Annotated in this window: 50 protein-coding genes and 1 riboswitch (1 of these 51 running past the window's edge); of the genes, 17 read left to right on the top strand and 33 right to left on the bottom strand. The window is 57.0% G+C overall.

What is annotated here, in order from left to right; genetic code table 11:
• Nucleotides 1-8, bottom strand: the 5' portion of a protein-coding gene (gene ssb1 / locus ACZ3HG_RS22450; protein WP_062748286.1) for a single-stranded DNA-binding protein SSB1. It extends 547 nt beyond the left edge of the window; 8 of the gene's 555 nt are visible here — the first part of the coding sequence; the start codon lies at nt 6-8; the stop codon falls past the left edge of the window.
• A gap of 252 nt (nt 9-260) precedes the next feature.
• On the opposite strand from ssb1, the gene uvrA reads away from it, so the two are divergent.
• A complete protein-coding gene (gene uvrA / locus ACZ3HG_RS22445) occupies nt 261-3089 on the top strand; it encodes an excinuclease ABC subunit UvrA (RefSeq protein WP_191935610.1) in 2829 nt (942 codons plus the stop codon).
• A gap of 252 nt (nt 3090-3341) precedes the next feature.
• Complete coding sequence (locus ACZ3HG_RS22440) at nt 3342-4394, top strand: NAD(P)-dependent alcohol dehydrogenase (RefSeq protein ID WP_191935611.1); 1053 nt, start codon at nt 3342-3344, stop codon at nt 4392-4394.
• A gap of 89 nt (nt 4395-4483) precedes the next feature.
• Here the strand turns inward: ACZ3HG_RS22440 and ACZ3HG_RS22435 are convergent, their stop codons facing one another.
• Nucleotides 4484-5131 carry a TenA family protein gene (locus ACZ3HG_RS22435; RefSeq protein WP_191936016.1) on the bottom strand — a complete coding sequence of 216 codons (648 nt, stop codon included), beginning with the start codon at nt 5129-5131 and terminating at the stop codon, nt 4484-4486.
• Nucleotides 5128-5973, bottom strand: a complete 846-nt coding sequence (locus ACZ3HG_RS22430; protein WP_191935613.1) for a BtpA/SgcQ family protein — start codon at nt 5971-5973, stop codon at nt 5128-5130. Before ACZ3HG_RS22430 ends, ACZ3HG_RS22435 begins: the two co-directional genes overlap by 4 nt.
• Nucleotides 5974-5999: 26 nt before the next feature.
• On the opposite strand from ACZ3HG_RS22430, the gene ACZ3HG_RS22425 reads away from it, so the two are divergent.
• The gene (locus ACZ3HG_RS22425) at nt 6000-6881 is read left to right on the top strand and encodes a ribokinase (RefSeq protein ID WP_465334501.1); all 882 of its coding nucleotides are present in this window, start codon (nt 6000-6002) and stop codon (nt 6879-6881) included.
• On the opposite strand, the gene ACZ3HG_RS22420 is transcribed toward ACZ3HG_RS22425, so the two are convergent.
• The gene (locus ACZ3HG_RS22420; RefSeq protein ID WP_062748381.1) at nt 6874-7824 is read right to left on the bottom strand and encodes an ABC transporter substrate-binding protein; all 951 of its coding nucleotides are present in this window, start codon (nt 7822-7824) and stop codon (nt 6874-6876) included. The two genes, ACZ3HG_RS22425 and ACZ3HG_RS22420, sit on opposite strands and share 8 nt — an antisense overlap.
• A 342-nt stretch (nt 7825-8166) precedes the next feature.
• Between ACZ3HG_RS22420 and ACZ3HG_RS22415 the strand changes: the two genes are divergently transcribed.
• From ACZ3HG_RS22415 to ACZ3HG_RS22390, 6 genes are all read left to right on the top strand, one after another.
• Nucleotides 8167-9189: a LacI family DNA-binding transcriptional regulator gene (locus tag ACZ3HG_RS22415; protein WP_465334499.1), complete on the top strand. Its 1023-nt coding sequence runs from the start codon at nt 8167-8169 to the stop codon at nt 9187-9189.
• Nucleotides 9190-9565: 376 nt separating this feature from the next.
• Nucleotides 9566-10312 carry an ATP-binding cassette domain-containing protein gene (locus tag ACZ3HG_RS22410; protein ID WP_161975976.1) on the top strand — a complete coding sequence of 249 codons (747 nt, stop codon included), beginning with the start codon at nt 9566-9568 and terminating at the stop codon, nt 10310-10312.
• A gap of 18 nt (nt 10313-10330) precedes the next feature.
• The gene (locus tag ACZ3HG_RS22405; protein WP_465334497.1) at nt 10331-11332 is read left to right on the top strand and encodes an ABC transporter permease; all 1002 of its coding nucleotides are present in this window, start codon (nt 10331-10333) and stop codon (nt 11330-11332) included.
• A gap of 3 nt (nt 11333-11335) precedes the next feature.
• Nucleotides 11336-12415: a phosphotriesterase family protein gene (locus ACZ3HG_RS22400; protein ID WP_137270018.1), complete on the top strand. Its 1080-nt coding sequence runs from the start codon at nt 11336-11338 to the stop codon at nt 12413-12415.
• Nucleotides 12416-12428: 13 nt separating this feature from the next.
• Nucleotides 12429-13184 carry a glutamine amidotransferase gene (locus tag ACZ3HG_RS22395; protein WP_465334494.1) on the top strand — a complete coding sequence of 252 codons (756 nt, stop codon included), beginning with the start codon at nt 12429-12431 and terminating at the stop codon, nt 13182-13184.
• Complete coding sequence (locus tag ACZ3HG_RS22390; RefSeq protein ID WP_465334492.1) at nt 13184-14305, top strand: M20 family metallopeptidase; 1122 nt, start codon at nt 13184-13186, stop codon at nt 14303-14305. Before ACZ3HG_RS22395 ends, ACZ3HG_RS22390 begins: the two co-directional genes overlap by 1 nt.
• Nucleotides 14306-14377: 72 nt before the next feature.
• Here the strand turns inward: ACZ3HG_RS22390 and ACZ3HG_RS22385 are convergent, their stop codons facing one another.
• The 6 genes from ACZ3HG_RS22385 to dnaB all read right to left on the bottom strand — a co-directional run bounded on the left by ACZ3HG_RS22385 (nt 14378) and on the right by dnaB (nt 19480).
• The gene (locus ACZ3HG_RS22385; RefSeq protein ID WP_465334490.1) at nt 14378-14695 is read right to left on the bottom strand and encodes an MmcQ/YjbR family DNA-binding protein; all 318 of its coding nucleotides are present in this window, start codon (nt 14693-14695) and stop codon (nt 14378-14380) included.
• A 2-nt stretch (nt 14696-14697) separates the two neighbouring features.
• Entirely contained in the window at nt 14698-15117 is a 420-nt protein-coding gene (locus ACZ3HG_RS22380) for a secondary thiamine-phosphate synthase enzyme YjbQ (protein ID WP_062748313.1), read from the bottom strand.
• A gap of 116 nt (nt 15118-15233) precedes the next feature.
• A complete protein-coding gene (locus ACZ3HG_RS22375) occupies nt 15234-16427 on the bottom strand; it encodes an amino acid aminotransferase (protein WP_137270016.1) in 1194 nt (397 codons plus the stop codon).
• 74 nt (nt 16428-16501) lie between these two features.
• A complete protein-coding gene (locus tag ACZ3HG_RS22370) occupies nt 16502-17119 on the bottom strand; it encodes a YitT family protein (RefSeq protein WP_137270015.1) in 618 nt (205 codons plus the stop codon).
• A 255-nt stretch (nt 17120-17374) separates the two neighbouring features.
• Entirely contained in the window at nt 17375-17854 is a 480-nt protein-coding gene (locus tag ACZ3HG_RS22365) for an Lrp/AsnC family transcriptional regulator (RefSeq protein ID WP_062748319.1), read from the bottom strand.
• A gap of 198 nt (nt 17855-18052) precedes the next feature.
• A complete protein-coding gene (gene dnaB / locus ACZ3HG_RS22360) occupies nt 18053-19480 on the bottom strand; it encodes a replicative DNA helicase (protein ID WP_062748321.1) in 1428 nt (475 codons plus the stop codon).
• A 101-nt stretch (nt 19481-19581) separates the two neighbouring features.
• On the opposite strand from dnaB, the gene ACZ3HG_RS22355 reads away from it, so the two are divergent.
• Complete coding sequence (locus ACZ3HG_RS22355) at nt 19582-20562, top strand: quinone oxidoreductase (protein WP_191936014.1); 981 nt, start codon at nt 19582-19584, stop codon at nt 20560-20562.
• 225 nt (nt 20563-20787) lie between these two features.
• On the opposite strand, the gene pspG is transcribed toward ACZ3HG_RS22355, so the two are convergent.
• The 3 genes from pspG to ACZ3HG_RS22340 all read right to left on the bottom strand — a co-directional run bounded on the left by pspG (nt 20788) and on the right by ACZ3HG_RS22340 (nt 23660).
• Entirely contained in the window at nt 20788-21021 is a 234-nt protein-coding gene (gene pspG / locus ACZ3HG_RS22350; protein ID WP_137270013.1) for an envelope stress response protein PspG, read from the bottom strand.
• 157 nt (nt 21022-21178) lie between these two features.
• Nucleotides 21179-22174, bottom strand: a complete 996-nt coding sequence (gene dusA / locus ACZ3HG_RS22345) for a tRNA dihydrouridine(20/20a) synthase DusA (protein WP_137270012.1) — start codon at nt 22172-22174, stop codon at nt 21179-21181.
• A 244-nt stretch (nt 22175-22418) separates the two neighbouring features.
• Nucleotides 22419-23660 carry a conjugal transfer protein TraF gene (locus ACZ3HG_RS22340; protein ID WP_137270011.1) on the bottom strand — a complete coding sequence of 414 codons (1242 nt, stop codon included), beginning with the start codon at nt 23658-23660 and terminating at the stop codon, nt 22419-22421.
• A 468-nt stretch (nt 23661-24128) separates the two neighbouring features.
• On the opposite strand from ACZ3HG_RS22340, the gene zur reads away from it, so the two are divergent.
• Nucleotides 24129-24638: a zinc uptake transcriptional repressor Zur gene (gene zur / locus ACZ3HG_RS22335; RefSeq protein WP_137270010.1), complete on the top strand. Its 510-nt coding sequence runs from the start codon at nt 24129-24131 to the stop codon at nt 24636-24638.
• Nucleotides 24639-24746: 108 nt separating this feature from the next.
• Here zur and ACZ3HG_RS22330 read toward each other — a convergent pair whose 3' ends face one another.
• From ACZ3HG_RS22330 to ACZ3HG_RS22315, 4 genes are all read right to left on the bottom strand, one after another.
• Nucleotides 24747-24956, bottom strand: a complete 210-nt coding sequence (locus ACZ3HG_RS22330) for a CsbD family protein (protein ID WP_048917572.1) — start codon at nt 24954-24956, stop codon at nt 24747-24749.
• Nucleotides 24957-25171: 215 nt separating this feature from the next.
• Nucleotides 25172-26494 carry an MATE family efflux transporter DinF gene (gene dinF, locus ACZ3HG_RS22325; protein WP_137270009.1) on the bottom strand — a complete coding sequence of 441 codons (1323 nt, stop codon included), beginning with the start codon at nt 26492-26494 and terminating at the stop codon, nt 25172-25174.
• A gap of 86 nt (nt 26495-26580) precedes the next feature.
• Nucleotides 26581-27189, bottom strand: a complete 609-nt coding sequence (lexA, locus tag ACZ3HG_RS22320) for a transcriptional repressor LexA (protein ID WP_062748337.1) — start codon at nt 27187-27189, stop codon at nt 26581-26583.
• A 106-nt stretch (nt 27190-27295) separates the two neighbouring features.
• Entirely contained in the window at nt 27296-27664 is a 369-nt protein-coding gene (locus ACZ3HG_RS22315) for a diacylglycerol kinase (protein WP_062748339.1), read from the bottom strand.
• Between the two features lie 127 nt (nt 27665-27791).
• Between ACZ3HG_RS22315 and plsB the strand changes: the two genes are divergently transcribed.
• Nucleotides 27792-30215 carry a glycerol-3-phosphate 1-O-acyltransferase PlsB gene (gene plsB, locus ACZ3HG_RS22310; protein WP_062748385.1) on the top strand — a complete coding sequence of 808 codons (2424 nt, stop codon included), beginning with the start codon at nt 27792-27794 and terminating at the stop codon, nt 30213-30215.
• Between the two features lie 47 nt (nt 30216-30262).
• Here plsB and ubiA read toward each other — a convergent pair whose 3' ends face one another.
• The 8 genes from ubiA to pgi form a co-directional block, all read right to left on the bottom strand.
• Nucleotides 30263-31132: a 4-hydroxybenzoate octaprenyltransferase gene (gene ubiA / locus ACZ3HG_RS22305; protein ID WP_191935622.1), complete on the bottom strand. Its 870-nt coding sequence runs from the start codon at nt 31130-31132 to the stop codon at nt 30263-30265.
• Nucleotide 31133: 1 nt separating this feature from the next.
• On the bottom strand, nt 31134-31667 hold the full coding sequence (gene ubiC / locus ACZ3HG_RS22300) for a chorismate lyase (protein ID WP_191928029.1): 534 nt from the start codon (nt 31665-31667) through the stop codon (nt 31134-31136).
• A gap of 105 nt (nt 31668-31772) precedes the next feature.
• The gene (gene psiE, locus ACZ3HG_RS22295; RefSeq protein WP_062748345.1) at nt 31773-32189 is read right to left on the bottom strand and encodes a phosphate-starvation-inducible protein PsiE; all 417 of its coding nucleotides are present in this window, start codon (nt 32187-32189) and stop codon (nt 31773-31775) included.
• 146 nt (nt 32190-32335) lie between these two features.
• Nucleotides 32336-34429: a YjbH domain-containing protein gene (locus ACZ3HG_RS22290; RefSeq protein WP_191935623.1), complete on the bottom strand. Its 2094-nt coding sequence runs from the start codon at nt 34427-34429 to the stop codon at nt 32336-32338.
• Complete coding sequence (locus ACZ3HG_RS22285) at nt 34429-35184, bottom strand: capsule biosynthesis GfcC D2 domain-containing protein (RefSeq protein ID WP_191935624.1); 756 nt, start codon at nt 35182-35184, stop codon at nt 34429-34431. Before ACZ3HG_RS22285 ends, ACZ3HG_RS22290 begins: the two co-directional genes overlap by 1 nt.
• Entirely contained in the window at nt 35181-35828 is a 648-nt protein-coding gene (locus ACZ3HG_RS22280) for a YjbF family lipoprotein (RefSeq protein WP_062748351.1), read from the bottom strand. Before ACZ3HG_RS22280 ends, ACZ3HG_RS22285 begins: the two co-directional genes overlap by 4 nt.
• A 77-nt stretch (nt 35829-35905) precedes the next feature.
• Complete coding sequence (gene yjbE, locus ACZ3HG_RS22275; protein ID WP_191935625.1) at nt 35906-36172, bottom strand: exopolysaccharide production protein YjbE; 267 nt, start codon at nt 36170-36172, stop codon at nt 35906-35908.
• A gap of 649 nt (nt 36173-36821) precedes the next feature.
• The gene (gene pgi / locus ACZ3HG_RS22270) at nt 36822-38465 is read right to left on the bottom strand and encodes a glucose-6-phosphate isomerase (RefSeq protein ID WP_465334480.1); all 1644 of its coding nucleotides are present in this window, start codon (nt 38463-38465) and stop codon (nt 36822-36824) included.
• Between the two features lie 369 nt (nt 38466-38834).
• A riboswitch (Lysine riboswitch) is annotated at nt 38835-39024 on the top strand.
• 91 nt (nt 39025-39115) lie between these two features.
• On the opposite strand from pgi, the gene lysC reads away from it, so the two are divergent.
• Nucleotides 39116-40468 carry a lysine-sensitive aspartokinase 3 gene (gene lysC / locus ACZ3HG_RS22265; RefSeq protein ID WP_191935627.1) on the top strand — a complete coding sequence of 451 codons (1353 nt, stop codon included), beginning with the start codon at nt 39116-39118 and terminating at the stop codon, nt 40466-40468.
• Between the two features lie 214 nt (nt 40469-40682).
• Nucleotides 40683-41597, top strand: a complete 915-nt coding sequence (gene panS / locus ACZ3HG_RS22260) for a ketopantoate/pantoate/pantothenate transporter PanS (protein WP_062748362.1) — start codon at nt 40683-40685, stop codon at nt 41595-41597.
• A 95-nt stretch (nt 41598-41692) separates the two neighbouring features.
• On the opposite strand, the gene ACZ3HG_RS22255 is transcribed toward panS, so the two are convergent.
• From ACZ3HG_RS22255 to metH, 3 genes are all read right to left on the bottom strand, one after another.
• Complete coding sequence (locus ACZ3HG_RS22255; RefSeq protein ID WP_191935628.1) at nt 41693-43318, bottom strand: Na/Pi cotransporter family protein; 1626 nt, start codon at nt 43316-43318, stop codon at nt 41693-41695.
• Between the two features lie 181 nt (nt 43319-43499).
• A complete protein-coding gene (locus ACZ3HG_RS22250) occupies nt 43500-44309 on the bottom strand; it encodes an alkaline phosphatase family protein (RefSeq protein ID WP_191935629.1) in 810 nt (269 codons plus the stop codon).
• Between the two features lie 189 nt (nt 44310-44498).
• Nucleotides 44499-48182, bottom strand: coding sequence for a methionine synthase (metH, locus tag ACZ3HG_RS22245; RefSeq protein WP_465334475.1), 3684 nt, complete (start codon nt 48180-48182; stop codon nt 44499-44501).
• A 197-nt stretch (nt 48183-48379) separates the two neighbouring features.
• Between metH and iclR the strand changes: the two genes are divergently transcribed.
• Nucleotides 48380-49213 (top strand): glyoxylate bypass operon transcriptional repressor IclR, encoded by an 834-nt coding sequence (gene iclR, locus ACZ3HG_RS22240; RefSeq protein ID WP_191935631.1) that lies wholly within the window; start codon nt 48380-48382, stop codon nt 49211-49213.
• Nucleotides 49214-49219: 6 nt separating this feature from the next.
• Here iclR and cynR read toward each other — a convergent pair whose 3' ends face one another.
• Nucleotides 49220-50113, bottom strand: coding sequence for a transcriptional regulator CynR (gene cynR / locus ACZ3HG_RS22235; protein ID WP_191935632.1), 894 nt, complete (start codon nt 50111-50113; stop codon nt 49220-49222).
• A gap of 113 nt (nt 50114-50226) precedes the next feature.
• Here cynR and ACZ3HG_RS22230 point away from each other — a divergent pair, with 113 nt between their 5' ends.
• Together ACZ3HG_RS22230 and cynS are read left to right on the top strand one after the other, a co-directional pair.
• Complete coding sequence (locus tag ACZ3HG_RS22230) at nt 50227-50865, top strand: carbonic anhydrase (RefSeq protein WP_191935633.1); 639 nt, start codon at nt 50227-50229, stop codon at nt 50863-50865.
• A gap of 18 nt (nt 50866-50883) precedes the next feature.
• The gene (cynS, locus tag ACZ3HG_RS22225; protein ID WP_191935634.1) at nt 50884-51354 is read left to right on the top strand and encodes a cyanase; all 471 of its coding nucleotides are present in this window, start codon (nt 50884-50886) and stop codon (nt 51352-51354) included.
• Nucleotides 51355-51369: 15 nt separating this feature from the next.
• Here cynS and aceK read toward each other — a convergent pair whose 3' ends face one another.
• The 4 genes from aceK to metA all read right to left on the bottom strand — a co-directional run bounded on the left by aceK (nt 51370) and on the right by metA (nt 57344).
• Entirely contained in the window at nt 51370-53133 is a 1764-nt protein-coding gene (aceK, locus tag ACZ3HG_RS22220) for a bifunctional isocitrate dehydrogenase kinase/phosphatase (protein WP_465334471.1), read from the bottom strand.
• 44 nt (nt 53134-53177) lie between these two features.
• Complete coding sequence (aceA, locus tag ACZ3HG_RS22215; protein ID WP_191935636.1) at nt 53178-54482, bottom strand: isocitrate lyase; 1305 nt, start codon at nt 54480-54482, stop codon at nt 53178-53180.
• A 21-nt stretch (nt 54483-54503) separates the two neighbouring features.
• A complete protein-coding gene (gene aceB / locus ACZ3HG_RS22210) occupies nt 54504-56102 on the bottom strand; it encodes a malate synthase A (RefSeq protein WP_465334469.1) in 1599 nt (532 codons plus the stop codon).
• A 312-nt stretch (nt 56103-56414) separates the two neighbouring features.
• Nucleotides 56415-57344 (bottom strand): homoserine O-acetyltransferase MetA, encoded by a 930-nt coding sequence (metA, locus tag ACZ3HG_RS22205; RefSeq protein ID WP_191935638.1) that lies wholly within the window; start codon nt 57342-57344, stop codon nt 56415-56417.
• Between the last annotated feature and the right edge of the window lie 327 nt (nt 57345-57671).

Below are 57671 nucleotides of genomic sequence, written 5' to 3'. Positions count from 1 at the left end.
CTGGCCATGTTGCTCTCTCCGGTTAATGTTCGTTCTGTAAGTCTAGGCGCAAAATTCTATCATGGGCTACCCTGAGATCCTACATTTAGGCGCTGCCTCGAAAAACGGGGGCTGTCGTTGCAGTATGACATCGTTGCGCATGGCATTCTACGCCAAAACACTGGTTATCCATTCAGGTTTTTTTGTGCCATAATAATGCGTTTCTTTCTGGCCGTGCCGGGCAGGCATGGTGAGGTTTTGTGCTAATCCGGGAATTGTGAATGGATAAGATAGAAGTACGGGGTGCCCGCACCCACAATCTGAAAAACATTAACCTGACCATTCCGCGCGATAAGCTGATTGTCGTCACCGGTCTGTCAGGTTCTGGTAAGTCCTCGCTGGCGTTCGATACGCTTTACGCGGAAGGACAACGTCGCTACGTAGAGTCGCTTTCTGCCTATGCGCGCCAGTTCCTCTCACTGATGGAAAAACCGGACGTCGATCATATCGAAGGGCTGTCACCGGCCATTTCGATCGAACAGAAATCCACGTCGCATAACCCGCGTTCCACCGTCGGTACCATCACGGAAATTCATGACTATCTGCGCCTGCTGTTTGCCCGTGTGGGCGAGCCGCGCTGCCCGGATCACGACGTCACACTGGCTGCCCAGACCGTCAGCCAGATGGTGGATAACGTGCTGGCCCAGCCGGAAGGCCGCCGCCTGATGCTGCTGGCACCGATTGTGAAGGATCGTAAAGGTGAGCACACCAAAACGCTGGAAAACCTGGCCAGCCAGGGCTATATCCGCGCCCGTATTGACGGGGAAGTGTGTGACCTGTCGGATCCGCCGAAGCTGGAACTGCAAAAGAAGCACACCATTGAAGTGGTGGTTGACCGCTTTAAGGTGCGTGAAGACCTGTCGCAGCGTCTGGCAGAGTCGTTTGAAACCGCCCTTGAGCTGTCCGGCGGCAGCGCGGTGGTGGCCGATATGGACGACACCAGCGCCGAAGAGCTGCTGTTCTCCGCTAACTTCGCCTGCCCCATCTGTGGCTACAGCATGAACGAGCTGGAACCACGGCTGTTCTCCTTTAACAACCCGGCCGGAGCCTGTCCAACCTGTGATGGTCTGGGCGTGCAGCAGTATTTTGACCCGGACCGCGTGGTACAAAACCCTGATCTGTCGCTGGCGGGGGGCGCTATCCGCGGCTGGGACCGCCGCAACTTCTACTACTTCCAGATGCTGCGCTCGCTGGCGGAGCACCTGAAATTTGATATCGAAGCGCCGTTCAGTTCCCTGCCAGATGAGAGCCGCAAGGTGATCCTCTACGGATCAGGCAAAGAGAATATCGAATTTAAATACGTCAACGACCGGGGCGATACCTCCGTGCGCCGTCACCCGTTTGAGGGCGTGCTGCACAATATGGAACGCCGCTATAAAGAGACGGAATCGTCTGCCGTGCGTGAGGAGCTGGCGAAATATATCAGCAACCGCTCCTGCACCAGCTGCGGCGGCACGCGCCTGCGTCGCGAAGCACGCCACGTCTTTGTGGAAAACACCACGCTGCCAAGCATCTCTGATATGAGCATTGGCCATGCGATGGAGTTCTTCCAGAACATGAAACTTAGCGGCCAGCGGGCGCAAATCGCGGAAAAAGTGCTGAAAGAGATTGGCGATCGCCTGAAGTTTCTCGTCAACGTTGGCCTGAACTACCTGTCGATGTCCCGCTCCGCCGAGACGCTTTCCGGCGGGGAAGCCCAGCGTATTCGTCTGGCCAGCCAGATCGGTGCCGGTCTGGTCGGTGTGATGTACGTACTGGATGAGCCGTCCATTGGCCTGCACCAGCGCGATAACGAGCGCCTGCTGGAAACGCTGGTGCATCTGCGCAATCTCGGCAACACGGTGATTGTGGTCGAGCACGACGAAGATGCCATTCGCGCCGCCGACCATGTGATCGATATCGGCCCGGGGGCCGGGGTGCACGGCGGTCAGGTTGTCGCTGAAGGCACCGTCGATGACATTATGGCGGTCGCGGACTCGCTGACCGGACAGTACCTCAGCGGCAAACGCGGCATCGCCATCCCGGAGCAGCGCGTCAAAGGCGACCCGTCGAAAGTGCTGAAGCTGACGGGGGCCAGCGGTAACAATCTCAAGGATGTCACCCTGACGCTGCCCGTCGGGTTGTTTACCTGCGTGACCGGGGTCTCCGGCTCCGGGAAATCGACGCTGATCAACGATACGCTGTTCCCGATTGCCCAGCGCCAGTTAAACGGTGCAACCATTGCCGAAGCCTCACCGTACCGTGATATCACCGGTATGGAGCACTTCGACAAGGTGATCGATATTGACCAGAGCCCGATTGGCCGCACGCCGCGCTCTAACCCGGCGACCTACACCGGGATCTTTACGCCGGTCCGTGAGCTGTTCGCCGGGGTGCCGGAGTCCCGTACCCGTGGCTACACGCCGGGCCGCTTCAGCTTTAACGTGCGCGGCGGGCGTTGCGAAGCCTGCCAGGGCGACGGGGTGATCAAGGTTGAGATGCACTTCCTGCCGGATATCTATGTGCCGTGCGACCAGTGCAAAGGCAAACGCTATAACCGCGAAACGCTGGAAGTGAAGTACAAGGGCAAGAGCATCCACGAAGTGCTGGAGATGACCATTGAAGAAGCCCGTGAATTCTTCGATGCCGTGCCGGCGCTGGCGCGTAAGCTGCAAACGCTGATGGATGTCGGCCTGTCCTACATCCGGCTCGGTCAGTCTGCCACCACGCTGTCCGGCGGCGAAGCGCAGCGCGTGAAGCTGGCGCGTGAGCTGTCGAAGCGCGGGACGGGCCAGACGCTGTATATTCTGGATGAACCGACCACCGGCCTGCACTTTGCCGATATCGAACAGCTGCTGGCCGTACTGCACCAGCTGCGCGACCAGGGCAACACCATCGTGGTGATTGAGCACAACCTTGACGTGATCAAAACCGCTGACTGGATCGTTGACCTGGGGCCAGAGGGCGGCAGCGGCGGCGGCGAGATCCTGGTGTCCGGCACGCCGGAAACCGTGGCAGAGTGCGAACGATCGCACACCGCCCGCTTCCTCAAGCCGCTGTTACAGGGCTAAATCAGACGGGCCGGTTCCTCACCGGCCCGTTTTTTTCTGCCATAGCTTTTCCCGCTATTTGCTGCACTTTTGTTACCATCTCCACAAAATCTTGCAGAATCAGGCAAGAGTTAGCGAGTTTTGGACATACCCCCCACCCCATTATCTGACTATGCTTAACCCTCATCATTTTGCGGATACGGCGAGGCATTTCCACTGCCGGCTCCCACCCTCACGGCCACTGCGCCACATCATCAATAACTGGAGAATCCAATGAATATTACGCATGCTTATGCAGCCCAGGACGCGAAATCGAAGCTGGCTCCGTTTGAGTACCAGCCACGCGAACTGCGTGAACATGATGTGCAGATTGAAGTGCTGTACTGCGGCGTTTGCCACTCTGACCTGCACCAGGCACGCAATGAATGGCGCAACACCATCTTCCCGGTGGTGCCAGGCCATGAGATTGTTGGCCGCGTGACGGCTGTCGGCGCACACGGGCACAAATACAAAGTGGGCGATCTGGTCGGTGTGGGCTGCATGGTCGACTCCTGTCGCACCTGTGACAGCTGCAAAGAAGACCTGGAACAGTATTGCGAAGAAGGCTTTGTCGGCACCTATAACGGTCAGGATCGCATCAGCGGCGACATCACCTTTGGCGGTTACGCCACGCAGGTGGTGGTGCATGAAGACTTCGTGCTGCGCGTTCCGGAAAACCTGGATCCAGCCGGTGCGGCTCCGCTGCTGTGCGCCGGTATCACCACCTTCTCTCCGCTGCACCACTGGGGCGTCGGCCCGGGTAAAAAGGTCGGTATCGTCGGTCTGGGTGGCCTTGGCCACATGGGTGTTAAGATTGCCCATGCGATGGGCGCGCACGTTGTCCTGTTCACCACCTCACCGTCAAAAATTGAAGACGGGAAGCGTCTGGGTGCAGATGAAGTGGTGATTTCGAAGGATGCCGACCAGATGGCGCAACACGCCAACAGCTTCGACTTCATTCTTAACACCGTTGCCGCACAGCATGACCTGAACCCGTTTATCACGCTACTGCGCCGTGATGGCACCATGACGCTGGTCGGTGCGCCAGAACATGACCATCCATCACCGCAGGTGTTTAACCTGATCTTTAAGCGTCGCAGCATTGCCGGTTCACTGATTGGCGGCATTAAAGAAACCCAGGAGATGCTGGATTTCTGCGGCAAGCACAACATCGTCTCAGATATTGAGATGATCAATATCAACGAGATCAACGAAGCCTACGAACGTATGCTGAAAAGCGATGTGAAATACCGCTTTGTCATTGATATCGATACGCTGCGCGCGTAACGGTGACGATAACGGGCGGACCGGGAAAGCAGGTCCGCCCCTGCTGCCACGGGGAGGCCCTTTGTTCCGGCCGGCCCCGTCATCCCCCTTCACCCGGGGTACGCCGCCGTGTGAAAATCGATCTCCCACTGCAGCACTCTGCCGTAAAGCGCCGAAAGCGCCTGCTTTTCTGCCTCACTCAACGCGTCTGCACAGCGGTCCAGTTCCTCTTTCAGCCAGCATGCCTGCTGGTAAAAGGCCTCTCCGGCATGTATAGATACCCAGCATCGCACGTCGTCATCCTGCAGCGTCTGTTCACTCACCCGGTGACACCAGTGGTAATACATCCATTCCGCGCCAAACATCAGGGTAATAATCTCCGCATAGCTGCCTTCCTGCGCCGCCTGTCGCATCCCGTCGTCAAAGCGGCGAACCCCGGGCAGATCGCCCGGATGGTCGGCAGGATTGATCTGCCGCCGGGCCAGCACGGCGTCAAACCAGGGGATCTGGGTATCCACCAGCGCATTGAGGACGCCGATCAGCCAGCGCTGTGAGCGAATATCAGGCGCTTTACTGACACCCAGGGCAAAGATAGCGATCGCCGTGGCGACAAATTGCCCCTCAAACACCAGATAACGATTAAACACTGCCGCCGGCAGCTGTTGCTGCTCAATATCCGTGACGAAAGGGTGCTGCTGCATGGCCTGCCACGCGGGTTGGTGCTCGCGCAGCAGACGTTCACTGAATGCCTCTGTCATACCTCCTCCAGCACCGCCTGCGCGACGGACATAAAGTGTTTCACCCGCGCCAGCTCTACGTCATTCCACCACACGCCGTCTGATTTCAGCGCACTGGCTACGATCACGCCCTGGGTACGGCTGAGGATCTGACACACGTTAGCTGGCGTGACCCCGGACCCGACTAACAGCGGCAGCTCCGTCGCCGCACGGATCTCATCAATTTCGCCCAGCGTCGCGCTGTCCCCGGTGCGCTGCCCGGTGGCAATCACCGCATCGGCTTCGAAAAAGTCGACATCGCGGGTTAATTCCTGGATTGAACGGTCGGCAACAATCGCATGGCTGCCGTGCTTCACATGGCTGTCGGCAAACACGCGGATATGTTCCGCACGCAGCTGGCTGCGGTAGCGCAGGGCTTTGGCTGCCGCACCTTCAATAAACCCTTCGTTGGCAATGTAGGCATTCGCCCACTGGTTGACGCGCACAAAGTCCGCGCCGCCTGCCAGCGCCGTTGCCAGCGCCGGGATTGCGGCATTCGCCAGCACGTTAATGCCCAGCGGCACGCCAAAACGCTCACGGACTTTTTCGGTGATCACCGCCATCAGGGCAGAGGTTTCCGGCCCGATATCGTCCGGTTTGGAAAAAGGAATATCACCATGATTTTCAATAATCAGGCCATGAACGCCGCCATTAATATAATTTTCCGCATCACGTAAGGCGCGCTCAATAATATCCTTCACTGATTTACCACGATATTTTGGTGACCCTGGAAAGGGATCGCAGTGAATAACACCTATCACGGCTTTCTTACGTGAAAAAATAGCTTGTATTGCGTCAGTTTTTTCTGCTGAGATAGAAACCATCTTCTTCATCCTTTTAAGGAAACACGATGCGTGTTTATGTGGCTGGTAATATTACCGTCGATGAAACCTGGTCCATTGCGGATATTCCGCAAAAGGGATCATCGATTCATGGAAATAAAGTGTCGCAGGATATCGGCGGAAAAGGCGCGAATCAGGCGATCATATTGTCCCGCTGCGGTATCGACACCCGGTTAATTGCCGCCACAGGAAGTGACAGCAACGGATCGTGGATACGTGAGCAGATAATCAGAGAACCCCTAACGCTGTTACCCACTCAACCTGTTTATCGCCATAGCGACACCTCAATTATTCTCAATAGTGCTGACGGCGATAATGCCATTATGACCACCACCGCCGCTGCCGATGCCTTTCACCTGGAGGCTATCGAGCCGTTGCTGGCCGATGCCCGCGCCGGGGATATCCTGCTGCAACAGGGGAATTTTTCTCTGGAGAAAACCCGTGCCCTGTTCCGGCTGGCGAAAGCGCGTGGTTTAACCACTGTGTTTAACCCTTCACCGGTCAACCCGGATTTTGCTCAACTGTGGCCGCTGGTTGATATCGCCGTCGTCAACGAATCGGAAGCGGGACAGCTACAGCCACAGGGCGTTGCCACGCTGGTGATCACGCAGGGTGCCGCCGGGGCCTGGCTAATCCGCCAGGGTCAGCGCCAGTTCTGCCCGGCGACCGCCGCCAGCGTGCTGGATACGACCGGGGCGGGCGACACTTTCCTGGCGGTGATGCTGGCTTCCGCCCTGCTGCGCGGCGTGGCGCCCGATGCGTTAGCCCTGACTCACGCCAGTCAGGCTGCCGCCATAACGGTCAGCCGCAGGGGCACGCTTTCTGCTTTCCCCCAGAGCGCTGAACTCGCCGCGCTGTTAGGCACGCGCGGCGAGTCAGCGATCATTTAAACAGCGTGCGGTAACGGTCAACGTTCGCTTTGGTCACCACCGTGGCCGGAACCAGAATGGTTTTCGGCACACTTTTACCCGCCGTCAGGGTGTTTAACGCTTTCAGGGCTTCCGACCCCATTTTTTCCGGGTCCTGCTGCAGGACGGCAGTCACGTAGCCGCCATCCATGCCGGCAATCGCTTTTGCCGTCAGATCCCAGCCAAAGACCTTAATCTCTTTCTGTCGCCCCTGGTTTTCTACTGCCGCAATAGCTCCCAGCAGAGCCGGTTCACCCGTGGCATAAATCGCCGTCAAATCGGGATTACCGGTGATAAGATTTTCTGCCGCTGTCATGGCGTTATCCTGGACATTCTGGCCATCCACCACATCGGCTATGGTGATGCCTGGATGGGCTTTCAGCGTCTCTTCAAAGCCTTTCTGTCGCTGATTCTGAATTGCCGAGTTCAGCGCCCCGACGATGCCCAGGCGCGCCTTGCCACCCATCTCTTTTCCAACATACTCAACGAAGTATTTGCCCAGAATTTTACCGCCTTCGCTATTATCCACACCGACCTGTGCAGCCTGCGGTCCCGGCGGTAATACGGCATCAATTGCAATAACCGGAATATTAGCGGCGGCGGCCTCTTTGATCGCAGGCATAATGCCATTCACATCAATGGCATCAACCAGAATGCCCTTCACGCCTTGTTGAATATAGTTTTCGATAGCATCACTTTGCGCTACCGGATTATCGGTGGCATTAAAGATGACTAATGTTTTACCACTGGCTTTTGCAGCATCCTGGGCACCTTTGTTCATCAGATTAAAGAACAGTGCCTGTTGGTTAATCTGCACCAGCGCATAGGTATCTGCCGCCTTTGCCGCTGAAATCACCAAAGCTGAAGCCAGTAATGCCGAAGCCGTTGCCATCAAATGCCATTTTCTGGTGTTAAATATCATCATCAGTACCCTCGAAAAATAATGAGCGAAAAACAGCTGTGTCCGCGTCGCCAGGCAGCGCAGAGGGATTTTTTTGGCGGGCAAATATCAGATGAATGCGCCGGACAGGATCCGGTTGCAACAAAGACCTGCTATTCCTCATTTCGGCATCCGGTCCGTTGCGGTGCGCGACTGAAATGGGGTCTGGCCGGTTTGGGAATGACTTCCCGGGTAAGGCGGTAAACTGTTTATACAATTCTCCGCTGCGAAATTTTTGTCAAGTGTTTATTTGATCGCCCGTCAGCCCCGATAAAAGACTACTGGCGTGACGCTAACTTATGTTACAGATAGCCCTCCTGGAGAAAAATGGCGTGGAAAATGAGCATAAAACGCGTGTTGTTATCCGATGTAGCGAGGCGGGCTTCGCTGTCCAAAGCGACGGTGTCTCGCTATATGAATCACAGCATTGTGCTGCCGCAGGAGACCATTGACCGCATTGAAACGGCCATTCGCGAACTTGATTATCGCGGCAACAGCCTGGCACGCCGCCTGAGTAAAGGCGGCAGTGAAACCCTCGGCCTCGTGCTGCCCGATATTACCAACCCCTTCTTTGCCGAACTGGCCGATGCCGCCGAAGAGGCAGCCTCCGTCAGTGGCTACAGCCTGGTACTGTGCATCACCCGCAATAATCCTGATAAGGAATGCCAGTTTATTCGCTGGCTGGATACCTGCCAGGTTGATGGTCTGCTGTTCACCACAAACCGCCCTGATAACGGGCTGTTACGTAAAGAGATCCAGCGCCACCAGCGCATTGTGTTACTGGATGAAGATATCCCCGGCAGCAGCGTGCCCAAGGTGTTTGCTGATAATGTGCAGGGCGGACGCATCGCCACGGAAAAGCTGATCGCGGCCGGACACCGTCACATCGCCTTTGTCGGCGGGCCGGATGAGCTGATGAGCGTGCGCGAACGTTTCCAGGGCTTTTGCACCGCCATGAAGCAGGCAGGATTAAGCTGGCCGCCGGAGTGGGTGATGTACGGAGAGTATCAGCGCGAGTTCGGCCAGCAGGCTCTGCAGCGCCTGTTCAGCCAGCCTACCCGCCCTACCGCCGTGTTCGCCGCCAGTGACTATCTGGTGCTCGGGCTGCTCGACGGCCTGCGCGCCTGCGGGCTGCAGGCTCCCGAAGCGTTATCTCTGGTGGGCTTCGATGATGCCAATTACGCCGACTTTACCCAACCGCGGATCTCCACCATCCGCCAGCCCGCACGGGAACTGGGCCGTACCGCCGTCGGGATCATGCTGCGCCTGCTGAATAATGAGAGTGATATCCCTGCTGAAACACGTCTTCCCGTCGAATGGATTGGCCGCGATTCTATCCAGCATTGTTAACTCCGTCTCAAAATGGCGCAAAACTGCACAGTTTTGGCGCAAATTTCGATCACTCTTTTTCCTTTTCAGTATACTAAGTAAACCGGTTTACCTGATGATTCCGTTTAAAAACGTTGTATTACAGGACCTTATATCGGTGGCGTACGCGGTATTTTGCGCCTGGCACGGAAGCTGCAATGTTCTGACTGGCGAACAAATATCTTTGTAGCGTTTGTCCTGATGGTGAGAGTAAAGCTTCATTCTGCAGGTAAACCGGTTTACTAGACTGTAGACCGTGCTGAATGAGGCCTTTTTCGCCGGACGGCAAACATTTCCCTGCCACACCGATGGGAGTTATCAGATGCAGCAGTCACAACCTGCCCCGGCTCGGGTAGAGATGGTCAATATCACCAAGACCTACGGGTCGATACGTTCACTGCGCGGCGTGAATCTGCAGCTGGCCCCGGGCGAAGTGCTCGGCCTGGTGGGGGATAACGGCGCGGGAAAATCCACGCTGACCAAAGTCCTTTCCGGGGCGGTGGTGCCCACCAGCGGTACCATCCGCATCGACGGTGAACAGCAACATTTTTCCAACCCGGCGGACTCACGCCGCTGTCATATCGAGATGGTCTACCAGGACTTATCCCTGTGCGACACGGTGGATGTGGCCGGAAATCTTTTTATGGGCCGCGAGCCGATGAAATCCCTGCTCGGCATTCCGTTTCTCGACCAGAGCAAAATGCACGCCGATGCGCGTGACATGCTGAAAGGGCTTGGCATTTCAATTCCGGATACCCGGATGCTGGTCCGCAACCTCTCCGGAGGTCAGCGCCAGGCGATTGCCATTGCCCGGGCGGCGGCCTTCGACCCGAAGGTACTGATTATGGATGAACCGACCGCGGCGCTGGCGGTGGCGGAAGTGGAAGCCGTGCTTGAGCTTATCCGCCGCGTCTCTGCGCGCGGGGTCAGCGTGATCCTGATTACGCACCGCCTGCAGGATCTTTTCCTGGTCTGCGATCGGATCATGGTGATGTACGAAGGCACCAACGTCGCGGATCGCCGGGTGGCTGACACCAGCCTGAGCGATATCGTCAATCTGATTGTGGGTGAGAAATTCACCGCCCACTCTGCGGCAGCACACTGAGGTAACAGGATGAGTATCATGAACGTAAGCGGCTCCCGCACGATCCAGCATTCCCTGCCGCGCCGACTGCTGCACAACCATTCGGGCGTGGTCAGCATTGCGCTGTTTTTCATCTTCTGCTGCGTGGTGTTTTCCCTGATCACCAGCCACTTCCTCAGCAGCACAAACTGGCTGAATATTATCCGCCAGAGTGCGCCCCTGCTGATTGTCGCCACGGCGATGACTCTGGTGATCACCACTGGCGGCATTGACCTCTCGGTCGGGTCGACCCTCGCCCTGGTGGGGGCGCTCTCGGCCATCGCCCTGAACAACTGGGGACTGCCGTGGCCGGTTGTGCTGCTCGGCGGGCTGCTGCTCGGTGGCCTGGTCGGCGCGATTAACGGCTTCTTTATTGCCTATGAAGGTATTCCGGCATTTATCGTCACGCTGGCCACGCTGGCGGTGGTACGCGGTGTGGCGCTGCTGGTCACTCAGGGCTATTCCATCCCGATCCCGGCCGACAGCCTGTTTACCTTTATGGGGCGGGCCTGGGTGATGGGCATTCCGATGCCGGCGCTGATCGGTATCGTCATCCTGGTTATCGGCCATATCGTGCTGAATCATATGCGCTTTGGCCGCTACGTAACCGCCATCGGTGCCAATGCTGAAGGCGCCCGACGCAGCGGTATCAACACCAAAGCCGTCACCATGAAGGTGTATATCCTCAGCGGTATGGCGGCAGCGCTGGCCGGGATGATCATCACGGCCCGTCTGGGCAGCGGCTCCTCCAACCAGGGCGAAGGCTTTGAACTGCAGGTCATTGCCGCAGTAGTGCTTGGCAGCACCAGCCTGTTTGGCGGCTTCGGGACCATTATTGGCACCCTGCTCGGCGCGCTGTCCATTGCGGTTATCCAGAACGGATTGATCCTGTCGCATATCTCGCCGTTTTACACCCAGATCGCCACCGGCACCATTATCCTGCTGGCCATCTGGCTGAACACGCGCATTCTCAACCCTACCCGCTCTGCAGCGAAAGGATAGCTGATGAAAGGTTCGATTTTTCGTCACCCGGAGCCGCTACCAATCGGTATCCGCAGCGGCTATGTGATGACGGTGCTGGGCCCGCTGCCGCTGGCAGAAATGGGCGTAACGCTGATGCATGAGCATATTCTGCTGGATGCCTCGGGCAAATGGGTACCGCCCTGCTGCTGTAGCGATCGTCATCTGGCCGAAATGCCGGTGAAAATGGAAAACCTCGGCGAGCTGTCGCTCAACCCGCTGATGAGCCGCGATAACTGCCAGCTGTTTGATGTCGATGTGGCGATCGACGAGCTGATGAAGTTCCGTGCCCTGGGCGGTGAAACGGTGGTGGATCCGACCAATATCGGCATCGGCCGCGATCCGAAAGCGCTACAGCGCATCGCCCGCCTGACCGGCCTGAATATCATTATGGGCACCGGGCTGTATCTGGAGCCGTCACATCCTGAATGGGTGAAAACCACCAGCGTAGAACAACTGGCCGACAGGCTGATTTACGACCTTGGCGGTGCGGAGGAGAAGCCGGAGGTGATGGCCGGACTGATTGGCGAAATCGGCGTTTCCAGTCGCTTTACCGCCGATGAAGAAAAATCGCTGCGCGCCGCCGGCCGTGCCAGTGCGGCAACCGGCGTACCGATTGAGGTGCATCTTCCGGGCTGGGAACGACTGGGGCACAAGGTGCTGGATATTCTGCAAGAGGAAGGGGCCGATCTCCGCCATACGGTGCTGTGCCACATGAATCCCAGCTTTGCCGACAAAACGTATCAGCGGGAACTTGCCGGGCGCGGCGCATTTCTCGAATACGACATGATTGGTATGAGCTTTTACTACGCCGATGAATCGGCCCAGTCGCCCTCCGATGAGGAGAACGCGCGCGCCATTCGCGAGCTGATTGACGACGGCTTTATTAATCACATCCTGCTGTCGCAGGACGTGTTTCTGAAAACCATGCTGACCCGCTACGGCGGCCACGGCTATGGCTACATTCTTAAACATTTTGTTCCCCGTCTGAGGCGTCACGGCGTCAGCGGCGAACAGCTTGAGACCTTAATGATGGCAAATCCGCAGCGCGTGTTTGGCGGGTAAAAGAGGAACAATGATGCAGAAGAAAATTTTACTGGTAGGTGAGTCCTGGACCAGCACCTCAACGCACGTAAAAGGCTTCGACCAGTTTGCGACAGCGACCTGGCACAGCGGAGCAACCGATTTTATGGCCGCGCTGGCAGACAGTGACTACGCCATTACCCATATGCCCGCCCATGCCGCAGCCACCGATTTCCCGCTGACGCTGGCGGAACTGCAAAGCTGGGATGCAATCATCCTGTCCGATATCGGGGCTAACACGCTGCTGCTGCACCCGGATACCTGGCTGAAAAGCCGCCGAACCGCTAACCGCCTGACGCTGATCCACGACTATGTGGCAGCTGGCGGCGCGCTGATGATGATTGGCGGCTATTACAGCTTCCAGGGAATTAACGGCGGCGCGCGCTATCGCAATACTGCCGTGGAGAAAGTGCTGCCGGTCAGGTGCCTGGCGTGCGACGACCGCATCGAAACGCCGGAAGGCTGCTATGCCAGTGTGACGGAAGCGCACCCTCTGTTTAACGATCTGCCTCCTGAATGGCCATGGCTGCTGGGCTATAACGAAGTCGAGATGCAGCCAGAGGGCAAACTGCTGGCCACCATTGCCGGGACTGCGCATCCACTGGTTGCAGTACGCGAATATCAGCAGGGCCGCTCGCTGGTGTGGACCAGCGATATGTCGGCGCACTGGCTGCCGGAGGAGTTCGCCAGATGGACGGGCTACCGCCAGCTGTGGATCAACTGCCTTGACTGGCTGACGGAGCGCGGCTGATGGAAGCCGTCAGCACCCGCGAACTGGCGCAGCAGCTGCTGCGCTTTGATACCATCAATCCGCCGGGTAACGAAGCGGCCTGTATGCAGTTTCTTGCCGACTGGCTGCGTGAACAGGGCTTTGAGGTCACCCTGACGTCGTTCGGTACCGGACGGTGGAATGCGGTCGCCCGGCTGGTCGGAACAGGGCCCGGCAAGCCGCTGGCGTTTACCGGCCATCTCGATACGGTTCCCCTCGGCAGTGCCGCATGGCAATACGATCCTTTCGGTGAGATCGAAGAGGATCGCCTTTACGGGCGAGGATCGAGCGATATGAAGGCGGCAATCGCGGCGTTTGCCGTCGCCTGCGTTCGCGAAAAGCAGAGCATTCTTGCCGGTAGCGGGGTGGTGATGCTGCTCACCGGTGGCGAAGAAACGGGCTGCGACGGGGCCCGCGCGCTGACTGAAGCGGGACAGCTTCCCGGGGTGGGGGCTCTGATCGTCGGCGAACCAACGGCGAACTACCCGGTTATCGGGCATAAAGGCGCGTTGTGGCTGCGCTGTGAAACGCGGGGGAAAACCGCCCACGGGGCAATGCCGGAGCTGGGGATCAATGCAATTTATCTGGCGGCAGAGGCTATTGGTAAAATCCGTACTTTCTCGCCGGGAGCCCCCCATCCGCTGATGAAGCAGCCGACGCTGAACGTCGGGCGCATCGAAGGCGGGCTGAATATTAATTCAGTGCCGGATCGCACGCGTTTTGATGTGGATATCCGCAGCGCGCCCAATCTGCAGCACGCCACCATTCGCCAGCAGCTCACCACCCTGCTGGGAGAGACGGTGACGATATCGACCCTGGTGGATCTGCCTGCAGTATTAAGCAGCGATGCGCATGCGTGGATCCAACAGGTGTATCAGCGCTGCCAGCCGCTGCACGACCGGCCGCTACAACCCAGCATTGTGCCCTACTTTACCGATGCCTCGCTGCTGTTACCGGCGCTCGGGCATCCGCCCTGTATTATTCTCGGCCCCGGTGAACCCTCGATGGCGCACCAGACCGATGAATATTGCCTGCTGTCTCGCCTGGAGGAGGCGGAGCGGCTGTATGGCCAGATTATTCAGGACTGGATGATGCAGACCTGAAGCGGACGGATTAGACCTTTGGTCAAGAAGAGCGACCATAGCCGCTCTTGTTTCAGCCCTCTGGCCCGGACGTTACTTCTGCACCTGCTGAAAAGAGGCATCCACCAGGTAATAAATCTGTGAGTCCTTTAACGATCCGTCCAGCAGTACGGTGTTCCAGTGCGAGGGATTCAGATGCTCACTGGGCTGCACGTCGCTGTGCTGATCGCGGATCAGTTCTGCCAGTGCGGGCGTGCTTTTCAGCGCCACCGCAGGCCGACCATGCAGGTCGTACAGCATGGCAAACAGTACGCCATCTGCTTTGATTTGCGTCGCCTGCCACTCCTCATGCTCACTCTGCTCTGCCCCGCGCTTGGCCATGCAGTACGTCAGTAGATCGGATACCTTCATGCTTAATCGTCCCCCTGTAGCGTCGCCACAATCCGTCGGGCGCCGCCGCGAACGCGGTGTTCACCCAGATAAATACCCTGCCAGGTGCCCAGCATCAGACGCCCACGGCTAATCGGCAGCAGCAGCGAGGTGCCCAGCAGAGAAGATTTTATATGGGCAGGCATATCATCCGCCCCTTCATAGTCATGCTGATACGGTGCATTTTCCGGTACGGAACGCAAAAAATGCTGCTCCATATCCGCGCGGACCGTCGGGTCACAGTTCTCATTCAGCGTCAGAGAGGCAGACGTATGCTGCAGCAGCAGATGCAGCAGTCCGGTCTGCACATCACTTAACCGACGCAGTTCGCTGAGGATTTCATCAGTAACCAGATGAAAACCGCGAGGTTTTTCGCTCAGAGTGAGGGTTTGCTGATACCACATAAGTACGACTCCTTAACTAAACCGATGCGTTAAGTGTGCAGCAAGTGGCGAAAAGGTAAACCTGAAAAGTAAAAAAGCGGAGACTGCCGGCCGGTTTGCTCCGGCCGGCAGGGGGATTACATCACGGCGGCCATCGCTTCTGCGACCTGACGCACATTGTTATGGTTCAGACCGGCGATGCAGATACGGCCGCTGGCAATCAGGTAGATACCGAACTCATTACGCAGCCGATCCACCTGCGCCGCGCTGAGGCCGGTGTAGCTAAACATCCCGCGCTGCTGCAGCAGATAGTCGAAGTTTTTACCCGGCACGGCCAGGCTCAGCCCTTCCACCAGCGCCTGACGCATCGCCAGAATACGCGTGCGCATGGCTTCCACTTCTGCCAGCCAGCTGGCTTTCAGCTCAGGATTATTCAGCACGCAGGAGACCACCTGCGCACCAAAGTTAGGCGGGCTGGAGTAGTTACGGCGCACGGTTGCCTTCAGCTGACCCAGCACGCGGGAGGCTTCCTCCGCATCATCGCAGACGATCGACAGGCCGCCTACACGTTCACCGTACAGGGAGAAAATTTTCGAGAACGAGTTACTGACCAGCGCTGGCAGGCCCGCCGCCGCTATCGCCCGGATGGCGTAAGCGTCCTCTTCCATGCCTGCGCCAAAGCCCTGATAGGCGATGTCGAGGAACGGGATCAGCTCGCGTGATTGCAGCACGGCGGTCACTTCATCCCACTGGGCATCGGTCAGATCGGCACCGGTCGGATTATGGCAGCAGGGATGCAGCAGAACGATGCTCTGTGCAGGCAGCGTATGCAGCTTTTCCAGCAGTGCCGTAAATTTCACACCGTTGGTCTCTGCGTCATACCACGGGTAGGTGTTCACCGTAAAACCGGCACCGGCGAAGATGGCGATGTGGTTTTCCCAGGTCGGATCGCTGACCCACACCTGGGAATTCGGGAAGTAATACTTCAGGAAGTCCGCACCCACTTTCAACGCGCCTGACCCACCCAGCGTCTGGATGGTGGCAATGCGCCCCGCTTTCAGCACCGGATGTTCCGCGCCAAACAGCAGCGGGGCGATGGCGCTGCGGTAAGGCGGCAGACCTTCCATCGGCAGGTAGAGTGAAGCGCTCTGTGGCTGCGCGTTCAGCAACGCTTCCGCGTCGGCCACCGCCTTCATCTGCGGGATCACGCCCTGGGCGTCGTAGTACAGACCAATGCTCAGGTTCACCTTGTGCGCCCGGCTGTCCTGCTTGAAGGTCTCCATCAGGGAGAGAATAGGGTCGCCAGCATAGGCATCAACGTTTTGAAACACGGTGCACGTCTCCATTAAATAATCAGTGATATCCTTCGACGCCCCGGCGGACGTCGCGGTCAGTTCAGGCAGGGCTAAACGGCGTAGCGGCCCGGACGATGGTTCATCGCAATAATCAGATTCAGCACCACGGCCCCCGCCACAGAAGCAATGAGCATTTCGCGCGACACCACAAACAGCGATGCCAGTACCACGCAGGTATCCACCGCCATTTGCAGCTTTCCGGCACGGATCCCGTAGCGGTCCTGCAGCCAGAGCGCCAGGATATTGATCCCACCCAGGCTGGCCTTATGGCGAAATAACACTATAAACCCAATCCCCATCACCACGTTACCGAACAGTGTCGCATAAAAGGGATCCAGCGCGGAAAAATGGATGAATAAGGGGTGCAGGTGGCTGAACAGCGACACCAGCGCCACGGCGGAGAAGGTTTTGACCGTGAACGCCCAGCCCATACGTTTTACCGCCAGCCAGTAAAACGGAATGTTGATCAGAAAAAAGGCGAGGCCAAAGGTGGTCTTGCTCAGATAGCTGATCAGAAAGGCGATACCGGCGGTACTGCCGGTCAGCGCTCCGGCCTGCTTCAATAGTGTGACGCCAAAGGAGACCATCAGCGTCCCGAGCAGGATAGCCAGCACATCTTCCAGCAGCGTGTGGGGGATTTTTACGAATGGTGGTGCGACGTTATCCATTGGATTGATTCTCTGGTGATGATTGCTCTGTTAATAGCTGAATACATTGCAAAAATCGCACCAGGACTTCGGCTGCAGGCGTAACCCGCAGGAGCCAAAACATTAACCCATTGAATAACGGAAATATTATATATCGACATCGCGCATAAAACGAGGGTTATTCCGTTACTTCACGCATATCAGCACACTTAATCACGCGGATTACGCATGAAAGCCATTGTTCACGCACAAAAACGGGGCAGTCAGCGCACCGTTTTAGCGCAGCGGCGTTTCGTTTACCGACATGATGCCATTCTCTTTCAGACGGTTAAGCACCACCGACGTTTTCACATGCGACACGCTCTGATGCCCGGCGACCAGCTGGCTGATCAGCGCGCTCAGACCGGGCAGGTCTGCCACCGCCACTTTCAGCAGGTAGTCGGCATCCCCGGTGGTTTTGTAGGCATCGACAATGGCGGGTTGCTCTGCAACCATGCGGTGGAAGCTTTCGACGTAGTCGGCCGTGTGGTTGATCAGCCGGACTTCGATCAGGCCAATCATGCCCAGGCCAACGGCATCCGGCGACAGCCGGGCGTGGTAGCCGAGGATCAACCCGGCCTGCTCCAGGTTAATGCGGCGGCGGGAGCACTGGGAAGCCGACAGCTTCACAATATCACTCAGTTCCTGGTTCGTCAGGCGGCCATTGGCTTCCAGTAACGTCAGTATTTTAAGGTCAAAATCATCAATCTGGGTCATCATTCATCCGTGCCGGTGTCAGTTCAGGCGACTGCTGACAGACAGATAACCGCATTCATGGCGTTGTTGTCCAACACTATTTTACGATGGCCGGGGTGGGCGTCAGGGGCAACCGGGAGAAGAGTCGCCCCTGCACTATCAGGTGGGCAAACACTGATGCGGCGACCGACTTGGCTATCGGCCGACCACAGAGTGGTGTTATTCGTCGTCGTACTGCGGACCGGCATAGTTGTCAAAGCGTGACCACTGGCCGTTAAAGGTCAGGCGCACGGTTCCGATGGGGCCGTTACGCTGTTTACCGATGATGATCTCAGCAATGCCTTTATGCTCGCTGTTCTCCTCATACACCTCATCGCGGTAGATAAACATGATCAGGTCAGCATCCTGCTCAATGGAGCCGGATTCACGCAGGTCGGAGTTAATCGGCCGCTTATTGCTGCGCTGCTCCAGGGAACGGTTGAGCTGCGACAGCGCAACCACCGGTACCTGCAGCTCTTTCGCCAGCGCTTTAAGCGAGCGCGAAATTTCCGCAATTTCCAGCGTACGGTTATCGGACAGCGCTGGCACGCGCATCAGCTGCAGGTAGTCGATCATAATCAGGCTTAAGCCGCCGTGCTCACGGAAAATGCGGCGCGCGCGGGAGCGGACGTCGGTGGGGGTCAGGCCGGAAGAATCATCGATGTACATGTTCTTCTTCTCCATCATGATCCCCATGGTGCTGGAGATACGTGCCCAGTCCTCGTCATCCAGCTGTCCGGTACGGATACGCGTCTGATCCACGCGGGACATGGACGCCAGCATACGCATCATGATTTGTTCACCGGGCATCTCCAGGCTGAAAATCAGCACCGGCTTGTCCTGTTCCATGGCGGCATTTTCACACAGGTTCATGGCGAAGGTGGTTTTACCCATCGACGGACGCGCCGCCACGATAATCAGGTCGGAGCGCTGAAGCCCGGCGGTTTTCTTGTTCAGGTCGCCATAGCCGGTATCCACGCCGGTGACGCCGTTCTGCGGCGTCTGGTAAAGAGCCTCGATGCGCTCAATAGTCGATTCAAGGATCTGATCGACGCTTTTCGGCCCTTCATCTTTATTGGCACGGCTTTCAGCAATCTGAAAGACGCGGGTCTCGGCCAGATCAAGCAGATCTTCACTGGTGCGGCCCTGCGGATCGTAGCCTGCGTCGGCAATCTCGTTGGCGACTGAGATCATCTCACGCACCACTGCGCGTTCACGGACGATATCCGCATACGCGCCGATGTTGGCGGCGCTTGGCGTATTTTTGGATAGCTCGGCCAGGTAGGCAAAGCCGCCCACCATACTCAGTTCACCCTTCGTTTCCATCGACTCGGACAGGGTGATCAGGTCGATGGGTTTCCCCAACTCCAGCAGTCGCTGCATCTCTGCGAAGATCATCCGGTGCGGACGGCTGAAGAAGTCTTTCGCCACCACGCGCTCGGCAACGTTATCCCAGCGTTCGTTATCCAGCATTAAACCGCCCAACACCGACTGTTCAGCTTCCAGCGAGTGCGGAGGCAGCTTCAGACCTTCCATCTGGCGGTCACGCGGCTCACGGTTCTCAGCGGATTTTTCGTAGGATTTGTTGGTGGGTTTATTTCCTGCCATAGTGATGCGATACCAAAAATCTTGTGGGGGGACGCGCAAGTATACCCGTTTGCATGGCTGCCGTCCTCCCCCTCATCGCGGCGAAATCCACAGGAGTGAACATGGCGAAACGTATACAAATCAGCCAGCACGGCGCACCCGAAGTGATGCACCTGGTCGAGTTTGATGTGCCCGATCCGGCCCCGGGCGAAGTGCAGGTTGAGAACAAAGCGATTGGCATTAACTATATTGATACCTACGTCCGCAGCGGCTTGTATCCGTCTCCGCTCCCTGGCGGACTGGGCACCGAAGCGGCCGGCGTGGTAACCCGCGTTGGTGAGGGCGTCAGCGTGCTGAAGCCGGGCGATCGCGTGGTGTATGCTCAGTCAGCGCTCGGGGCTTACAGCGAGGTTCACAACGTGCCGGTGGATAAGGTAGCGCTGCTGCCCGATGTCATCTCCTTTGAGCAGGCGGCTGCCTCATTTCTGAAGGGGCTGACGGTGCATTATCTGCTGCGTCAGACCTATGTGGTACAGCCCGACGAGGTGTTCCTGTTTCATGCCGCTGCCGGTGGCGTCGGGCTGATTGCCTGCCAGTGGGCGAAGGCGCTCGGCGCGCATCTGATCGGGACGGTCGGCTCGGCAGAGAAAGCTCAACTGGCGAAAAATGCCGGTGCCTGGGCAACAATTAACTATCGTGAAGAAGATATTGCCGCACGCGTCAGCGAACTGACGCACGGCAAGAAACTGCGCGTGGTGTATGACTCGGTCGGTAAAGACACCTGGGAAGCCTCGCTCGACTGTCTGCAACGTCGCGGCCTGATGGTCAGCTTTGGCAACGCTTCCGGCCCGGTGACCGGCGTCAACCTGGCGATCCTGAATCAGAAAGGCTCCCTGTATGTCACCCGGCCCTCGCTGAACGGCTATATCACCACCCGTGATGCGCTGGTGCAGGCCAGTAACGAGCTGTTTTCGCTGATCGCCAGCCGGGCCATCAAAGTGGATGTGCCGGAAGCACAGAAGTTCGCCCTCGCCGATGCGCAGCATGCGCACCAGGTATTGGAAGGGCGCGGCACTCAGGGTTCAAGCCTGCTGATCCCGTAAGCCACAAATAGTAAGGGCCTCCCGAAGGAGGCCCTTTTTCTTTCTTTTTTATTGTTCGCACTGAGTGTAGGGTCAGCGGCGATGAATACGTGTTGATTCAGTGAAACCATCCTGGCAGAATTCATAAGTAAAAAATATGTTTAATTGCAAAATGGCACTGAGCAATTTTCTGTGATGTGATCCACGCCGCATTACGCCGCTAAAAAAATCTACAACTCGTTGATATTACCGGGATAGCCACGGTTTTTCCTTCACCGCAGGCTTGCGGAATGCACGATATAACCACACGCCAGCGACCGCCAGCAGCAGCCAGGGCAACAATTTAATAACAATCGCGAATAACCCGCCAACGACCATCACCACGGTGGCGACCAGCAGCGCCGCGATGATACCCAGCAGCGAAATACCGGTCAGCAGCAGCATCATAAAAAAGCCGATGACAAACAGGATCTCTAACATATTGGTACGCTCCAGAAAAAGGAATTCTGAAGGAGTTATTACAAGAAACGTGCCAGGACGGCAGGAAATCTAACTTATTGAAAGTTAAGAGAAGGATTCACCAGGCCGGTTTGAAACCTGGTGAATTTAATCATCAATTAGTGAAATTTTGACGATGTTATACGCTGGCTGGCACCCTGTCCGCGACCAGCTGTAAGGCCTTTTCGACGACATCAACGCCCGCGCCCGGTTTATGAGCGTTTTCGCTCAGGTACCGACGCCACTGGCGTGCCCCGGGAATGCCCTGGAACAGGCCCAGCATATGGCGGGTCACATGGCCGAGCCAGGTGCCGTTCGCCAGCTCCCGCTCTATGTACGGATACATCGCCCGCACCACCGCGACAGAGTCCACCATCGGGGCACTGCTGCCGAAAATCATCTGATCCACCTGCCCAAGCAGGCCAGGATTCTGGTAGGCTTCGCGCCCCATCATCACCCCGTCCAGATGTTGTAAATGCAGTCGGGCCTCCTCCAGCGTTTTAACCCCGCCATTAAGCGACAGCGTCAGCTGCGGGAAGTCACGCTTGAGCTGATAAACACGCTCATAGTCGAGCGGCGGGATCTCGCGGTTCTCTTTCGGGCTGAGGCCGGAAAGCCAGGCTTTGCGGGCGTGGATAATAAACGTCTCACAGCCGCCCTGCTCCGCAACGCGCCGGATGAAATCGCACAGGAATTCATAGCTGTCCTGGTCGTCAATGCCGATACGGGTTTTTACCGTAACCGGGATCGATACCACGTCGCGCATCGCCTTGATGCAGTCAGCAACCAGCTGCGCCTCACCCATCAGGCAGGCACCAAAACGGCCATTCTGCACGCGATCCGACGGGCAGCCTACGTTGAGGTTCACCTCGTTGTAGCCCCGCTCTTCAGCCAGCTTCGCACACTGCGCCAGCGCCGCCGGGTCGCTACCGCCCAGTTGCAGGGCGACAGGCTGCTCCTCAGGACTCCAGGCCAGGTAGTCACCTTTGCCGTGTATGATCGCGCCGGTGGTGACCATTTCGGTGTACAGCAGCGTCTGCCGCGTCAGCTGGCGGTGGAAGTAACGACAGTGACGATCGGTCCAGTCGAGCATCGGGGCGATGGAAAAACGATGTGCAGGGTATGTTTCGGTCATGAAAAGCGCTAACTCTGTATCAGAAAAGGGAGGCGATATTGTGCGCAATGATAGCACGGCGGTGGGAGATCCTGTAGCGGATGGCCTTTTTTTCCGGTCGTCCCTGCACAGGCTGCACGGGTTACGCCGACAAAAAGATCGGCCCCTGCGTGACAGAAGGCGGCTGGAAAAGAATAGGACACCGACTGACGGGAAAACAGGCCGGCCTCTGCGTGTGCAAAGGCCGGCCCGCAGCAAAAACGGATCAGAAGGTAAAGTTCAGTTGGGCAACGGCACCCCAGGTGTTGTCTTTACCGACCATTCCCGCCAGATCCAGATGCACCTTGTTAAACGGTGACAGGCCAAAACCGCCGGTGAAAACATCGGTGTCGTTGGACTTCACGTCGGCACGGTAACCGGCACGCAGCTGCAGCCAGTCCAGCAGGCGGTACTCTGCACCCACGGCAGCATACTGGCTGTCATCCTGCGTTTTGAAGCGTTTGGTGGGGGTCAGGTCCACATCCAGCGCGGTGGTCAGGCGCTCGGTATGGAAGGAAACACCGGAGGTCACCAGCGGACGGATCTGGTAGGTATCTTTGTAACCGCTGACTTCTTTGGTATCGATATCCCGTGAGATCAGGTTCTGCGCACTCAGGCCCAGCGTCCAGTTGTCACCCAGGTCGGTTGAGGCCCCGGCATCAATGTTGAAACCGGTGTTGGTATTTTTGTAGTTGCCGTTGGTGAAATCGGACTTGTCATAGCTGTAAACCGAGGCGCTGTAGTTGTACAGAGTGGTTTTTTGCAGCTTTGGCGTCACGCCCAGTGACACTGGCTGGCCAGCGATATCAAACTCGTGGGCTACCGCAATCCCCATGTCGTAGACTACGGCAGCACGCCCCAGTCCTTCAGAGGTCAGCCTGTCCTGATCCCCCGGCAGCGGGATGCGGGTTCCATCCGCCACTTCCTGTAAATAATCGATATCACTTTGGGTCACATTTGCCACCACTGATGCCGTGCCATAGGCTTTGGTGACAAACGCAAAAGGCAGAACCTCATTCGGCACCGTGACCGCAAACGCCGCCCCGGCCTTTGCCCAGGCTTTTTCGCCCTGGATCTCCCGCAGGCGGTTGGCTAAATCTCCTGCTGCACCCTGCAGGCGTGGAATATCGTTGGGGAAGACAAAGTTATTCGCCAGGTCCTTATATCCATCCACGGCATCCGTCAGATCATCCACTTTATCGACCAGCTTGCCCTTATCGCTGATCTGCGCACCGACAGCAGGCAGAACAATACTCACCGAGTCTTCCGGCAGGGCTTTGGTCATCAGAGCCGGGTTGGCCAGCACTGCCGAACCATAAGAGGACGAGGCCACGCCGGTTCCCCCCATGGCATCATTGCGGGCATCAAAATAGTTACCGGCAGCCAGGCCACTGAGTGGTGCCAGCAGCAGAGCGGGCAAGACGACCGGACGGTAAAAACCGCTGAGTGCATTAAATTTATGTGCCATTGACCCGAAACCCACCATAGATAATGAAAAAGAAAATGCGTAAAAAACGCATAACTGAATGCCTGAATAATGAACATAAAGGCGACATTTCATTGCTGTGAATTAAGAGAAGATGAGTGGGCTTATCAGGTCATTGCCATTTTCTTAATCTGTTATCATGCTAACAGTTGAACGTTCTGCATCTGTTATTCCAATGCCAAACGCAACGAGCCCTATGCAAAAGGTAGACACGAAGCTTAAGCAGCGCAAATAAGATTAGCCCGACTGAATCATTATTGACTGGCCCTGGCACCCGGATGCCAATGGTTAAATTTTCTTTATCTTATGCGCTTATCAGCAATACCATTCTTTTCTGGAGTGTAACCTTTCCTCCCTTCGCCCCGGCGGCTGCCGGAAGGCACGACTCGGTGTTTTGTTACAGATGTGATAAAATAACATCCTGTTATGGCCTGAGGGGGAACAATGAATATGACCAGCGCTGAAAAAATCCTGTCGCAGGCGGAAGCCATCTGTCAGGAACGCAGTGTGCGCCTGACGCCGCAGCGGCTTGAAGTATTGCGGCTGATGAGTGAGCAGAATGGGGCGATCAGTGCCTATGATTTGCTCGATCTTCTGCGCCACTCCGAGCCTCAGGCGAAACCCCCCACCATTTACCGGGCGCTGGATTTTTTGCTGGAACAGGGTTTTATCCACCGCGTGGAGTCGACCAACAGCTATGTTGTCTGCCACCATTTTGAAGAACCCTCGCACACCTCAGCCATGCTGATTTGCGATCGCTGTGGGTCAGTGACGGAACAGCACGCCGATGGGGTGGAAGACATATTGAAATCGCTGGCCCTGAAAACCGGTTTTACCCTGGCTCACAGCGTTATAGAAGCACATGGTTTCTGTCAGCAATGTGGGGAAATCGAAGCCTGCACTCATCCGGATGCGTGCCAGCACGATCATACCGTGCAGGGAAAAAAGCGCGGACGCTAGCAAGAAAAAGTGAAGGACGGTACAGGAAGTACGGGGGGAGAACTGCGGAATAAGGGTTGGCACAGTCCTTGTGCCGGGTAGGAGCCTAGAGCTTAACGTACCGCTGTGTTACCAGCGATGGTCGTTACGTGTTTCCCAGTCTTTCAATTCTTTTTCGGCCTGATCTTTCTGATAGCCGTAACGCTCCTGAATTTTACCCACTAACTGATCGCGTTTACCTTCAACCACGGTCAGGTCATCGTCAGTCAGCTTACCCCATTGTTCTTTCACTTTACCTTTAAACTGTTTCCAGTTACCGCCGGCTTCGTCTTTATTCATAATGTGATTCCTCTACCTTGGGTTAAAACAGCTTTAACAGCTCGGAGTTGGGCTGATTAGCCAGATAATTATCTGGTTAATTGCCTGACACAGAGATAATTGTAGTAGAGAAATCGCACTCAAGCCGTAAACACCCTGTCTGTCGTACTGAAAAACCCTAAAAAAAGAGCCAAATCAGTAAGCTGGCGAAGCGGTACCTTACGTAAGAAAATGTTTCAGGGCATAAACCACGTGCCGTTACGCCAGTGCCGCCGCCAGACCGCCCACAGCGTGACACCGCGCAGCAGCAGAAACAGCGTGATAGCCAGCCACAGGCCGTGATTCCCCAGCCAGGGAACGCTGCACAGCGTCAGTCCAAAGCCCAGCGCGGCGACTGCCATACTGTTGCGCATCTCCCTGGCGCGGGTTGCGCCAATGAACATCCCATCCAGCAGATAGCAGCCCACGCCCGCCAGCGGCATCACCACCTGCCACCACAAATACTGGTCGGCAAGCTGGCGCAGCGGTTCAAGGGAGGTCAGTAGCGCGACAATGTGCTCACCCGCCAGGGCATAAAGCAGGGAGAACCCCAGCGCAACCACCAGAGACTGCCGACAGGCCGCATGCCACACGCTCAGTAACTGCCGGCTGTTGCGCGCACCATACGCTTCACCGGAACAGGCTTCCACCGCATAGGCGAAACCGTCCAGCGCGTAAGCAGTGAAAGTAAGAAACATCAGCAGTACGGCATTGACCGCCACGACGTCATTGCCGAGGCGTGCGCCAAACAGGGTCAGCGAGGCAAAGCAGACCTGCAAGAGGAGTGAGCGCAGCATGATGTCGCGGTTCAGACGCAGCAGTCGCGCCACATCTCCCCGCCAGGCCCTTAACATCAGGCGCAGCGACAGACCGCGCATCACCATAACCCGCCATACCAGCAGCAGTCCGACGATCAGACTGGTGTATTCCGCTATTGCCGTTGCCGCTGCGGCCCCCTGCACGCCCCACTTCAGCCCGATGACAAACCAGAGGTCGAGCACGATATTCACCAGATTGCCGACGACCAGCAGGATGACCGGTGCCCGGGCATACTGTACGCCAAGCAGCCAGCCCAAAAGCACAAGATTCGCCAGCGTCGCCGGCGCACTGAGCCAGCGTATTTGCATAAACAGTGCGGCCTGCTGCAGGACGTCATCGCTACCACCCGTTACCCCGAGCGCCAGGTGCGTAATCGGCTGCTTCAGCACAACAAACAGCAGCCCGGCACAAAGTGCCAGCAGCAGCGGCTGCATCAGCGCACGCGCCAGGGCCTGTTTATCGTTAGCGCCAAAAGCCTGTGCCGTCAGGCCGGTGGTGCTCATGCGTAAAAACAGCAACAGCATAAACAGGAAGCTGGTAATAGTCGTGCCAATCGCGACACCGCCCAGATACGTGGGACTGTCGAGATGGCCAATCACGGCTGTATCGACCAGGCCTAGCAGAGGCACAGTGATATTAGAGAGGATCATCGGCAGGGCGAGCCGCCAGAGGCTTTTATCTGCGGGGGTGAGCAGTGTCATCGGAGTCCATCAGCGAAAAACCCTCACTGACGATGCTGTGCGCCACTTAAGCAGCACACAGCATTTAGCGGGGAGTGAAGTACCGGTTACAGCCAGTTGCCGTTGCGGATCACACCGACAGCCAAGCCTTCGATCGTCAGCGTCTGCTGGCGCAGGTCAACGATGATCGGTTTGAAGTCCGGGTTTTCGGGCAGCAGTTGCACCGTATTCCCCTGCCTTTTCAGACGCTTTACCGTCACTTCATCGTCAATGCGCGCCACCACGACCTGGCCATTGCGCACATCTTCTGTTTTATGCACGGCTAACAGATCGCCGTCCATAATGCCGATGTCTTTCATCGACATTCCGCTGACACGCAGCAGGAAGTCTGCGCCGGGCTTAAACAGGTCAGGGTCAACCTTATAGTGGCCTTCAATATGCTGTTCTGCCAGCAGAGGTTCACCTGCTGCGACACGGCCAATCAGTGGAAGACCGTCTTCTTCTTCCATCATCAGGCGAATACCGCGCGACGCACCGGATACGATCTCAATCACGCCTTTACGCGCTAACGCTTTCAGGTGTTCTTCAGCCGCATTCGGGGAACGGAAACCGAGCTGCGCAGCAATCTCCGCGCGCGTTGGTGGCATGCCGGTTTGATTAATGTGGTCGCGAATCAGGTCATAGACCTGCTGCTGCCTTGCCGTTAGTGCTTTCATCCCGCCCCCTGGTTGTTTATACAGTCGACTGTGAGTATATACAGGTATTTAGACATTGAAAACCTAAAGTTGGGCGAAATGCCGTTTGTGGCGATTTTTGGAAAACTCATCGCAAATGCGGCACTAACAGCATGATCCAGACAAACATGGCCAGCAAGATAGCCAACAGTACCGCCGCAGACCCCATGTCTTTCGCCCGCCCGGCCAGCGGATGAATTTCACTGCCGATACGGTCAACGACGGCTTCGATGGCGCTGTTGAGGATTTCCACAATAATCACCATCACCACCGACCCTATCAGCAACACCCGGGTGACCGCATCGACGTCCAGCCAGACGGCGATGGCAATAGCGATAATGGCCGCCACGGCTTCCTGGCGAAAGGCCGCTTCATGCTGCCAGGCCGCGCGGATGCCTTTCCACGAGTAGCCAGCCGCTTTTATGATTCGTGTCAGTCCGGTGACATTATTTGCCATAATCAGGGAACCCTTTGAGAAGTTTAACGTCAATGAGTGGAACTACAGGTTTTTCAACACCACAGATTCTGTTGGCGCTTTCTGGTATGCTTGCGGCGCTTTGCTAACAAGAGGCTTCATGTTGTCTATGTCAGGTTGGCGTAATTTATATTATAACTTATTGAATCTGCCAGTTAAATTACTGGTAAAAAGTAAGGCAATCCCGGCTGAACCGGTTGCCGAACTGGGGCTTGATACGTCGCGTCCTATTATGTATGTGCTGCCTTATGATTCAAAGGCGGATCTCCTTGCCCTGCGTGAGCAGTGTCGCAAACAGGACCTTCCCGATCCCCTGGAACCGCTGGAGATTGACGGCACGGTCCTGCCCCGTCATGTGTTTATCCATGATGGCCCACGCGTATTCCCGTATTTTGTGCCGAATCTGCAGTCGGTCAAGCTGTTCCACGAATATCTCGACCTGCACCGTAACCATCCCGAACTGGATGTGCAGATGGTGCCGGTATCGGTGATGTTTGGCCGTGCACCTGGCCGCGAAGTTCAGGGTGACGATCAGCCGCATCTGCGGATGCTGAACGGCATTCAGAAATTCTTTGCCGTGCTCTGGCTGGGCCGCGACAGCTTCGTGCGCTTCTCGCCGATGGTGTCACTGCGCCATATGGCGACCGAACACGGCACCGATAAAATCATTGCCCAGAAGCTGGCACGCGTCGCCAGAATGCACTTCGCCCGCCAGCGTCTGGCCGCCGTCGGTCCGCGCCTGCCGGTACGTCAGGACCTGTTCAACAAGCTGCTGCAGTCCAAGGCTATCGCCAAAGCGGTAGAGGATGAGGCACGCAGCAAAAAGATCTCCCATGAAAAAGCCCAGCAGAATGCCGTTGAGCTGATGGAAGAGATCGCCGCTGACTTCTCTTACGAAGCGATTCGCCTGACCGACCGCATCATGGGCTGGACCTGGAGCAAATTATACCAGGGAATCAATGTTAACGGCGGTGAACGTGTGCGGCAGCTGGCGCAGGACGGGCATGAAATTGTCTATGTTCCCTGTCACCGCAGCCACATGGATTACCTGCTTCTCTCCTACGTGCTATATCACCAGGGGCTGGTGCCGCCGCATATCGCCGCCGGTATCAATCTGAACTTCTGGCCTGCCGGTCCGATCTTCCGTCGCCTGGGCGCCTTCTTTATACGGCGTACCTTTAAGGGCAATAAGCTTTATTCCACGGTGTTCCGCGAATACCTGGGTGAACTGTTCACCCGTGGCTATTCCGTTGAGTACTTCGTGGAAGGGGGCCGTTCACGCACGGGCCGCCTGCTGGACCCGAAAACCGGCACGCTGTCGATGACCATCCAGGCGATGCTGCGCGGTGGCAATCGCCCTATTACCCTGGTGCCGATTTATATCGGCTACGAGCACGTGATGGAAGTGGGCACCTACGCGAAAGAGCTGCGCGGCGCGACAAAAGAGAAAGAGGGCTTTATGTCGATGGTGCGCGGGCTGCGTAAGCTGCGCAACCTGGGCCAGGGCTATGTCAACTTTGGTGAACCGCTGCCGCTGATTGCTTACCTGAATAATCAGGTGCCGGAGTGGCGTGACGCTATCGATCCGATTGAGGCGCAGCGCCCGGCATGGTTGACCCCAGCCGTGAACGACATCGCGCAGAAAGTGATGGTGCGGATTAACAATGCCGGGGCGGCCAACGCCATGAACCTGTGCGTGACCGCCCTGCTGGCCTCGCGTCAGCGCTCCATGACCCGTGAACAGCTGACCGAACAGCTCGACTGTTACGTACAGCTGCTGCGCAACGTCCCCTACTCGCCTGACTCAACCGTACCGGATATGACCCCGGAGGCGATGCTGGAACATGCGCTGAGTATGAACAAGTTCGAGCTGGAGCAGGACAGCATCGGTGAGATCGTGGTGCTGCCGCGCGAGCAGGCGGTACTGATGACCTATTACCGCAACAACATTCACCATATGCTGGTGATGCCTTCGCTGATTGCTGCCATCCTGATGCAGCATCGCGAAATCAGCCGCGCCGAACTGCTGCGTCAGGTCACGGTGATTTATCCGATGCTGAAGAGCGAACTGTTCCTGCGCTGGAACAGCGATGAGCTGGCGCAGGTGCTGGACTCACTGGTGGCAGAAATGGCCCGTCAGGGGCTCCTGGTGGCCGAAGAGAGCAGCCTGCGTCTCAGTGCCGGTCGTTTCCGTACCCTGCAGCTGCTGGCAGCGGGCGTTCGTGAAACCCTGCAACGCTATTCAATCACCTTCTCGATTCTCAGCGCAAAACCGGCCATTAACCGGGGAACGCTGGAAAAAGAGAGCCGGACCATGGCACAGCGTCTGTCCGTTCTGCACGGCATTAATGCGCCGGAGTTCTTCGACAAGGCAGTGTTTACGTCGCTGGTGTTAACGCTGCGGGATGAAGGCTATATCAGTGATTCCGGTGATGCCCAGGTTGAACAGACACAGCAGGTGTACCAGCTGCTGGCAGACCTGATCACTCAGGACGTCAGAATGACCATTGAGAGTGCGGTAGAGCTCGACTGATACGACAAGGATAGCAGGCCGATCCCGTAGCGGATCGGCCTTGCCGTTTACCCTCCGATACCCAGTACCACGCCAATAAACAGTACCAATCCTACCCAGTTATTATTCAGAAACGCCTTAAAGCACAGCTCACGACGCCGCCTGGCAATCAGCTTCTGCTGATGGACAAAGAACACCCCTGCTATCAGCACCGACCAGTAAAAGATACCGTTGAGATGCAGCTGCCGGCCCACCAGCGCCATCAGGCACAGCGTGGCCAGCTGAAGCAGGCCAATAATCAGCTTATCGTAACGACCAAAAAGAATGGCGGTGGATTTCACCCCAATCTTCAGGTCGTCATCACGATCAACCATTGCATACTGGGTGTCGTAGGCCACCGTCCAGCAGATATTGGCCAGAAACAGCAGCCAGCAGGTCAGCGGTACGCTCTCGCTGACCGCCGCCCAGCCCATCGGGATCGCCCAGCCAAAGGCCGCACCCAGAACCACCTGCGGCAGATGAGTGTAGCGTTTCATAAACGGATACAGCCAGGCCAGCCCCAGGCCGCCCAGCGACAGCCAGATGGTCATGCTATTCATGGTCAGCACCAGCGCAAAGGAGATCAGCACCAGGCCGGCAAACAGCAGTTTGGCTTCACGCGGGGTCACCGCGCCACTGGGTAGCGGGCGCTCACGGGTGCGCTTTACAAAGCCATCAATTTTTCGGTCAGCAAAATCATTCACCACGCAGCCCGCCGCACGCATGAAAAACACGCCCAGCACAAATACCAGCAGCACGTTAAGCGGTGGTGCCTGCCTTCCTGCCAGCCACAGCGCCCACAGCGTGGGCCACAGCAGCAACAGTGAACCAATCGGTTTATCAATACGCATCAGACGGCTGTAGGCCGCCACCTTACTCATTGGCACGCTTTTCTCCACGCTATGCTCCCCCTTCTGCCGCCACGCTGGCATAGAGCGGGGAGGCAGGTAAAAACAGTTCGGTCAGTAACAGTGGCTTGCCTGACAGACGCAGACGCGAACGCCGGCCCCACAGCGTGTCGCTGTGGCCAACATCAATAAAGTCACGCGTCAGCGTTGAAGAGGCAAAAAGATAGCGGCCCAGCGGTACCGTGCCCAGCTGTTGCAGCTTCTGTTCGGGGCCGTTGAGGGTGGATTCCGGCACCAGCGTGCGGGCGACCAGCCAGGGGACGCCGTCGCCGCAGAGTTCAATTTCCCGCAGCCAGTAACGCGGCTCGGCAGGCAGCAGCACGATATCTTTATCCTCTGCCGCTTCCTGCGCACTGATAAATCCCTCACGCAGCAGGTTCACCGTCACCGCCTGGCAGTGACGCTCAAAGCGACGCGTCATGGAATCGACTTCCATCAGCCAGTCAAGCAGGGGGGCCGTTAACAGAGGGGATGAATCCGGCAGCCAGTTGATCGCGCGCAATTGCGACAGCGCGTTCTCAGCCATAACACTTCTCCGCAAAATCTTCGATGCGTCAGTGTAACGCAGACCCTGGCGGCAAACCTATCAAAGCCGGGCAAATAGCCGTGAATTTATGGCGCGTTTACAGTCTTATTCGCGCTTCAGGCGGTTACTGTTTGCCAGCCACAGGGTGATCACCAGGATCAGGATGGCGATGGCATAAGCCAGGGTATCAAAGGGGTTTTTATGATCGACGATGATCAGGCGAATAATCGCCGTAATGCCGATATAGACAAAGTAGCGCAGCGGGAAATGGTAGCCAGACTGGAAATACTTAATGATCAGCGCGATAAACTCAAAGTAGAGGAAGTAAATCACGATACCTTCGATCAGCAGATAAGACGACGTCTGCTCGCCGGTATTCAGCAGCACGTTACCCAGATGGATGGTCTCTTTGCCAAGAAAGATGATCAGAATGCAGGCCAGCACAATCAGGCCGGTGTTTAAAACCATTTGCAGGGCAAAGGCCAGCCGGGTGGCGGGCGTGTTACGTTCCTGGGACGTCATGATACACCTCAAAGTCACTGTTATCCGTCGGGAATGCCGACGGATAACAATATGCTTGAGTGTGATGCAGATCACAACATTTCGATGAGGCTCACCGCATGACGGGGCGACCGGGAAAAAAGATCGCCCCGCCGTAACGTCGGGATTTAACGGTAATTCGCGTCGCGGTCGGTGGTCATATCGTACAGCTGGTACTTACGACCCAGCATCTGACCGCCATCACGCGTCAGCGGAGTCCAGTTCACCTGCGCACGACCGCGGGTTGGTGACACGCTGAAGACATCCATTGGCACGGAGATATAGAAGCCTTTGGTGAAGTCACCCTCGCCGTACTCTTCCGCAGAAACGTTGGTTTTGGTGGCGTAAGCCCCGACGGTAATACCGCTGTCGAAGCGCTTCGAAATATCCACCGTCACGCCTTTATCTTCCGCCAGGTACTGCCCGACGCTGGCTTTCACCAGCACGTTACGCATAAACCACGGCTGCCAGTAACCAGTAATGTTGCCCACCTTGGCGCTGTAGTCGGTGAACTTCATCATGTTGTCCCAGTCACGCTGTTTGACATAGTTGGCGTCGACCCCCACGGCCCAGCTGGCATCCAGCGGACGATAAAGCACTTCGCCCCCGGCCCCGCCGTACATGGTTTCCAGATAGCCGCCGTACACCTGTCCGTAGAACCCGTTGCCGAGCTCATGCATGTAGTTGGCCTGCAGGTTATTCACATAGACGTTATTTTCAACGTAGTCGCGAATATGGGTACGCACCCGTGGCAGGGAGGAGTCCGCCGGTGCACCGTTGTAATTAAACTTGTCGTAGTTGTTGGCCAGGTTGCCAAACAGGCTGCCGTCCAGCAGCAAGTGGTCCGTCAGCCAGAAGCTGGCGTTCGCCATTACGCCCACCTGGTAAAGGTAGAAGCTTTCCGGCCCACCGACTGACTGGTTGAGCACCGGTGACAGGCTGTAGCTCAGACGGTCGCCGTCGATACGGAAGCCCTGCTCGGTATGTCCCGGATCGCGCGGGTCAACTCGCTGCTGCTGAAGCGTCTCTTCCCGTCCCAGCGGATATCCCGCCAGCTGGCGTTGCAGGCTGCCCACGTTGGTTTCCGTGGTGACCTGTGGCATGTGGCTGCGCGTTTGCGTCACGCGCAGCGTATCCACGCCTTCCGGCAGGTGGTTGGCAAGAATGACGTTGGCGCGGTCGACGCCGCGCTGCGTATCACGGTATTTATACTGCTCCCCGGTGACGGTCATCGTGCTGCCGTCCACCTGAATATTCGGCGCATTCAGACCGGCGTTGTACTTCAGGTCGGTCAGTTGGTTGGCAGTCAGCGTGGGCTCAAGGAAGCGGTCCTGCGGCTGCGGATTGTATTCCGGCTTCGGCGTATCCCGCTGATTCTGGTGCAGATCGTTAAAGTTAGTGCGCAGGGTGAAACCGGCCATAAAGGTGTTGCCACGCTCATAGCTGACGTTCACATCTGCCCAGTCAGTAATCCGGTAGATTGCCCCAACGTTGAACTTGCTTTTCTGCTCCAGACGCCCGGCAAAGTCATCTTTATAATCGTTGCCTTCATACTCCATCTTGAGGCGCAGCGGCTGCCACGGCGTCTGATACTCAATGCCGCCGAAAATAGCCGTTGGTCCTTTAAACATATCGCCACCGCTCACCGACCCGGCAGTGCCGCTGCCCTCTGCACGGTAGCAGTATTTTTCGCTGGCAGAACAGAACGGGTTCTTGACGGTGCCGCTGTTACCGATGTAGCCCCAGCCCATGCCGAGGGTGAAGTCAAACGGCCCCCAGGCCTTGGTGGCCACCAGATATTCACTGTCAAACAGGCCAGTACCGCCGAGGTCACGCGACCCTACGGACACTTCCGGCAGCCAGAAGCCCTCTTCCCACAGGCGCAACTTGAGGTCGAACGCTTTATCTTTGTAGGTCTGATCGCCAGAGAAGCTGGATACGGCGCTGTATTCCCGGGTTTTGACGTCGGTGTAGCGGATGGTGGCCTCCAGCCACGGGAACAGCTGCACCGAGGAGGAGTAAAAGTGGTACTGATCGTTATAGCGGTAGTTAAGGCTGAACTCGCCCTCTTTGGCCATACGCGCGGTCGGCACCTGCATCAGACCCACGCCGCCAAAGTCAGACTGAGACGGGCCAATCGGGTCCGGATACGTAGCAGCCTGAGCCTGGCAGGCACAGGCAACGGAGAGTGACAGCAGGCTGAGAAGATAACGTTTTTTCATCAGTCAGGGATCCGGTGCGTCAGTACAGAAATGATCTGCTGGTTGAGATCGGCATAGGCGGCCGGCAGCGTCCACGAGGAGAAGCCAACGAAGAGGATGCTGCCCGGTTGTGGCTCGTAGTGACGACGGTTCCAGTACGCCACCGGCACGTCGGTCACCTCACCCCCGGGGGAGATCACCTGTGCGATGTTGCGTTCACCGCCGCTCATGCGCGGGTGTGCATCCAGATACTCAACCGCAGAACGTCCCGCTGCCCACGGGGTTTTACCTGCTTTTTCCACCGCCCCCGCCAGGGTAATGGAGGTCGGTTTTGCCAGGGTATACACGCTGTACTCCCCCTGCAGCGTGCGGTTGGCCTGGGGACGTAACCGTACCCAGTCCGGGTCCAGATTGACCTTCTGCCGCCCTGTCACCTTCATTCCGGCAATTTGCTGGCGCACGTTTTCAACCACGGCGGCCTGTTGCGCATCATTGTCGCTTTTCAGTGCATCGCGCCAGGCCTGAAGCCGCGCCAGCAGCTGTTGCTGCTGCTGTACTGCGACAGCGGTCGCCTGTCGTTCAGCGATCACCGTTCCCGGCCACCACGTTTTTTCCATCAGTGCCGGGCTGGTGACCAGCTGTGACAGATTCGCCGCGTGGGCAACCACAACCGGCTGCGTCTGCCCGGGATAAAAGATATTCACCCGGCCATCGGCCTGAGCGTGCAGCGACAGCGATGCCACCATCCCTGCGAGAATAAGGGTTAATTTTTTCATGATTTCGCAGGCTTCAGAATGGTGAATTCAACAGGAAGGTAGTCGGCTCCCAGCGTCTGCCGTGCCTGACGCACCTGCCCGCTGGACATATCTACCCAAAACGTATTGCGCCACGAACGGCCATTTTCCGCCGTCGTTACCTCTTCCTGCCAGACGCGACAGGCAACAGCCTGCCCGCCAATTTGCAGCACCTCGTCTTTCCCCCGCGTGAAGTGGGAAACCGCCGTGTCCGCCTGAGGTTTACCGTCCTGCGTCCAGCTGAGCGTTCGGGTCCAGCTGGCCCCCTCGGTCAGGCGCAGCGCATCACGCAGCGGGTCGTTTTCCAGCTGACTGACGTCATTGAGGTTATCCGCCAGGCCCAGGGTTTTGACCAGGCGACCGTGCCGGGTGACCAGCATCGCTTTATCGCGCGTGATCCATTTCTGCTGTCCGTCTTCATTGAAGCCCAGCACCACAAAGATCTGCTGGCCGCCGTTGACCCGCAGGTACATGCTGGCATAAGGCATCGCGTCGATTTGTTCGTTAGTCATCTGGATGTCGTCAGCGCCGAGAAAGGCCAGCTTGACGGTTTCACCCAATCCTTTTTGCGTTTGTGTACAGGCCTGAAGCAGCAGGCAGAGCAGCAGAAGTGGTAGGTTTCGCAACTGTGAGTGTCCCTGAGCAAAGGAGAACAAGGCGGAAAATAACCACACAAATGTGTGGTTATGATTAATTTTTGTACTTAGCGGGTCGTGCCTGTGGTGGTGGTGGTCGTGGTTCCGGTGTTGGAACCATTTCCGCCGCTGCTTGCGGCCAGCGCAATGCCAGCCAGCGCGCCAACGGCACCAATACCCACAGCAGTTGTCGCACCAGCTGACATTGAACCTGCATCAGCACCAGCAGCAGCACCGGCTTCCACCGGTGGAGCGCCAGCAGCTTCAGCGGCAAACGCGCCAGTTGCACTCGCTAAGTACACTATGGCTGCAGTAGCCCATATGACTTTTTTCATCACACTTTCCCTTCATTAAATGAATGGATACCAGGACCTGGATGGTGCCTGGCGACTCCAGTATGAGGAATTAATTTCCAGAAAGCAGCGCAGCGGGCGGAACGTCATGGCATGGCGAGGCGTGTTGATAAAACCCTAAAAAAAGGTTAAGTGTTAACACATATGACTGAGAAAAGTCGATTAACAGAGATTAATACCAATGTTTACTGGATTCGGGGGAAGTGCGGCTTAAAATGGCGGGTAGTGAGGATTAGCGTGACGTTGCATGATTAAGTTGCAAAATTATTTGAATAAAACATTAAAAATCAGAGAGATAATTGATAAGTTATTCGTGTTTTTATACCATTAATGCGCCATTTATTTAAGAATTATCTGCCTCTAAATACGACCTTTTACGATGCTTTTAGGAATAAGCCCATCCCTGACCCGGCCACTTTACTCATCTTTGGGGTGGAAAAAAGGCCACAGAATCAGCCGGGGGAGAGCCGCCCGGCCTCCGCAGTGCAATGGTGAGAAAAACACGGCACTGTCAACCAGGTCCAGTTATTTCCAGAAAATAAAAAACCCCCAGAAATCGGGGGTCAGCGCCGGACACCGTGCCGGTCAATGCGACGGGGCGGCAGGTGAAAAGCCGCCCACGCCCCTGCGGTTAGCGCCAGGATTTATAACGATTGATCAAACCGTTGGTCGAACTGTCATGACTGTCGACCGGCTCCGCACTCGCCAGCTCTGGCAGGATGCGGTTAGCCAGCTGTTTGCCCAGCTCAACGCCCCACTGGTCGAAGGTGAAGATGTTAAGAATAGCGCCCTGAGTGAAGATCTTATGCTCGTAAAGGGCAATCAGCGCACCCAGGCTGTACGGCGTGATGTCACGCAGCAGGATGGAGTTCGTCGGACGGTTACCCTCAAACACTTTATACGGCGCGACGTGTTCGACGGACTGCGCGTCCTGTCCGGCATCGGCAAACTCCTTTTCCACCACTTCACGCGATTTGCCAAACGCCAGCGCTTCGGTCTGCGCAAAGAAGTTCGACAGCAGCTTGCTGTGATGATCGCCCAGTTTGTTATGGGAGACCGCAGGCGCGATAAAGTCACACGGCACCAGTTTGGTGCCCTGGTGGATCAGCTGATAAAACGCGTGCTGACCATTAGTGCCAGGTTCGCCCCAGATGATCGGGCCGGTCTGGTAAGTCACCGGGTGCCCGGCGCGGTCAACGTATTTACCGTTAGACTCCATGTTGCCCTGCTGGAAGTACGCAGAAAAACGATGCATATACTGGTCGTAAGGCAGGATGGCTTCGGTTTCTGCACCGAAGAAGTTGTTGTACCAGATGCCAATCAGCGCCAGCAGGATCGGCAGGTTTTTCTCCTCCGGCGTATCGGCAAAGTGGCGATCCATCGCATGCGCACCGTCCAGCAGCTTTTCGAAGTTTTCGAAGCCAACGGAAAGGATGATAGACAGGCCAATAGCCGACCACAGGGAATAACGGCCACCGACCCAGTCCCAGAATTCGAACATGTTGTCGGTATCAATACCAAACTCAGCGACGGCTTTGCCGTTGGTCGACAGCGCAGCAAAGTGCTTCGCTACGTCTTCCTGATGACCCGAGGTCAGGAACCAGTCGCGCGCGCTGTGGGCGTTGGTCATGGTTTCCTGTGTGGTGAAGGTTTTTGATGCCACGAGGAACAGGGTGGTTTCCGGGCTCAGGGTCTTCAACGTTTCGGCAATGTGCGTGCCGTCCACGTTGGAGACAAAGTGCATATTGAGGTGGTTTTTAAACGGACGCAGCGCTTCGGTGACCATAAACGGTCCCAGATCTGATCCGCCGATGCCGATGTTGACCACGTCGGTGATCGGTTTGCCGGTGAAACCTCTCCACTCGCCGCCGATAATACGCTCAGAGAAGCCTTTCATCTTCTGCAGCACGGCGTTCACTTCCGGCATGACGTCTTTGCCGTCAACCACGATCGGGGTGTTGCTGCGGTTACGCAGGGCCACGTGCAGGACCGCGCGATCTTCCGTGCGGTTGATCTTTTCCCCGGAGAACATCGACTTGATTGCGCCCTGCAGGTCGGTCTCTTTGGCCAGCGCCAGCAGTTTATCGAGGGTTTCGCGGGTGATGCGGTTTTTCGAAAAGTCCACCAGCATCTGATCGTCGAACGTGGCAGAGAAGGCAGCAAACCGGTCGGCATCGTTAGCGAAAAGGTCAGCAATCTGAACATCTTTCATTTGTTCATAATGCTGGATCAGTGCCTGCCAGGCAGCGGTTTGTGTCGGATTGATATTTTTCATAGCAACACTCTTTTTATTTAAGAACAGTCAGTCAGACCGGACGATATCTTACCTGTTACGGGCGTTCGGCTCCCCTCTTCCTGCAACAGGTTATAGCTATCATCCCGCCACGATTCGGTATCCGGCGGTGCGGACGATCCCGCCAGGGGATATAAGTATGACTATTCATACCCTTTTCCGGGTAAAAATTATAGCCCGGACATGGCTTATAAGAATTGACGCTTAGGGTCTAAACGGTGATTTTTGTAGCAAAAGTGATTAGCGTGGGTGATACCGTACCGATCATAACGAAAATGAATAATCATCGGCCGACAGGCGTTGACAGCCGCACCATAACCCGATATTCCTATGCGCAACTTATGCACCGCATAAGCCAGAAGAGGCGCGTCGCCCAGGCAGTGTGTTGGAGGAACCGTATCCTTTGATAACGCATGATGGGGAGCGACGCCGAGGTATTAACCACACGGAGTGGGGCATATCGACCGCAGGGGCTGAATCCTCTGGGTTGTCACCAGCAACGTCCGGTAGTCGGGCGGCGAGGTGGGGCGCTTCTGGGTGACGCGTAGCCTTTCTTCTACGTCCTCTCCCGTTGCGTTCTTCCCTTGTGCCAAGCTGATGGAATAAATCCTGACACGAAGGTAGTCATCGTAATGTCTCAAAATCTGATCGTGGCGAAATTTGGCGGCACCAGTGTCGCTGACTACACAGCTATGAACCGCAGCGCCGATGTGGTGCTGTCTAATCCCGATGTGCGTCTGGTTGTCCTGTCTGCCTCCGCAGGCGTCACCAATCTGCTGGTTGAGCTGGCGGCGGGCCAGCTACAGGAGCAACGTGCGTTCCTGCTGGACGAGATCCGCCGAATTCAGTACGCCATTATCGACGCGCTGGATCAGCCCGCGGTGATCCGTGACGAAATCGACCGCATGCTGGAAAACATCACCATGCTGTCCGAAGCCGCCGCGCTGGCCACCTCGACCGCTCTGACCGATGAACTGGTCAGCCACGGTGAACTGATGTCGACGCTGCTGTTCGTTGAGATCCTGCGCCAGCGTGACGTGGCGGCAGAATGGTTTGACGTGCGAAAAGTGATGCGCACCAATGACCGTTTTGGCCGAGCCGAGCCGGACGTCAGCATGCTGTCCGGGCTGGCCGCCAGCCAGCTGCAACCCCGCATTGCGGAAGCGCTGGTCATCACCCAGGGCTTTATTGGCAGTGAAGAGCAAGGCCGCACCACCACGCTGGGCCGTGGCGGCAGCGACTATACCGCTGCGCTACTGGGTGAAGCGCTGCATGCGCAACGGATTGATATCTGGACCGATGTACCGGGTATCTACACTACCGACCCGCGCGTGGTGCCTGCCGCGAAACGGATTGATGTCATTACCTTCGAAGAAGCCGCTGAAATGGCGACCTTTGGTGCCAAAGTGCTGCACCCTGCTACGCTGTTGCCGGCAGTACGCCGTGATATCCCGGTGTTTGTGGGCTCCAGCAAGGATCCGGCGGCGGGCGGTACCATTGTCAGTAATAAAACAGAGAACCCGCCGCTGTTCCGTGCGCTGGCCCTGCGCCGCAAGCAGACCCTGTTAACCCTGCACAGCCTGAGTATGCTGCACACCCACGGCTTCCTCGCCGAGCTGTTCAGCATTCTGGCGCGCCATCAAATCTCGGTCGATCTGATCACCACCTCAGAAGTGAGCGTGGCTCTGACGCTGGATACCACCGGTTCAACCTCGACGGGGGCCAGTCTGCTGACCCAGGCCCTGCTGACTGAACTTTCTTCGCTGTGCCGGGTGGAAGTGGAAGAGAACCTGGCGTTAATTGCCATTATCGGCAACAAGCTCTCGCAGGCCTGCGGCGTGGGTAAAGAGGTGTTTGGCGTCCTGGATCCGTTTAACCTGCGCATGATCTGCTACGGGGCCAGCAGCTATAACCTCTGCTTCCTGGTGCCCGGTAACGACGCTGAAAAAGTCGTGCAGACGCTGCATCACAATCTGTTCGAGTGATTGCAAAACCGGGCATGGCCCGGTTTTTTTTCGCCGGACGCAGAAGAAGAACGCTGTGCTGCCTGAACCCCACTGCGGTGGGGTTTTCTGCTTTATATCACGTCAATGTCGCTGACTTTTCACCCCGTTTTTAATGCTATGATCCCCTGTTCATTATCCTGTGCTATGGCAATTTTCTCCGCTTCATCAATAACGCTTATAAGGATCCACGGCTATGCTCGCCACTGTCACCCGACTGTTCCCACTCTGGGCGGTCCTGCTCTCTGTCGCTGCCTATTACACCCCCACCACGTTCACCGGCATGGGGCCGTACGTGCCCTACCTGCTGATGCTGATTATGTTTGGTATGGGCGTAACGCTGAACGTCGGCGATTTTAAACGCGTTCTGACCCGGCCGGCACCGGTGGTCGCCGGGACCTTCCTGCACTACCTGGTGATGCCACTGGCGGCCTGGGGCCTGGCAAAACTGTTTCATATGCCACCGGACCTGGCGGCAGGGATGATCCTGGTGGGCAGCGTGGCCAGCGGCACGGCGTCAAACGTGATGATCTACCTGGCGAAGGGGGATGTGGCCCTGTCGGTGACCATCTCTTCTGTTTCGGCCCTGGTGGGCGTCTTCGCCACCCCGCTGCTGACCAAATTCTACGTGGATACCCATATTCAGGTCGACGTGGTCGGAATGTTGCTGAGTATTGTGAAGATTGTCGTTGTTCCGATCGGTCTTGGCCTGGTGATCCACCATACGCTGAACGGCGTCGTCAGACGCGTGGAGCCTTACCTGCCGGCGTTTTCGATGGTGTGTATCCTGCTGATTATCAGCGCCGTGGTCGCGGGCAGCCAGAGCTTTATCGGTTCAGTGGGCCTGATGGTGATTGTCGCGGTGATCCTGCATAACGCTATTGGCCTGCTGGGAGGCTACTGGGGCGGCAAGCTGTTTGGCTTCGATGAGTCCACCTGCCGTACGCTGGCGCTGGAAGTGGGGATGCAGAACTCCGGTCTGGCGGCGGCGCTGGGCAAGATGTACTTCTCGCCGCTGGCGGCCCTGCCGGGTGCGCTGTTCTCCGTCTGGCACAACCTGTCCGGCTCGCTGCTGGCGGGTTACTGGTCCGGTAAGCCGATTAAGAAATAACTTCCCGGTAACGGTTAGCCTGACTGCCGCAGGGAGGCGGCAGTCAGACTGAAGGCACGGTGGCGGCGACCTGCCGTCACAGCGCTTCTGGCAGGTTAATCGTCTTTTTTATCATCATCCGCCTGCTCAAGAACGCTGTACGCCACTGCGCAAAACAGCGAGTTCAGACGTTTCATATCGCCCAATAGCCCCAAATGCAGCGAGCTGGTTTCAATGCTCTGCACGTTTTGCTGGTGCAGGCGGTCAACGTGCGCATGCGAGTAACGACGGTTGGTGATGCGAAAACGGTGCTTGGCACGGCGCAGACGCTTCGCGCTGGTGATATCACGTGACAGGAACACCGACAGGCTGAGACGCAAATTGCTGGTCAGCAGTTCAAGTTGGGCATCCAGCTCCTTCATCCCCTCGGCAGAGAACGCCCGCCCCGCAGCCAGGGATTTATCCGCCACGTCACCGCTCATACGTTCCAGAATATCCCCCGCCATTTCGAGGTTAAGCGCCATCTCGATGGTTTCTGCCCAGCGACGCGAGTCTTCTTCCGGCAGGTCTTCCTTCGGCATCTGTGCCAGATAGAGCTTGATGGCGGTATAAAGCACATCGACGTCATCATCCAGCTTACGGATCTCGCGGTCTTCACGCAGTTCACCGTGCACCACCTTGCCGAAGGTTGCCAGCATCTGCTCCAGCACATCGCCCATGCGCAGGGTTTCACGGGAAGCATTGGCCAGCGCCAGCGCCGGGGTATCCAGCGACCCGGGATCCAGATGGCGCGGCTTCAGACGCAGGTCTGTTTCCGGTTCTTCACGGATCAGCCGGCAGCAGAGGCTGGCCATCAGTCCGGCAAACGGCACCATCACCACGCAGCGGATCAGGTTGTAGAAGACGTGGAAGAAGATCACCAGCTCTTCATCGTTTACCGGGAGTTCGTCCAGCCAGCCCGCCAGCGGGTCGATAAAGGGCAGCACCATCAGCGAACCGATAAATTTAAACAGCAGGCTGCCCAGCGCCACCCGCTTGCCGGAGGCATTCGATGCGCTGTTATTCAGCATCGCCAGCAGCCCGCTGCCGAGGTTGGCCCCGACCACCAGGCAGAGCGCCACTTTAAACGAGATCACGCCGCTGGCCGTCAGCGTGGCAGTCAGCAGCACGGCCGCCAGGCTGGAGTAACTGATAATGGCAAACAGCGCCCCAATCAGCGAGTCGAGCATCACGTCGCCGGTCAGCGAGGAAAACAGTACCTTGACGCCTGCGGCCTGGGTGATAGGCGTGGCGGCGGTGACGATCAGCTGCAGCGCCAGCAAAATCAGGCCCAGCCCGATACTGGCGCGACCCAGCTGCCCCGCACGGGTCTGCTTGCGGCCCAGGAAGAACACCACGCCGAAGAAGATAAACAGCGGCGAAAGCCAGGAGAGGTCAAAGGTGAGGATACGCGCCATCAGCGCCGTACCGACGTCGGCACCGAGGATAATCACCAGCGCCGGCGTCAGCCCCACCAGCTCCTGCGCGACAAAAGAGGTCACCAGCATGGTGGTGGCATTGCTGCTTTGAACCAGCGCGGTTACGCCAATCCCGGAAAGGAAGGCCATCGGTTTTTTGGCCACGCTGCGGCTGAGTACCCGCCGCAGGTCGGCACCGTAAACGCGCATGATGCCGGTACGCACGATATGGGTTCCCCATACCAGCAGCGCCACGGCAGAAAGAAGGTTAAGCAGGGTTAACAACGGTCGCGATCTCCATGATGACAATATGATGACGGCACGCCTGTGCCACATACCGTTAATCTTAGCCGATCTTGTCTCGTTCTCCGCCGATTAAAACGGCGGGATGACGCGTAACCCCACATTCTTCATCAGGTCACTTCACGCTGCGTCCGCGTATCCAGCCAGGCAAGTCCTTTTCCTTTCACCGTCCGGCGGCCAGCAGCGCGGCGCAGTAGGGCTTATCATGCTCCACCCCGAGGATCTGACAAAGGGTGCCGCAGAGTTCGGTCTGCTGCGGCAGGGCATCCACCGTCCTGGAGAAGGCGCTGCCGAAAACAAACAGCGGTATCTGCGTCTCCTCCGGCAGGGTGCCGCCGTGGCTGCGGTCGTCGTTCATGCCGTGGTCGGCAGTGACGATCACCTGATAACCCTGCTGTAACCAGTCCGGCATCCAGTGCGACAGATAGCCATCGGCCATGCGCGCCCGGTTGCGGTACTGCGGGGTGGAAAAGCCGTGCTTGTGCCCGGCATCGTCAATATTCATGGGATGGATCAGTAAAAAATCGGGATCATGGCGCAACCGCAGGCTCTCGGCATCTTCAAACAGATGCGAGTCCGGGTAGCCGTCATCGGAATAGAAATGGCCGAACTGGACAGGCAGCTCAGGCGCATGGGTATGACGGTCTCTCGGGGCGTCAAACGGCGTGCGGTTGTACAGCTCGCTCACCCAGTAATACGCCGCCGCTGCCGTGGTCAGCCCTGCCGCCCGCGCATAGTGAAACACGCTGCGCTGCTGGCTGAGACGGCTGACGCCGTTGTGAATAATACCGCTATTCAACGGCGTTACGCCGGTGAGGATGCACTCATACAGCGGGCGCGAAAGCGACGGCAGTTCGCAGGTCATCTGGTAACACTGACCCCGGCCCTGTGCGCACTCCGCCTGCAAGTAGCCCATCGCGTACCGGGCCACCTGAAAGTTCAGTCCGTCCAGTACCACCAGAATTGTTTTCATCGCTTCGCCTTATCGCTTCATGTTGATGATGACGTTTTCCCGCCCCCACGTGGCGGTATCGGCAATCGGCTGCGCGCTTTTGTATTCAGAAGCTGACTTCAGTCTGGCCTGTCCGTCAGCTTCGCACCCCTTTGTGGCTTATTTGTGATGAAAAAATTAACGGGGGATGTCATCAGCCGGGCACTGACCTTAATCCGCGTCATACCCCAGGTTCGGCGCTAACCAGCGTTCGACTTCGCTGACCGGCATCCCTTTGCGTCTGGCGTAGTCTTCAATCTGGTCGCGCTGCAGCTGAGCAACAGCGAAATATTTACTGTCCGGGTGGCTGAAAATCCAGCCAGACACGGCCGCTCCGGGCCACATGGCGAAAGACTCGGTGAGCTTCATACCGGTGTGGTTTTCCACATCCAGCAATTGCCAGATGGTGGCTTTCTCGGTGTGTTCCGGGCAGGCCGGGTAACCGGGCGCGGGACGAATGCCCTGGTAATTCTCGCGGATCAGCGCGTCGTTGCTGAGGTTCTCGGTAGCGGCAAACCCCCAAATCACCTTACGCACCCGCTCGTGCAGGTATTCGGCGAAACCTTCAGCCAGCCGGTCAGCCAGCGCTTTGACCATGATCTTGTTATAGTCATCATGCCTGGCGTCCCAAACCTCTGCCAGGGCGTCCTCTTCCAGCCCACCGGTGACGGCAAAGGCTCCGAGGTAGTCCGCTTTGCCACTGGATTTTGGCGCAATAAAATCAGCCAGGCAATAGTTGGCAAACCCCGTTTTTTCTGTCTGCTGGCGTAAGTGATGACTCACTTTCAAAACCTGTGTGCGTGATTCATCAGTGTAGATCTCGATATCATCGCCGACGCGGTTAGCCGGGAAAATACCGACCACGCCGCGTGGATTGAGCGCGCCGTCACGGCTTAGCTGATCCAGCATCTCATTCGCGTCGGCAAACAGGCGTTTCGCTTCTTCACCCACCACCTCATCTTCCAGAATGCGCGGATATTTGCCCGCCAGCGACCAGGTCATAAAGAAAGGTGTCCAGTCGATGTAGTTGCGCAGCACATCGATGTTAGCGCTCACTTCGCTCACACCCAGCCTGTGAGCTACCGGTGGCGTGTAGTTTTCCCAGTCAAACGTAAAATCATTGTCGCGGGCGACCGCTAAGCTCACTGGCGGTGTGCGCGGTTTTTTACGCCCGTGCTGAATACGCACGGTGTCGTACTCTTTGCGCGTGCGGGCAACAAATTCATCGCGCTGGGTGGACGACAGCAGTGCCGATACCACGCCGACGGTGCGCGAGGCATTCTGTACATACACCGTTGGCCCGCTGTAGTTCTGCTCGATTTTCACCGCCGTGTGGGCTTTCGAGGTGGTCGCACCGCCAATCAGCAGCGGCAGGGTAAAGCCCTGGCGCTCCATCTCTTTCGCCACGTTCACCATCTCGTCCAGCGACGGGGTGATCAGCCCGGAGAGTCCGATAATATCAGCGTTGTGCTCACGGGCGGTTTTGAGGATTTTCTCGCCCGGCACCATCACGCCAAGATCGATAATTTCGTAATTATTACACTGCAACACCACGCCAACGATGTTTTTGCCAATGTCATGCACGTCGCCTTTTACCGTGGCCAGCACGATTTTACCGTTAGTGCTGCCCTTCTCTTTGCTGGCTTCGATATAGGGTTCCAGATAAGCCACCGCCTGTTTCATCACGCGCGCCGACTTCACCACCTGCGGCAGGAACATTTTCCCCTCGCCAAACAGGTCACCGACCACGTTCATTCCGGCCATCAGCGGGCCTTCAATCACCTCTATCGGGCGGGTGGCCAGCTGGCGGGCGGCCTCCGTATCGGCTTCGATAAATTCGGTAATACCTTTCACCAGCGAGTATTCCAGCCGTTTATCCACCTCCCAACTGCGCCACTCCGCCTGCGGTTTGGTGCTGTCGTCGTCGGCTTTGCTGCCGCGATATTTCTCCGCCAGCTCCAGCAGGCGCTCGGTACCGTCATCGCGACGGTTCTGCACCACATCCTCCACCGCTTCACGCAGGTCGGCCGGCAGATCGTCGTAAATCGCCAGCTGCCCGGCATTAACGATCCCCATATCCATGCCGTTGCGGATGGCGTGATAGAGGAAGACCGCGTGGATCGCTTCGCGTACCGGGTCATTGCCGCGGAAGGAGAACGACACGTTGGAGACGCCGCCGGAGATCATCGCATGCGGCAGCTCGCGCTTGATGTCTTCACAGGCCCCGATGAAATCCATCGCGTAGTTGTTGTGCTCTTCGATGCCGGTGGCGACCGCGAAGATATTCGGATCGAAGATAATATCTTCTGGCGGAAAACCCACCTCTTCGGTCAGCAGTTTGTAGGCACGACGGCAGATTTCGATTTTGCGCGCACGGGTATCGGCCTGGCCTGCCTCGTCGAAGGCCATCACCACCATCGCGGCTCCGTAGCGTCGCACCAGGCGGGCGTGGTGCAGAAACTGTGCTTCACCCTCTTTCATTGAAATGGAGTTCACAATGCCCTTGCCCTGAATGCACTGCAGGCCTTTTTCAATCACGCTCCATTTAGAGGAGTCGATCATAATCGGCACGCGGGCAATGTCCGGCTCTCCGGCAATCAGGTTGAGGAAGCGCACCATCGCCGCTTCCGCGTCGAGCATCCCCTCATCCATGTTGATATCGATAATCTGTGCGCCGCTCTGCACCTGCTGCAACGCCACTTCCAGCGCTTCTTGATACTTTTCTTCTTTAATCAGTCGCTTAAATTTGGCCGAACCGGTGACATTGGTACGCTCACCGACGTTAACAAACAGGCTTTCTGCACTGATGGTCAGCGGCTCCAGCCCCGACAGGCGGCAGGCAACTGGCAGTTCGGGCAGCTGGCGCGGAGCGACCCCGTCAATGGCGCGGGCCATCGCCGCAATGTGTTCTGGCGTGGTGCCGCAGCAGCCACCGACGATGTTGAGAAAACCGGCCTGCGCCCATTCTCCAATCTGTTCCGCCATGATCTGCGCATCCAGATCGTATTCACCAAAGGCGTTGGGCAGCCCGGCGTTAGGGTGCGCGGTGACATAGCCCTCGGCTATGCGCGCCAGCTCCGCCACGTACTGGCGCAGCTCATCCGGGCCGAGGGCGCAGTTCAGCCCAAAGGAGAGCGGTTCGGCATGGCGCAGGGAGTTATAAAAGGCTTCCGTGGTCTGGCCGGACAGCGTTCGGCCGGAGGCATCGGTAATGGTGCCGGAGATCATCAGCGGCAGCTCAATCCCCAGCGCGTCAAACTCTGCTTTCACGGCAAAGACAGCCGCTTTGGCGTTCAGGGTGTCGAACACCGTTTCGATCATGATGATATCCGCGCCCCCTTCGACCAGTGCACGCGTTGATTCGCGGTAGGCGTCCACCAGTTGACTGAAGGTGACATTACGGAAGGCCGGATCGTTGACATCAGGAGAAATGGAGCAGGTGCGGTTAGTGGGCCCTAACACACCCGCGACATAACGCGGGCGATCTGGCGTGCGCTCCGTCCACTCATCGGCACAGGCCCGCGCCAGTTTGGCTGCCACGTAGTTCATCTCAGCCGACAGCGACTCCATCTGGTAGTCGGCCATGGCAATGGAGGTTGAGTTAAAAGTGTTGGTCTCAAGGATGTCCGCCCCCGCCGCCAGGTAGCCGTTATGAATTTCGCTAATGATGTCGGGTTTGGTCAGCACCAGCAGATCGTTATTGCCCTTCAGATCGCTCGGCCAGTCGGCAAAACGCGCACCGCGAAAATCCTCTTCTTCCAGCCTGTAGCTCTGGATCATGGTGCCCATACCGCCATCCAGCAGCATAATGCGTTTTTTCAACTGCTGATGCAGTGCTTCAATCCGGTTACTCACCACGTTTCCCCTTCAGCCTCGCCTCTGGCACCACTGCCAGCACGCCATACTGGCACAACTTTTGTGCGGGTAACAGTGATGCCAGATGAGACATTTTCAGCTGGCGGCGACCTCATCCGACCAGTCAGGCTGTCGTTGCAATATGGCTCAATAAAACGAAAATGATTTCCACATGGTGAAAAATTAAGGATTTTGTTATGGCGACCCCCGTCCCGGCTAAACGCGGCAAGAAGCCCCGCGCTGCAGCAGTGTCGACAGCGGCCCCGGCGGGTCAGGTGCAGTCGCTGACCCGTGGTCTGAAGCTGCTGGAATTTATTGCCGAATCTCACGGTAATGTGGCACTGACCGAGCTGGCACAGCAGGCCGGACTGCCGAACTCCACGACGCACCGCCTGCTGACCACCATGCAGCAGCAGGGATTTGTCCGCCAGGTGGGGGATTTAGGGTTGTGGACGATCGGAGCCCATGCCTTTGTGGTCGGCAGCAGCTTCCTGCAGAGCCGTAACCTGCTGGCGCTGGTACACCCGATGCTGCGCACGCTGATGGAACAGTCAGGCGAGACAGTGAACCTGGCTGTGCTGGACCTGAGCGATCATCAGGCGGTGATCATCGACCAGGTGCAGTGTACCCAGCTGATGCGGATGTCGGCCCCGATTGGCGGCAAGCTGCCGATGCATGCCTCCGGTGCGGGCAAGGCGTTCCTGGCTAACCTTGACGATAAGCAGGTCAGTGAGCTGTTACACCGCCAGGGCCTGCATCACTACACGCCAAAAACGCTGATGTCACCGCACAGCCTGAAGGAGAACCTGGCGCTGACCCGTAAAACCGGTTACTCCTTTGATGATGAAGAACACGCGCTGGGACTGCGCTGCGTTGCCGCCTGTATCTATGACGAGCATCGCGAACCCTTTGCGGCTATCTCCATATCCGGGCCGATTTCACGCATCACCGACGACCGCGTGACCGAAATCGGTGCGCTGGTGATCAAAGCGGCAAAAGAGATCACCCGTGAATATGGCGGCGTGCGCTGACGCTCGTTAAACCGGAAAGCGCGCGGCGATCAGTTCATGCAGCACATCGCTGAAGGCGCGCGCGGCTGCGCTGCGGTAGCTCCCTTTTCGCTGCAGCAGCAGAGCACGCCGCGTGGGAAGCAGGCTGTCCAGAGGCAACACCTGAAGCTGAGGATGATCCTGCGCTACCCCTTCGGGCAGAATGGTGGCTAACCGGCCGTGGCGGACAATGTCGATGATCGCACTGATGGCGTTGGCCTCGACCACCACTTCGGGATGCAGGCCATGCTGCTGGCAGTAAATATCAATAAACTGACGGGTGGCGAAGTCTCCGTTCAGCAGCGCCAGCGGCTGACGGGAGAACGTTTCTGCGCTGAGCGGCGTTTTTTGCTTTTCCAGCGGGTGTCCGCGCCCGACCACCATCTGCAGTGACTCGATAAACAGTTCGCTGCTCTCCGTTTCCGCCAGCTGAACCGGAGCGAAGGCAATCCCCATATCCAACTGATCTGCTGCCAGCATCCCTTCCATTTTCTCCTGGGTCATTTCACTGACACTCAGGTGTATCCCCGGGTAACGACGTGAGAAAAGATCCACCAGCGAACCGGCAAGATAGACCGTAAAGGTGGGCGTCATCGCCAGCCGCAGGCTGCCCCGCGCCAGCGTCTCCACGTCATGGATTGCCCGCACCCCGGCCTCCAGATCCTGCAGCGCCTTTTGCGCATAGTGCATCCACGCTTCTCCGGCATCCGTCAGTTGCACTGTCCGCCCGGAACGATCAAACAGGCGTATCGCTAATGATTCTTCTAACTGCCTGATTTGCTGTGAAAGCGTGGGCTGTGAGACATGTAATGTCTCGGCCGCACGCGTGAAATTGCCCTCTTTAGCTACGGCAAGAAAGTAGCGGATATGACGCAGTAGCATACACCCTATGGTATTGGTTATTCCTATGGAGAACATAGTAAATGGGTCTTAGACGCTATAGCAATAGCGGCGCACACTGCCGTCATCAACTCGTCACCATCGAAGGAGTGAGCATGAAAAAAGTTGTTGAGGGTGTTTTAAAATTCCAGCGTGAAGCCTTTGTCGGGCGTAGCGAACTGTTCCGTAGTCTGGCGACCAGCCAGAACCCGCGCACCTTATTTATCTCCTGTTCCGACAGTCGTCTGGTCCCTGAACTGGTCACCCAGTGTGAACCCGGAGACCTGTTTGTGATCCGTAACGCCGGGAATATCGTACCCGGCTTCAGCGCCGAGCCCGGCGGCGTGTCTGCCTCTGTTGAATACGCCGTAGCGGCGCTGGGCGTTGAAGAGATAATTATCTGTGGTCATTCCGACTGCGGGGCCATGACTGCGATTGCCACCTGCCAGTGTATGGACCATATGCCTACCGTCGCGAGCTGGCTGCGCTATGCCGATGCGGCTAAAGCAATCAATGAAGCCCATACCTTCGTTTCCGATGCAGAGCGTGTCAGCGCCATGGTGCGCGAAAACGTGATTGCCCAGCTGACCAATATTAAAACGCATCCCTCTGTCGCCCGCGCCTTGCAACAGGGCCGCCTGACCCTGCACGGCTGGGTCTATGACATTGCCAGCGGTACCGTTGAGGTACTGAACGACGAGCGCCACTTTATTCCCCTCACGACCTGTACTGCCGTTAACGGATTACGGGCCTGAATCTTAAAAGGAGTTACCATGACACAATCACTACATAGCCAGTTACCGCGCCAGCATCTGACCGACCTCATTATGGAGGCGAAAAGCCGCAAGGGCCTGACCTTTGAGGAGATTAACGAGGGAACGGGGTTCAGTCTTGCCTTCGTGACCGCGGCGCTGCTTGGGCAACACCCGCTACCGGAAGCGGCGGCACGTCTTGTCGGGGATAAACTCGGTCTGGATGACGACGCCATCCGCCTGCTGCAGACCATACCTCTGCGCGGCAGTATTGTCGGTGGTGTTCCGACCGATCCGACCGTGTATCGTTTCTATGAGATGGTGCAGATTTACGGCTCAACGCTGAAGGCACTGGTGCATGAGAAGTTTGGCGATGGCGTGATCAGCGCCATCAATTTCAAGCTGGATATTCAGAAGGTGGCCGATCCGGACGGCGGTGAACGTGCCGTGATCACCCTTGACGGCAAGTATCTGCCCACCAAACCGTTCTGATCCTCCGGGTTGCCCTCACGCCGACCCGAAAACGTCGGTCTCTGCTGCCAGCGCTGAAACACCGTAGCGCTGGCAAAACCGCTGGCGTCGGCGGTAAGCAAATACATCTTCAATGTGACCGTTTTGGATCCGCTGCTGCAGCTCACGCCAGAAGCCGGCGCAGAACAGCTCACCGTGCATTTCATCAAACAGCCTGGCAATCGACGGATCGGCACACAGGTAGTGGCGAAACTCTTCCGGGAAGACATCCTCTGGTGACACACTGTACCAGGGTTCATGACTCAACTCATCTTCCGGGTAACGCGGCGGCGGGATATCGCGGAAGTTCACTTCGGTCATGTAGCTGATCTCATCATAGTCATAGAACACCACCCGCCCGTGCCGGGTAACCCCGAAGTTTTTATACAACATATCCCCGGGGAAGATATTGGCTGCGGCCAGCTGTTTCACCGCGTTACCGTACTCTTCTATCGCTTCCCGCTGCTGCTGAGGGTTGGCCTGCGCCAGCCACATATTGAGCGGCGTCATACGACGCTCCATATACAGGTGGCTGATGACCAGCTGCCCGTCCTGATCGTGCAGCTTTTCCGGCACCTCACGCTGCAGCAGCGTCAGCAGTTCAGGACTGAGGCGTTGCCGCTCTATCGCGAAGTTTTCAAACTCCTGGGTGTCGGCCATTCTCCCCACGCGGTCATGCTCTTTGACCAGCTGGTAGCACTGCCGTACGCGTTCGGGGGTCACCTCTTTCTGTGGGGCAAAACGGTCCTTGATCACTTTAAATACCCGGTCAAACCCCGGCAGCGTAAACACCAGCATCACCAGCCCCGGTACGCCAGGTGCAACGACAAACTGCTCCGTAGTCGCTGCCATATAGTTGAGGTATTCCCGGTAGCTTTCGGTCTTACCGTGCTTCTGACAGCCAATGGCCATATACAGCTCGGCGGTGGTTTTGCTGGGCAGGATTTCCCGCAACCATTCAACCAGCGCCCCCGGAAGCGGGGCGTAGACCATAAAATAGGAGCGGGCAAAGCCAAATACGATGCTGGCCTCACGATTGCTGGTCAGGCAGGTATCAATAAACAGCTCACCCTCTTCGCTGCGGTGTATCGGCAGCAGGAACGCACAGATGCCAGAGGGGGTATAGAGTTTGGCGACCAGCCACGCGGCTTTGTTACGGTAAAACAGTTCATTGGCGACCTGTAAGGTCGCCTGTTGCAGCGCGTCTGCGGCGAAGTTTTCCCGCAGGTGTCGCAGAATAAAATCAATATCACGCGACAGATCCTGCCACGGCAGGCGCAGCGGGAGGTCGTGCAGTACGCGATGGAGTAAGGGTCGCCAGCCTTCTGCTGCGCGAAATGTTTTTGCCAGCGGGCGTGGGGTACTGCGAAAACGCCGCGGCGGTTGTGAACTGAAAATAAACAGCCGCTCCGGCGTCAGCGCCTGATGGTGGAACAAACGACAGTAGACAGAGTTAAAGAAGCTTTCCGCAATTTCAAAACGCGGATAGTCCGGCAGCAGATCGGTGTAGATCGTTTTGACCCGCTGCAGAAAGGCACGATCGTCTGCCTGGGAGGCCGTAATACAGCGCAGCTGCTCCACAACCAGACCGACGTGATGGTCGTAAAGATGAATGCGTGCTTTCATCGCCTGCTGTACCGCCAGCCAGTCAGCCTGTTCAAAGCGCTGCTGTGCTCCGGCGGTCACTTCCAGAAAACGGCCATACTGCGCGTCAAACCCCTGCAGGATGGTGCGGGCAATCAGGGTTTCCAGCATCGACATGTTTCACCTCCGGCGCTGGGGCAGGCCTGACGGCCCGCCCGGTGTCAGAACTGTTCTTCTTCCGTTGATCCGGTCAGCGCGGTCACTGACGAAACGCCCCCCTGGATGATGGTTGTGACGTGGTCGAAATAGCCGGTCCCTACCTCCTGCTGGTGCGAAGAGAAGGTGTAGCCCTGCGGGATGGCGTCAAACTCAGGCTGCTGGACTTTCTCCACGTAGTGGCGCATCCCTTCCCCACCGGCGTAGGCCTTCGCCAGGTCGAACATGTTGAACCACATGCTGTGGATCCCCGCCAGGGTGATGAACTGATATTTGTACCCCATCTCTGACAGCGACTGCTGGAAGCGGGCGATGGTGCGATCGTCAAGGTTCTTCTTCCAGTTAAACGACGGCGAGCAGTTATAGGCGAGCAACTTACCCGGAAAGCGGGCGTGGATGGCATCGGCAAACCGCCGCGCCTGCTCCAGATCCGGCTTCGAGGTTTCGCACCAGATCACGTCGGCATACGGCGCATAAGCCAGACCCCGGCTGATGGCCTGTTCAACTCCGGCATGCGTGCGGTAGAAGCCTTCCGGTGTGCGCTCACCGCTGATAAACGTGCGGTCGTATTCGTCGCAGTCAGAGGTGATCAGGTCAGCCGCGTCAGCATCGGTGCGCGCTATCAGCACGGTCGGCACCCCCATGACATCCGCCGCCAGTCGCGCTGCCACCAGTTTCTGGATCGCTTCCTGCGTAGGAACCAGGACTTTGCCCCCCATATGGCCGCACTTCTTCACGGAGGCCAGCTGATCTTCAAAGTGTACCCCAGCCGCTCCGGCCTGGATCATCGACTTCATCAGCTCAAAGGCGTTGAGCACCCCACCAAAACCGGCCTCTGCGTCGGCGACAATCGGCAGGAAATAATCCACGTACCGGGGATCGCCCGGCTCAATGTCGGCCGACCACTGGATCTGATCGGCACGCCGGAAGGTATTATTGATGCGTTCCACCACTGACGGCACCGAGTTCGCCGGGTACAAAGACTGATCCGGGTACATGCTGGCCGCCAGGTTGGCATCAGCCGCCACCTGCCAGCCGGAAAGGTAGATCGCCTCAATACCTGCCTTGGCCTGCTGCAGGGCCTGCCCGCCGGTCAGTGCGCCGAGGCTGTTGACGTAACCTTTCTTCGCCCCGCCGTTGAGCAATGCCCAGAGTCGGTGTGCGCCGTTTTCCGCCAGGGTACAGACCGGGTTTACCGAGCCACGCAGTTTAACTACCTCTGCCGCGCTGTACGGGCGGATAATGCCGTCCCAGCGTGCATCGCGCCAGGCCTGTTCTGTCTGCTGAATCTGTAGGGTACGAGAAGTCATCGTGGTGCTCCTTGTCAGGGTTCAGGGAAGTAAGCGATAGCCCGGGAGTGTCAAAAATTCCACCAGTTCGGGCTCCGTGGTAATACGTTCCATCAGGGCGGCAGCTTCAGCGAAGCGCCCGCCGTTAAACCGTGCGTCGCCCAGCTCATTACGGATGACCTGCATCTCTTCCCGCAGCATTTTGCGGAACAGCGCTTCAGTCACCACCTCACCGTTTTGCAGGGTTTTGCGGTGGTGGATCCATTGCCAGATTGAGGTGCGTGAAATTTCTGCCGTGGCGGCATCCTCCATCAGCCCGTAAATCGGCACACAACCGTTGCCGCTGATCCAGGCTTCGATGTACTGCACCGCCACGCGAATATTGGCGCGCATCCCGCCTTCTGTTCGTTCACCGTCACAGGGAGCCAGCAGCTGTTCAGCCGTGACAGGCGTATCCTGCTCGCGCAGGACGTGGAGCTGGTTAGGGCGATCGCCCAGCACCTCGTTAAAAATCGTCATGACCGTGTCGGCCAGACCCGGATGCGCAATCCAGGTACCGTCGTGACCGTTGGCGGCCTCACGCTGTTTATCAGCCTGCACCTTGTCCAGTACCCACTGGTTACGTTCAGCATCCTTATCCGGAATAAAGGCCGCCATGCCGCCCATGGCAAAGGCGCCGCGCCGGTGGCAGGTTTTGATCAGCAGGGTTGAGTAGGCGTTGAGAAACCCCTGGTCCATGGTCACCGACTGACGGTCCGGCAGAACGCGGTCCGGGTGGTTCTTCAGCGTTTTGATATAGCTAAAGATGTAATCCCAGCGTCCGCAGTTCAGCCCGACGATATGATCGCGCAGGTGCCAGAGGATCTCGTCCATCTGGAAGACGGCGGGGAGCGTTTCGATCAGCAGCGTAGCCTTGATGGTGCCGCGCGGCAGATCGTAACGATCCTCTGCGTAACTGAAAACATCACTCCACCAGGCGGCTTCCTGATATGACTGGGTTTTCGGCAGGTAGAAATAGGGGCCACTGCCTTTGGCCAGCAGCGCATCAACGTTGTGAAAGAAGTACAGGGCAAAATCAAACAGGCTCCCTGGAACAGGCTGATCACGCCAGGTGACGTGCTTTTCCGGCAGGTGCAGGCCGCGTACACGACATATCAGTACCGCCGGGTCGGGCTTCAGCTGGTAAATTTTGCCGGCTTCGCTGGTATAGCTAATCGTACCGTTAATCGCATCGCGCAGGTTAATCTGCCCGGCGATCACTTTTTCCCATGCGGGAGCCAGTGAATCCTCAAAATCCGCCATAAAGACATTTACATTGGCATTCAGCGCATTGATCACCATCTTACGATCCACGGGTCCGGTGATCTCGACTCTGCGGTTCTGCAGATCGGCCGGAATTCCGCGGATCTTCCAGTCTGTTTTTTTAATGGAATCCGTTTCCGAAATAAAATCAAGCAGGTTACCTGCGTCTATTTGCTGCTGCACTCGCTTGCGCTCTGCCAGTAAATGATCGCGTCGTGGTGTGAATTTTACTACCAGTTCGCTGAGAAAATTGACCGCCTCTTCTGTCAGGATCTGCTGTTCAGCCTGACCGGACGGGCGCTGAAAGGCCAGTTCACTGCTGATGGTCTGTTGCGTCATCTGTTTGCTCCTGTCACCGATACGGTCAGGTAAGCGTTGCGTTACCTGACGATCTTCTTTGAACATTCTTTGAACTGCCGGATCAAAATAGCATCAGTTAAAAATCAAAATCAAAAACTATTTCCATTTTTATTATTTAAACGACATAAGCGATTGAATATAATAAGATTAAACAGTGATAATTAAAGGAAGTGGTTTTCAGTTAAAAATGAGATCGCGATCGGGTGACTGGATTCAGCAAATAAAAGGCAGGCAGGATATATCAGGAAGCCGGTGGATCGCTGATCCACCGTCAGGAAAACAGAAAGGGAATTACTCTAACGTTGGGTTCATATGACGCAGATCGAACGGCGTGATCTGGTACACGTAGTAATTTAGCCAGTTTGAGAACAGCAGATTGCCATGACTGCGCCAGCTGGCACGCGGTGGCAGCGCCGGATTGTCATGTGGAAAGTAGTTAAACGGTACGTCCGGGTTAAGGCCAGCTTCAGCATCACGGTGGAATTCACCGGAGAGCGTCAATGCATCATATTCAGGGTGGCCGGTGACAAAGGCCAGACGCTTGTCTTTGCTGGCAAACAGATAAGCTCCGGTTTGTTCAGATTCAGCAAAAATTTCCAGGTCCGTGTAATCACGCAGCAGCTGCGTCGGGAAATCGGCGTAGCGTGAATGGGGAGCGAGGAAAGTGTCGTCAAAGCCGCGCGTTAACAGCGCATGTGGGTGCAGGATCTGGTGCTCAAACACGCCGGAGAGTTTGTTTTCGCGCGTCTGTTTCGGAATGCCATACAGAATATTGAGGGCTGCCTGAACGGCCCAACAGACAAAGAGTGTTGAAGTGACGTGCTCTTTCGCCCAGTGCAGTACTTTATGAATTTGTGGCCAGTAGGCCACATCACAGAAATCGACCAGCCCCAGCGGAGCACCGGTGACGATCAGCCCATCATAGTTGTCATTCTGGATGTCTTCGAAATTGCAGTAAAAGTTGTTCAGGTGCTCTGACGGCGTATTGCGTGACTCACGGCTGTCGATACGGAGCAGCTGCACATCAATCTGTAGCGGTGAGTTAGAAAGCAGACGCAGAAACTGGTTCTCCGTTTCGATCTTTTTAGGCATCAGATTCAGTACCAGCACTTTTAACGGGCGGATCATCTGCGTGCTGGCACGCGTGGACGTCATAACAAAGACGTTCTCGTTGCGCAGAAAATTCACGGCGGGTAATTCATCGGGTACCCTGATCGGCATAACCTGTTTCCTCACTACATACGTTTATACGTTTAGACATCCAGACAGCCAAAGATAACGCGCTATAGCCTGAATGTCGAGTACTCATCCGATTCTTGAAAATGTTTCATCTGATGGCGGTCAGTGCAGAGATAGTGAGGAAAAAGAAGGGGGGGTAAAAGAGGATAAAGGGTGCCGCCGTATCGGTTCAGCTTCTGCCACCCGGGGAAATTTAATGCACTCTTTACGCAGTTTTTCGGCTTTCCCCGGGGCCTGAACGCAAAAAACCCCGGCCTTTCGGTCGGGGTTATTGCTTTATTTGATGCCTGGCAGTTCCCTACTCTCGCA

The organism is Erwinia sp. PME.40.26/001 (assembly GCF_055556675.1).
This window is presented reverse-complemented; position numbering and strand designations above follow the sequence as displayed.

Bases quoted from the DNA above. Each gene is read 5' to 3' on its own strand.
- uvrA (WP_191935610.1), top strand. From the start codon at position 261: ATGGATAAGATAGAAGTACGGGGTGCCCGCACCCACAATCTGAAAAAC.
- ACZ3HG_RS22440 (WP_191935611.1), top strand. From the start codon at position 3,342: ATGAATATTACGCATGCTTATGCAGCCCAGGACGCGAAATCGAAGCTG.
- ACZ3HG_RS22435 (WP_191936016.1), bottom strand. From the start codon at position 5,131: ATGACAGAGGCATTCAGTGAACGTCTGCTGCGCGAGCACCAACCCGCG.
- ACZ3HG_RS22430 (WP_191935613.1), bottom strand. From the start codon at position 5,973: ATGGTTTCTATCTCAGCAGAAAAAACTGACGCAATACAAGCTATTTTT.
- ACZ3HG_RS22425 (WP_465334501.1), top strand. From the start codon at position 6,000: ATGCGTGTTTATGTGGCTGGTAATATTACCGTCGATGAAACCTGGTCC.
- ACZ3HG_RS22420 (WP_062748381.1), bottom strand. From the start codon at position 7,824: ATGATGATATTTAACACCAGAAAATGGCATTTGATGGCAACGGCTTCG.
- ACZ3HG_RS22415 (WP_465334499.1), top strand. From the start codon at position 8,167: ATGGCGTGGAAAATGAGCATAAAACGCGTGTTGTTATCCGATGTAGCG.
- ACZ3HG_RS22410 (WP_161975976.1), top strand. From the start codon at position 9,566: ATGGTCAATATCACCAAGACCTACGGGTCGATACGTTCACTGCGCGGC.
- ACZ3HG_RS22405 (WP_465334497.1), top strand. From the start codon at position 10,331: ATGAACGTAAGCGGCTCCCGCACGATCCAGCATTCCCTGCCGCGCCGA.
- ACZ3HG_RS22400 (WP_137270018.1), top strand. From the start codon at position 11,336: ATGAAAGGTTCGATTTTTCGTCACCCGGAGCCGCTACCAATCGGTATC.
- ACZ3HG_RS22395 (WP_465334494.1), top strand. From the start codon at position 12,429: ATGCAGAAGAAAATTTTACTGGTAGGTGAGTCCTGGACCAGCACCTCA.
- ACZ3HG_RS22390 (WP_465334492.1), top strand. From the start codon at position 13,184: ATGGAAGCCGTCAGCACCCGCGAACTGGCGCAGCAGCTGCTGCGCTTT.
- ACZ3HG_RS22385 (WP_465334490.1), bottom strand. From the start codon at position 14,695: ATGAAGGTATCCGATCTACTGACGTACTGCATGGCCAAGCGCGGGGCA.
- ACZ3HG_RS22380 (WP_062748313.1), bottom strand. From the start codon at position 15,117: ATGTGGTATCAGCAAACCCTCACTCTGAGCGAAAAACCTCGCGGTTTT.
- ACZ3HG_RS22370 (WP_137270015.1), bottom strand. From the start codon at position 17,119: ATGGATAACGTCGCACCACCATTCGTAAAAATCCCCCACACGCTGCTG.
- ACZ3HG_RS22365 (WP_062748319.1), bottom strand. From the start codon at position 17,854: ATGACCCAGATTGATGATTTTGACCTTAAAATACTGACGTTACTGGAA.
- dnaB (WP_062748321.1), bottom strand. From the start codon at position 19,480: ATGGCAGGAAATAAACCCACCAACAAATCCTACGAAAAATCCGCTGAG.
- ACZ3HG_RS22355 (WP_191936014.1), top strand. From the start codon at position 19,582: ATGGCGAAACGTATACAAATCAGCCAGCACGGCGCACCCGAAGTGATG.
- pspG (WP_137270013.1), bottom strand. From the start codon at position 21,021: ATGTTAGAGATCCTGTTTGTCATCGGCTTTTTTATGATGCTGCTGCTG.
- dusA (WP_137270012.1), bottom strand. From the start codon at position 22,174: ATGACCGAAACATACCCTGCACATCGTTTTTCCATCGCCCCGATGCTC.
- ACZ3HG_RS22340 (WP_137270011.1), bottom strand. From the start codon at position 23,660: ATGGCACATAAATTTAATGCACTCAGCGGTTTTTACCGTCCGGTCGTC.
- zur (WP_137270010.1), top strand. From the start codon at position 24,129: ATGACCAGCGCTGAAAAAATCCTGTCGCAGGCGGAAGCCATCTGTCAG.
- ACZ3HG_RS22330 (WP_048917572.1), bottom strand. From the start codon at position 24,956: ATGAATAAAGACGAAGCCGGCGGTAACTGGAAACAGTTTAAAGGTAAA.
- dinF (WP_137270009.1), bottom strand. From the start codon at position 26,494: ATGACACTGCTCACCCCCGCAGATAAAAGCCTCTGGCGGCTCGCCCTG.
- lexA (WP_062748337.1), bottom strand. From the start codon at position 27,189: ATGAAAGCACTAACGGCAAGGCAGCAGCAGGTCTATGACCTGATTCGC.
- ACZ3HG_RS22315 (WP_062748339.1), bottom strand. From the start codon at position 27,664: ATGGCAAATAATGTCACCGGACTGACACGAATCATAAAAGCGGCTGGC.
- plsB (WP_062748385.1), top strand. From the start codon at position 27,792: ATGTCAGGTTGGCGTAATTTATATTATAACTTATTGAATCTGCCAGTT.
- ubiC (WP_191928029.1), bottom strand. From the start codon at position 31,667: ATGGCTGAGAACGCGCTGTCGCAATTGCGCGCGATCAACTGGCTGCCG.
- psiE (WP_062748345.1), bottom strand. From the start codon at position 32,189: ATGACGTCCCAGGAACGTAACACGCCCGCCACCCGGCTGGCCTTTGCC.
- ACZ3HG_RS22290 (WP_191935623.1), bottom strand. From the start codon at position 34,429: ATGAAAAAACGTTATCTTCTCAGCCTGCTGTCACTCTCCGTTGCCTGT.
- ACZ3HG_RS22285 (WP_191935624.1), bottom strand. From the start codon at position 35,184: ATGAAAAAATTAACCCTTATTCTCGCAGGGATGGTGGCATCGCTGTCG.
- yjbE (WP_191935625.1), bottom strand. From the start codon at position 36,172: ATGAAAAAAGTCATATGGGCTACTGCAGCCATAGTGTACTTAGCGAGT.
- pgi (WP_465334480.1), bottom strand. From the start codon at position 38,465: ATGAAAAATATCAATCCGACACAAACCGCTGCCTGGCAGGCACTGATC.
- lysC (WP_191935627.1), top strand. From the start codon at position 39,116: ATGTCTCAAAATCTGATCGTGGCGAAATTTGGCGGCACCAGTGTCGCT.
- panS (WP_062748362.1), top strand. From the start codon at position 40,683: ATGCTCGCCACTGTCACCCGACTGTTCCCACTCTGGGCGGTCCTGCTC.
- ACZ3HG_RS22250 (WP_191935629.1), bottom strand. From the start codon at position 44,309: ATGAAAACAATTCTGGTGGTACTGGACGGACTGAACTTTCAGGTGGCC.
- iclR (WP_191935631.1), top strand. From the start codon at position 48,380: ATGGCGACCCCCGTCCCGGCTAAACGCGGCAAGAAGCCCCGCGCTGCA.
- cynR (WP_191935632.1), bottom strand. From the start codon at position 50,113: ATGCTACTGCGTCATATCCGCTACTTTCTTGCCGTAGCTAAAGAGGGC.
- ACZ3HG_RS22230 (WP_191935633.1), top strand. From the start codon at position 50,227: ATGAAAAAAGTTGTTGAGGGTGTTTTAAAATTCCAGCGTGAAGCCTTT.
- cynS (WP_191935634.1), top strand. From the start codon at position 50,884: ATGACACAATCACTACATAGCCAGTTACCGCGCCAGCATCTGACCGAC.
- aceK (WP_465334471.1), bottom strand. From the start codon at position 53,133: ATGTCGATGCTGGAAACCCTGATTGCCCGCACCATCCTGCAGGGGTTT.
- aceA (WP_191935636.1), bottom strand. From the start codon at position 54,482: ATGACTTCTCGTACCCTACAGATTCAGCAGACAGAACAGGCCTGGCGC.
- aceB (WP_465334469.1), bottom strand. From the start codon at position 56,102: ATGACGCAACAGACCATCAGCAGTGAACTGGCCTTTCAGCGCCCGTCC.
- metA (WP_191935638.1), bottom strand. From the start codon at position 57,344: ATGCCGATCAGGGTACCCGATGAATTACCCGCCGTGAATTTTCTGCGC.